General features: G+C 45.3%; 56 protein-coding genes and 2 pseudogenes (1 of these 58 running past the window's edge). 38 read left to right on the forward strand and 20 right to left on the reverse strand.

All coding sequences use genetic code 11. From position 1 onward, the window contains the following. Positions 1–166: 166 nt before the first annotated feature. Both ACFOEE_RS02980 and ACFOEE_RS02985 read right to left on the reverse strand, forming a co-directional pair. Positions 167–850, reverse strand: a complete 684-nt coding sequence (locus ACFOEE_RS02980) for a helix-turn-helix domain-containing protein (protein WP_377120772.1) — start codon at positions 848–850, stop codon at positions 167–169. 451 nt (positions 851–1,301) lie between these two features. Continuing rightward, positions 1,302–3,878 (reverse strand): M1 family metallopeptidase, encoded by a 2,577-nt coding sequence (locus tag ACFOEE_RS02985; RefSeq protein ID WP_377120774.1) that lies wholly within the window; start codon positions 3,876–3,878, stop codon positions 1,302–1,304. Positions 3,879–3,964: 86 nt separating this feature from the next. Here ACFOEE_RS02985 and ACFOEE_RS02990 point away from each other — a divergent pair, with 86 nt between their 5' ends. Further along, positions 3,965–4,480, forward strand: a complete 516-nt coding sequence (locus tag ACFOEE_RS02990; protein WP_377120776.1) for a hypothetical protein — start codon at positions 3,965–3,967, stop codon at positions 4,478–4,480. A gap of 64 nt (positions 4,481–4,544) precedes the next feature. Here ACFOEE_RS02990 and ACFOEE_RS02995 read toward each other — a convergent pair whose 3' ends face one another. Further along, complete coding sequence (locus tag ACFOEE_RS02995) at positions 4,545–5,174, reverse strand: arylesterase (RefSeq protein WP_377120778.1); 630 nt, start codon at positions 5,172–5,174, stop codon at positions 4,545–4,547. Positions 5,175–5,247: 73 nt separating this feature from the next. On the opposite strand from ACFOEE_RS02995, the pseudogene ACFOEE_RS03000 reads away from it, so the two are divergent. Together ACFOEE_RS03000 and ACFOEE_RS03005 are read left to right on the forward strand one after the other, a co-directional pair. Further along, positions 5,248–5,889: pseudogene (locus ACFOEE_RS03000) on the forward strand (ABC transporter ATP-binding protein); the annotation flags it as partial. Beyond that, positions 5,879–8,380: an ABC transporter permease gene (locus ACFOEE_RS03005; RefSeq protein ID WP_377120782.1), complete on the forward strand. Its 2,502-nt coding sequence runs from the start codon at positions 5,879–5,881 to the stop codon at positions 8,378–8,380. The pseudogene ACFOEE_RS03000 and the gene ACFOEE_RS03005, both read left to right, overlap by 11 nt. 67 nt (positions 8,381–8,447) lie before the next feature. Here ACFOEE_RS03005 and nhaR read toward each other — a convergent pair whose 3' ends face one another. Continuing rightward, the gene (gene nhaR, locus ACFOEE_RS03010) at positions 8,448–9,353 is read right to left on the reverse strand and encodes a transcriptional activator NhaR (protein WP_377120784.1); all 906 of its coding nucleotides are present in this window, start codon (positions 9,351–9,353) and stop codon (positions 8,448–8,450) included. 380 nt (positions 9,354–9,733) lie between these two features. Between nhaR and ACFOEE_RS03015 the strand changes: the two genes are divergently transcribed. From ACFOEE_RS03015 to ACFOEE_RS03035, 5 genes are all read left to right on the forward strand, one after another. After that, positions 9,734–10,135, forward strand: coding sequence for a phosphate ABC transporter substrate-binding protein (locus ACFOEE_RS03015; RefSeq protein WP_377120786.1), 402 nt, complete (start codon positions 9,734–9,736; stop codon positions 10,133–10,135). A gap of 17 nt (positions 10,136–10,152) precedes the next feature. Beyond that, positions 10,153–11,349, forward strand: coding sequence for a porin (locus ACFOEE_RS03020; protein WP_377120788.1), 1,197 nt, complete (start codon positions 10,153–10,155; stop codon positions 11,347–11,349). A gap of 132 nt (positions 11,350–11,481) precedes the next feature. Then, on the forward strand, positions 11,482–11,895 hold the full coding sequence (gene arfB / locus ACFOEE_RS03025; RefSeq protein WP_377120790.1) for an alternative ribosome rescue aminoacyl-tRNA hydrolase ArfB: 414 nt from the start codon (positions 11,482–11,484) through the stop codon (positions 11,893–11,895). 409 nt (positions 11,896–12,304) lie between these two features. Then, complete coding sequence (locus ACFOEE_RS03030; RefSeq protein WP_377120792.1) at positions 12,305–13,873, forward strand: hypothetical protein; 1,569 nt, start codon at positions 12,305–12,307, stop codon at positions 13,871–13,873. Positions 13,874–14,339: 466 nt separating this feature from the next. After that, positions 14,340–15,950 carry a hypothetical protein gene (locus ACFOEE_RS03035; protein WP_377120794.1) on the forward strand — a complete coding sequence of 537 codons (1,611 nt, stop codon included), beginning with the start codon at positions 14,340–14,342 and terminating at the stop codon, positions 15,948–15,950. Between the two features lie 343 nt (positions 15,951–16,293). Here ACFOEE_RS03035 and ACFOEE_RS03040 read toward each other — a convergent pair whose 3' ends face one another. The 5 genes from ACFOEE_RS03040 to ACFOEE_RS03060 form a co-directional block, all read right to left on the reverse strand. Further along, complete coding sequence (locus ACFOEE_RS03040) at positions 16,294–17,025, reverse strand: 5-oxoprolinase subunit PxpA (protein ID WP_377121061.1); 732 nt, start codon at positions 17,023–17,025, stop codon at positions 16,294–16,296. Positions 17,026–17,071: 46 nt separating this feature from the next. Continuing rightward, positions 17,072–17,839, reverse strand: a complete 768-nt coding sequence (locus tag ACFOEE_RS03045; RefSeq protein WP_377120796.1) for a hypothetical protein — start codon at positions 17,837–17,839, stop codon at positions 17,072–17,074. 7 nt (positions 17,840–17,846) lie between these two features. After that, complete coding sequence (locus ACFOEE_RS03050) at positions 17,847–19,622, reverse strand: glycoside hydrolase family 3 protein (RefSeq protein ID WP_377120798.1); 1,776 nt, start codon at positions 19,620–19,622, stop codon at positions 17,847–17,849. Positions 19,623–19,918: 296 nt separating this feature from the next. Further along, positions 19,919–20,650 (reverse strand): MBL fold metallo-hydrolase, encoded by a 732-nt coding sequence (locus tag ACFOEE_RS03055; RefSeq protein ID WP_377120800.1) that lies wholly within the window; start codon positions 20,648–20,650, stop codon positions 19,919–19,921. Beyond that, positions 20,647–21,264, reverse strand: coding sequence for a chemotaxis protein (locus ACFOEE_RS03060; protein ID WP_377120802.1), 618 nt, complete (start codon positions 21,262–21,264; stop codon positions 20,647–20,649). Before ACFOEE_RS03060 ends, ACFOEE_RS03055 begins: the two co-directional genes overlap by 4 nt. A 209-nt stretch (positions 21,265–21,473) precedes the next feature. Here ACFOEE_RS03060 and ACFOEE_RS03065 point away from each other — a divergent pair, with 209 nt between their 5' ends. The 11 genes and pseudogenes from ACFOEE_RS03065 to ACFOEE_RS03115 all read left to right on the forward strand — a co-directional run bounded on the left by ACFOEE_RS03065 (position 21,474) and on the right by ACFOEE_RS03115 (position 29,974). Further along, entirely contained in the window at positions 21,474–22,115 is a 642-nt protein-coding gene (locus ACFOEE_RS03065; RefSeq protein WP_377120804.1) for a thermostable hemolysin, read from the forward strand. Then, positions 22,112–23,539, forward strand: a pseudogene (locus tag ACFOEE_RS03070) (AMP-binding protein); the annotation flags it as partial. The gene ACFOEE_RS03065 and the pseudogene ACFOEE_RS03070, both read left to right, overlap by 4 nt. A 36-nt stretch (positions 23,540–23,575) precedes the next feature. Next, positions 23,576–24,265, forward strand: coding sequence for a TenA family transcriptional regulator (locus tag ACFOEE_RS03075; protein ID WP_377121063.1), 690 nt, complete (start codon positions 23,576–23,578; stop codon positions 24,263–24,265). Beyond that, positions 24,262–25,050, forward strand: coding sequence for an SDR family oxidoreductase (locus ACFOEE_RS03080; protein ID WP_377120806.1), 789 nt, complete (start codon positions 24,262–24,264; stop codon positions 25,048–25,050). Before ACFOEE_RS03075 ends, ACFOEE_RS03080 begins: the two co-directional genes overlap by 4 nt. Beyond that, positions 25,047–25,706, forward strand: a complete 660-nt coding sequence (locus ACFOEE_RS03085; protein ID WP_377120808.1) for a tetratricopeptide repeat protein — start codon at positions 25,047–25,049, stop codon at positions 25,704–25,706. Before ACFOEE_RS03080 ends, ACFOEE_RS03085 begins: the two co-directional genes overlap by 4 nt. Next, positions 25,703–26,362: a response regulator gene (locus tag ACFOEE_RS03090; RefSeq protein ID WP_377120810.1), complete on the forward strand. Its 660-nt coding sequence runs from the start codon at positions 25,703–25,705 to the stop codon at positions 26,360–26,362. Before ACFOEE_RS03085 ends, ACFOEE_RS03090 begins: the two co-directional genes overlap by 4 nt. Then, entirely contained in the window at positions 26,363–27,682 is a 1,320-nt protein-coding gene (locus ACFOEE_RS03095) for a sensor histidine kinase (protein ID WP_377120812.1), read from the forward strand. A 23-nt stretch (positions 27,683–27,705) separates the two neighbouring features. Further along, entirely contained in the window at positions 27,706–28,029 is a 324-nt protein-coding gene (locus ACFOEE_RS03100; protein ID WP_377121065.1) for a cupredoxin domain-containing protein, read from the forward strand. After that, entirely contained in the window at positions 28,019–28,762 is a 744-nt protein-coding gene (locus ACFOEE_RS03105) for a hypothetical protein (protein ID WP_377120814.1), read from the forward strand. Before ACFOEE_RS03100 ends, ACFOEE_RS03105 begins: the two co-directional genes overlap by 11 nt. 20 nt (positions 28,763–28,782) lie before the next feature. Then, positions 28,783–29,478, forward strand: coding sequence for a hypothetical protein (locus tag ACFOEE_RS03110; protein ID WP_377121067.1), 696 nt, complete (start codon positions 28,783–28,785; stop codon positions 29,476–29,478). Between the two features lie 286 nt (positions 29,479–29,764). Continuing rightward, positions 29,765–29,974 carry a cold-shock protein gene (locus tag ACFOEE_RS03115; protein WP_377120816.1) on the forward strand — a complete coding sequence of 70 codons (210 nt, stop codon included), beginning with the start codon at positions 29,765–29,767 and terminating at the stop codon, positions 29,972–29,974. Positions 29,975–30,041: 67 nt separating this feature from the next. Here the strand turns inward: ACFOEE_RS03115 and ACFOEE_RS03120 are convergent, their stop codons facing one another. Further along, positions 30,042–30,797, reverse strand: coding sequence for a substrate-binding periplasmic protein (locus ACFOEE_RS03120; RefSeq protein ID WP_377120818.1), 756 nt, complete (start codon positions 30,795–30,797; stop codon positions 30,042–30,044). A 213-nt stretch (positions 30,798–31,010) separates the two neighbouring features. Between ACFOEE_RS03120 and ACFOEE_RS03125 the strand changes: the two genes are divergently transcribed. The 9 genes from ACFOEE_RS03125 (at position 31,011) to ACFOEE_RS03165 (ending at position 40,633) form a co-directional block, all read left to right on the forward strand. Beyond that, positions 31,011–31,688, forward strand: a complete 678-nt coding sequence (locus ACFOEE_RS03125; RefSeq protein WP_377121069.1) for a GntR family transcriptional regulator — start codon at positions 31,011–31,013, stop codon at positions 31,686–31,688. Beyond that, positions 31,685–32,563 carry a methylisocitrate lyase gene (gene prpB / locus ACFOEE_RS03130; protein WP_377120820.1) on the forward strand — a complete coding sequence of 293 codons (879 nt, stop codon included), beginning with the start codon at positions 31,685–31,687 and terminating at the stop codon, positions 32,561–32,563. The genes ACFOEE_RS03125 and prpB overlap by 4 nt, the downstream gene beginning before the upstream one ends. 110 nt (positions 32,564–32,673) lie before the next feature. Beyond that, the gene (gene prpC / locus ACFOEE_RS03135; protein WP_377120822.1) at positions 32,674–33,795 is read left to right on the forward strand and encodes a bifunctional 2-methylcitrate synthase/citrate synthase; all 1,122 of its coding nucleotides are present in this window, start codon (positions 32,674–32,676) and stop codon (positions 33,793–33,795) included. A 68-nt stretch (positions 33,796–33,863) separates the two neighbouring features. Further along, entirely contained in the window at positions 33,864–36,455 is a 2,592-nt protein-coding gene (gene acnD / locus ACFOEE_RS03140; protein WP_377120824.1) for a Fe/S-dependent 2-methylisocitrate dehydratase AcnD, read from the forward strand. A 39-nt stretch (positions 36,456–36,494) separates the two neighbouring features. After that, the gene (prpF, locus tag ACFOEE_RS03145) at positions 36,495–37,670 is read left to right on the forward strand and encodes a 2-methylaconitate cis-trans isomerase PrpF (protein WP_377120826.1); all 1,176 of its coding nucleotides are present in this window, start codon (positions 36,495–36,497) and stop codon (positions 37,668–37,670) included. Between the two features lie 530 nt (positions 37,671–38,200). After that, positions 38,201–39,103 carry a tetratricopeptide repeat protein gene (locus ACFOEE_RS03150; RefSeq protein WP_377120828.1) on the forward strand — a complete coding sequence of 301 codons (903 nt, stop codon included), beginning with the start codon at positions 38,201–38,203 and terminating at the stop codon, positions 39,101–39,103. A gap of 33 nt (positions 39,104–39,136) precedes the next feature. Continuing rightward, positions 39,137–39,556: a hypothetical protein gene (locus ACFOEE_RS03155; RefSeq protein WP_377120830.1), complete on the forward strand. Its 420-nt coding sequence runs from the start codon at positions 39,137–39,139 to the stop codon at positions 39,554–39,556. A 70-nt stretch (positions 39,557–39,626) separates the two neighbouring features. After that, positions 39,627–40,391, forward strand: coding sequence for an alpha/beta fold hydrolase (locus tag ACFOEE_RS03160; protein WP_377120832.1), 765 nt, complete (start codon positions 39,627–39,629; stop codon positions 40,389–40,391). Positions 40,392–40,426: 35 nt separating this feature from the next. After that, positions 40,427–40,633: a tautomerase family protein gene (locus tag ACFOEE_RS03165; RefSeq protein WP_377120834.1), complete on the forward strand. Its 207-nt coding sequence runs from the start codon at positions 40,427–40,429 to the stop codon at positions 40,631–40,633. 51 nt (positions 40,634–40,684) lie between these two features. Here ACFOEE_RS03165 and ACFOEE_RS03170 read toward each other — a convergent pair whose 3' ends face one another. Further along, positions 40,685–41,776 carry an L-dopachrome tautomerase-related protein gene (locus ACFOEE_RS03170; RefSeq protein ID WP_377120836.1) on the reverse strand — a complete coding sequence of 364 codons (1,092 nt, stop codon included), beginning with the start codon at positions 41,774–41,776 and terminating at the stop codon, positions 40,685–40,687. 18 nt (positions 41,777–41,794) lie between these two features. Then, on the reverse strand, positions 41,795–42,454 hold the full coding sequence (nfsB, locus tag ACFOEE_RS03175) for an oxygen-insensitive NAD(P)H nitroreductase (protein ID WP_377120838.1): 660 nt from the start codon (positions 42,452–42,454) through the stop codon (positions 41,795–41,797). A 97-nt stretch (positions 42,455–42,551) separates the two neighbouring features. On the opposite strand from nfsB, the gene ACFOEE_RS03180 reads away from it, so the two are divergent. Next, positions 42,552–43,472, forward strand: a complete 921-nt coding sequence (locus ACFOEE_RS03180) for a LysR family transcriptional regulator (RefSeq protein WP_377120840.1) — start codon at positions 42,552–42,554, stop codon at positions 43,470–43,472. Between the two features lie 38 nt (positions 43,473–43,510). Next, on the forward strand, positions 43,511–43,909 hold the full coding sequence (locus ACFOEE_RS03185; protein ID WP_377120842.1) for a GNAT family N-acetyltransferase: 399 nt from the start codon (positions 43,511–43,513) through the stop codon (positions 43,907–43,909). A gap of 48 nt (positions 43,910–43,957) precedes the next feature. Here ACFOEE_RS03185 and ACFOEE_RS03190 read toward each other — a convergent pair whose 3' ends face one another. The 4 genes from ACFOEE_RS03190 to ACFOEE_RS03205 form a co-directional block, all read right to left on the reverse strand. Continuing rightward, positions 43,958–44,254, reverse strand: coding sequence for a hypothetical protein (locus ACFOEE_RS03190; protein WP_377120844.1), 297 nt, complete (start codon positions 44,252–44,254; stop codon positions 43,958–43,960). Between the two features lie 73 nt (positions 44,255–44,327). Further along, on the reverse strand, positions 44,328–44,666 hold the full coding sequence (locus ACFOEE_RS03195; protein ID WP_449301149.1) for a tRNA-binding protein: 339 nt from the start codon (positions 44,664–44,666) through the stop codon (positions 44,328–44,330). Further along, on the reverse strand, positions 44,666–45,571 hold the full coding sequence (locus ACFOEE_RS03200) for a DMT family transporter (RefSeq protein ID WP_377120846.1): 906 nt from the start codon (positions 45,569–45,571) through the stop codon (positions 44,666–44,668). The genes ACFOEE_RS03195 and ACFOEE_RS03200 overlap by 1 nt, the downstream gene beginning before the upstream one ends. Positions 45,572–45,687: 116 nt before the next feature. Continuing rightward, entirely contained in the window at positions 45,688–46,395 is a 708-nt protein-coding gene (locus ACFOEE_RS03205; protein ID WP_377120848.1) for a helix-turn-helix domain-containing protein, read from the reverse strand. A 401-nt stretch (positions 46,396–46,796) separates the two neighbouring features. Between ACFOEE_RS03205 and ACFOEE_RS03210 the strand changes: the two genes are divergently transcribed. The 3 genes from ACFOEE_RS03210 (at position 46,797) to ACFOEE_RS03220 (ending at position 48,575) form a co-directional block, all read left to right on the forward strand. Beyond that, complete coding sequence (locus tag ACFOEE_RS03210) at positions 46,797–47,552, forward strand: MBL fold metallo-hydrolase (RefSeq protein ID WP_377120850.1); 756 nt, start codon at positions 46,797–46,799, stop codon at positions 47,550–47,552. A 100-nt stretch (positions 47,553–47,652) separates the two neighbouring features. Further along, the gene (gene parS / locus ACFOEE_RS03215) at positions 47,653–48,105 is read left to right on the forward strand and encodes a type II RES/Xre toxin-antitoxin system antitoxin (RefSeq protein ID WP_377120852.1); all 453 of its coding nucleotides are present in this window, start codon (positions 47,653–47,655) and stop codon (positions 48,103–48,105) included. A gap of 5 nt (positions 48,106–48,110) precedes the next feature. Beyond that, on the forward strand, positions 48,111–48,575 hold the full coding sequence (locus tag ACFOEE_RS03220; RefSeq protein WP_377121073.1) for an RES family NAD+ phosphorylase: 465 nt from the start codon (positions 48,111–48,113) through the stop codon (positions 48,573–48,575). A 20-nt stretch (positions 48,576–48,595) separates the two neighbouring features. On the opposite strand, the gene ACFOEE_RS03225 is transcribed toward ACFOEE_RS03220, so the two are convergent. Next, complete coding sequence (locus ACFOEE_RS03225) at positions 48,596–49,117, reverse strand: lipocalin family protein (protein ID WP_377120854.1); 522 nt, start codon at positions 49,115–49,117, stop codon at positions 48,596–48,598. Positions 49,118–49,313: 196 nt separating this feature from the next. On the opposite strand from ACFOEE_RS03225, the gene ACFOEE_RS03230 reads away from it, so the two are divergent. The 4 genes from ACFOEE_RS03230 (at position 49,314) to ACFOEE_RS03245 (ending at position 51,997) form a co-directional block, all read left to right on the forward strand. Further along, entirely contained in the window at positions 49,314–50,009 is a 696-nt protein-coding gene (locus ACFOEE_RS03230; RefSeq protein WP_377120856.1) for an aspartate/glutamate racemase family protein, read from the forward strand. Positions 50,010–50,020: 11 nt separating this feature from the next. After that, positions 50,021–50,704, forward strand: a complete 684-nt coding sequence (locus ACFOEE_RS03235) for an alpha/beta hydrolase (protein WP_377120858.1) — start codon at positions 50,021–50,023, stop codon at positions 50,702–50,704. A 215-nt stretch (positions 50,705–50,919) separates the two neighbouring features. Further along, complete coding sequence (locus ACFOEE_RS03240) at positions 50,920–51,516, forward strand: LysE family translocator (protein WP_377120860.1); 597 nt, start codon at positions 50,920–50,922, stop codon at positions 51,514–51,516. A 4-nt stretch (positions 51,517–51,520) separates the two neighbouring features. Then, positions 51,521–51,997, forward strand: a complete 477-nt coding sequence (locus tag ACFOEE_RS03245; RefSeq protein ID WP_377120862.1) for a GNAT family N-acetyltransferase — start codon at positions 51,521–51,523, stop codon at positions 51,995–51,997. Positions 51,998–52,047: 50 nt separating this feature from the next. On the opposite strand, the gene ACFOEE_RS03250 is transcribed toward ACFOEE_RS03245, so the two are convergent. Next, positions 52,048–52,467 carry a DoxX family protein gene (locus tag ACFOEE_RS03250; RefSeq protein ID WP_377120864.1) on the reverse strand — a complete coding sequence of 140 codons (420 nt, stop codon included), beginning with the start codon at positions 52,465–52,467 and terminating at the stop codon, positions 52,048–52,050. A 227-nt stretch (positions 52,468–52,694) separates the two neighbouring features. On the opposite strand from ACFOEE_RS03250, the gene ACFOEE_RS03255 reads away from it, so the two are divergent. Further along, complete coding sequence (locus ACFOEE_RS03255) at positions 52,695–53,393, forward strand: M15 family metallopeptidase (protein WP_377120866.1); 699 nt, start codon at positions 52,695–52,697, stop codon at positions 53,391–53,393. On the opposite strand, the gene ACFOEE_RS03260 is transcribed toward ACFOEE_RS03255, so the two are convergent. Beyond that, the gene (locus ACFOEE_RS03260) at positions 53,359–54,213 is read right to left on the reverse strand and encodes a hypothetical protein (protein WP_377120868.1); all 855 of its coding nucleotides are present in this window, start codon (positions 54,211–54,213) and stop codon (positions 53,359–53,361) included. The two genes, ACFOEE_RS03255 and ACFOEE_RS03260, sit on opposite strands and share 35 nt — an antisense overlap. Positions 54,214–54,474: 261 nt before the next feature. Beyond that, positions 54,475–56,717 carry the 3' portion of an efflux RND transporter permease subunit gene (locus tag ACFOEE_RS03265; RefSeq protein ID WP_377120870.1) on the reverse strand. It continues 892 nt past the right edge of the window, so only the last 2,243 of its 3,135 coding nucleotides appear in the window; the start codon falls outside the window, past its right edge — the gene reads right to left on this strand; the stop codon is at positions 54,475–54,477.

The raw sequence follows: 56,717 nt of genomic DNA on the forward strand, positions 1-56,717 counted from the left end.
TAGAAAAAACGACCTAACTATCGAAAAAATAAACCCCGCTTAAAAAAGCAGGGTTTATCATCAATCTGAATAAAACCCACGAGCGTGGGTTTTATTGTAACTTAGTTTTTGTAGTGATTAATTGCAGTGACAATGAGTTGAGCACAAGCGTTAGGCTAATTGCAGTTTACTCTGCGAAGTGCAAAGGCGAGACTGTCAGGGCCATTGCCGCAGAGCGATTAGGTGCATTGAGCTTTTCCAAAATCTTGGCAACGTGGTTTTTCACTGTAAATGGACTAATACCCAAAATCATTGCAATTTCGCTGTTGGTTTTGCCAGACGCAATCCAATCTAGCACTTCTCGCTCGCGGCAAGTGAGGATTTTCAGAGGGTTGGTGCTATTGTTTGCAATGCGAAGGGTATGATGCGTAGCAACATTGGCGCGGTGAAGATAAGGTAAAATGAGTTGGATCAGATACGAGGCTGGGGCAGCCTTATTGGAGCGGCGGTTGTTAAACGCCACTAAAGAAAAGTAAGGGCAGTCTGGGTTATCAACGTCGTAAAGCACAATATCTGATAAAGGGTTGCGTGCCTTACATAACGAACGCAATAAATTAATGTTATGAAACTGTTCCTGACTTCCCACATCCATTAAAACCTGACAAAACTCCTCTGGAAAGCCAACATTAATTACGGCTTTTTGACTGAATGTGTGTTTTTCGATAAGTAACAGCAGTATTTCATTAGGTTCCGCGAATTCAAGTACTTCAATAACAGAAGACGTATCTAAAGATTTGTTTTCAATAGCTTGTTTTAGCTGCTCAATTGCGTTTAGAACAATTAACAGCTCCTTTGTACATCCTAAAAACATGATATTCTCCCTAATCCCTGACGTTTTGCTCTGGAGATGACAAGTGGCCCTGTCTTATTTAATTAATCTCTTGATTAATTAAACATGAACAAAAATAATTTATCAATACAAAAGTAACAATAAATTCAAATTCAGGATTAAAATTTAACAGTTTGTGTGTGGTTAGCTACAGTTCCTAGGTCAAAAGAGCAGCATTATTGCGCTAATACTTTTGCGCTAGGAGGTTGAATAGCTTATTCACCACACCATTAGAGCAAAAGAATAAGAATTAAATGTGTATTAAATGAAAATAAAAGGTTTAATTTTGATTGCGGTCTGCTGCTTAGATGCGCCGAGTGCGAAGAGGACTTGTTACTACAGAATTTAATGTTTTTTTCAGCTGCTTAAGCTAGCTTGGTGGGGGAGGGTTATCCTCAAGCCAGCCAATAGCAGGCTGACTTGAGGTTTGTCGCTACAGTGTGCTTTTTAGAAACGCGTTGACGTGGCTCGCTTCACGGGTTTTAAGTGCATAGCAAGTACGTACTGATTCCTGCAGTTTTTCTAACGTTCGTGCATAGCCTGGCACAGCTTTGACTTTTTCAGCGAAGAAATCATTGGTTTGCTGCCAACTGGCGACTTCGCAGCCTTCGGTGGTCACTTGAGGTAAGGCAGGTAGCGCAAAGGGTGGCATTTTTGCAGCCAGCTTGTCGTAATTGGCGAAGATCCACTGCCCAGCGTTTTGTTGACGCGCTTTGCCCTTGGTTAAGCCGCCGAACAAAATACGCATATCGGATGCCGTTACTTTATCAGCCATGGCATACTCAAGCAGTTCTTGTTGCAGCGTCAAATCGCCGATATGACTCAGTGCAATAAGCAGCTTAGTACGGACTTGTGGATCTGTGGTGGTTTCAAAGTGTTGTTTGAAGGTTGCAAACAGTGTTTTATCGCCGTTGTAGGCGGCAATATTGAGATACACACCAGCGAGATAAGGGTCTACTTTGGCTGGATCTTGAACATAAAGAAGCGCCTGTTTACGGGCTTCTGCGATAACTTGAGCATCTTTAGCATCAAAACCAAGCATGTTTATCAAACTGGCACGCAGTGAAGCAACCGACTCTTTTTCGCCAGCTTTTGCCTCTAAGCCATATTTTGCGAGCAATGGCGTGACGATAGTTTGCACGTACTTTTGCCACTGCGTTTCGGTATCATTTTGCACATAAATCGCTTTTTGTTGCGCTAACATTTTCAGTGCAGTTTGCGCGACTACTGGTTGGTCGTCGTTGGCAAAGGTTTGAATGGTTTTAAGTAAAGTATCAGCGTTAATTTTGCCCGCCTCTAACAACGCATCGGTGGCAGCAAGGAGTGCTAAACGTTCGCGATCATCAAGAACTATAGTGGCGTTATCAAGCAACGCTGTGGTCAGCTTGTCGTCTAATTGCCAACGATAATAGCCAAAAGCGCCGGCGTCTGGGTAAATCCACTCCGGTACAAATTCGAGCTGCAACTGGGCTTGTGCATCACTTAATAACACTTGTGTGGTACGTACCTCGTGGCCTTTGCCGTATTTTATCGTCACGGGCACTTGCCAAAGTTGAGCTGGCGCGGCTACGCCTGCATTGGCAAAGCGCGATTGGCTTAAAGTCAGTGTCTTACCTGCTACATTGACGGCAATAAGTGGGTACGCAGATTGCTCAATAAAGGATTTCAGCACGCCAGCGACGTCCTTTTTCGCACTCGCACCAAGTTCATCCCACAGCTCAGCAGCTTCGGCATTTTTGAACGCGTACTTTTTCATGTAGTTACGCATGCCTTGCTGGAACGCATCAGCTCCAATCCAGTTTTCGACCATAGACAACACTGCTGAGCCTTTGTTGTACGCAAGGCCAAGGCCATCCATAATATCAGCTTCGGTTTTAATCGGCTTGCGGATTGGTTTAGTCGACAACTGTGCATCTAGCGCCATAACGTGATTTTGCGGCAAACTTAGGTGGTTTTCGAGCTCTGGATAAAGCTGTTGGGTAACTTTAGCGGCCATCCAACTTGCAAATGCCTCGTTAAGCCACAGGTCATTCCACCATTTCATTGTGACTAAGTTGCCAAACCACTGATGTGCTTGCTCGTGGGCGATAACAGAAAGATGACGCGTCATAGTGCCACGAGTTGAAACGCTTGGATCAACCAGTAATATGTCTTCACGATAAGTAACGAGACCCGCGTTTTCCATGGCGCCAAATGGGAATTCAGGTAAAGCAACAGAATCAAGCTTTTGGTATGGGTAAGGTAGACCAAAATAGTCTTCTAACGCTTTTAAGATTGGCGGTACATTTTTCGCGGCTGAGTCCGCTAAGTGAATTTTGCCTTGCGGTGCAATGATGTTTCCTGGCACAGCCATACCATGTACGGCTTTGCTTTCAAACGGACCGACCGCCATCGCCACCAGATAAGACGGGATAGGGGGGGTTTTGTCGAACTCGTGGGTAGTTAGGCCGTTTTTCGAGCTTTGTTTTAAAACAGGTGTATTGGCATAGACCTTTTGTGAGTCTGGTGCAGTAATCGTTAATTGAAATGGAATTTTATAGCTGGGTTCATCAAACACTGGCATAGCGCGACGTGCATCGCTCATTTCAAACTGGGTAAATAAGTAAGGTTGGCCTTGATCTACGGTTTTATACAGGCCTACACTTTGGCGGTTATAAGGCGCGGTATAATCAATCATAAGTTGATAGTTGCCAGCGGGTAATTCTTGCTCGCAGCTAAAGCGGACTTTACCAGTTTCGAGGATTTGATTGGCAAGTTCACATTCGCTTTCGCCAACTAATTTTGCCATCGCGACACTGTAATCTCGGCCGCTTAACTCAATATACTTCGTTGCAGTTAAGATTTTTAGGTCGATGACAACACTGCCACTGAATTTATCAGCACTGGGATCGAGCTGCAACGTTACTTTTTGGAACGTTGGCTTCGCTAACTTTTCAATCATGTATTCGTTAGCAACCGCTTGGAAACTGGCTATACCCACGGCCACTGCGATAAGACTTGGTTTTAACATAGACTCGTCCTAATTGTTGTTATTATAAAAATAAGTAAAAATTCTGACTACTCTACCTTAATCGGGCCAGAATGAGAACGATACAGATGTTACGAAACTTTGCAGCAACGCCCTGCCAAAGAGGAGCTCGCCATGCCAGAGCTGTTAAGTTACAAGCGCTGTGGCCTGCGTACCAAAGCTGTTGGTTTCATCCTAAACAGCGTGCGCAGTTTAGCTGTGGTGCCATTATCAGTGTCTGGGTGCCCTTTGGTGAGCCAGAGCCCTTTCACAAAGCCCGCAAACGTGGTGTGCTGCGCTTGACTAAGTTACGCCGCAGACACCGTTTTACCCTGCTGTATGGCGGTGATAGGCAAATGGATTACCGTGAACTTAGTGCCATGATCGATTGTCAATTCAGTGAGGCGCTACAAATTGCCAAAGCGTGGCAACAGTTGGCTTTTTATTGGTGTGAACGACGAAACTGGTATTTAGTTGAAACGTCTAGTGCTGACCTGGCTAGGTTGCTAGGGCGGTGGCGGGCACAACGTCACCACGGCAAATTACCTAGCCATAACTTCGCCATGCTAGGTAACCTGTCACAGGTAAAATGGTGTTTGGATTAAGTCGCTAATTTAACTCGCGTTTATTTTGTCATGTACGGTATCAAGGCCTCGCAACTGCGTTGGGTTAATTCGTTTTGTTTAACCATGTTGCGATTTCCTTAGCCATAAAGTCTGCAATTTGGGGTTGCGCTTTAGCATTAGGGTGAAGATTGTCGTTCTGCATTAAGGTTGGATCGGTTGCAATCTCAGTCATAAAAAACGGCATTAAGTAACTTTGAGTTTCGTTCGCGATATCTGCAAAACTTTGTGCAAACAGTTGGGTATAGCGGGGGCCAAGATTAGGTGGCACTTGTACCGCCATAATAGCAACGCTGGCACCACTTTGTTGGCTTTGTTCGGCCAATGCGCGTAAATTCTGTTTTAACACTTTAATCGGGAATCCACGCAAACCATCATTGCCGCCGAGTTCAATCAAAACATGGCTAGGCTGGTGTGTCGCCAGTTGGGTTTGCAGCTTGAGCAGCGCGTTGTCAGTGGTTTGACCACTCACGCTAGTGTTGATGATTTCGATCGCTTCTTGGCTTTGGACGTATTTATTTTGTAACAAATAAACCCAGCTTTGTTCTTGTTTTAATCCATAGCCGGCGCTTAAGCTATCGCCAACTAACATTATTTTTGTGACAGTGGGCGCTGCAAATAATGAAAAGCAGGGTAATAGGAAAACTGTCAAAATTAAGAGGAATTTACGTGTCATGTCAGTGCTGTCTCAGTTAAATATCATTCAGGTCAAGGGACTCAGTAAGCGAGTAAACACCGTCGAAGGTGCGCTCACTATCCTTAGCGATATCCATTTTAGTGTCAAGTCGGGCGAATCCGTCGCGATTGTGGGCGCATCAGGTTCTGGTAAATCCACTTTGCTGAGTTTATTGGCGGGTTTAGACGTGGCATCGGCAGGTGAAGTTTATCTCGATGGTGAGCCGCTTGGTGAACGTAATGAAGAGCAGCGCGCACAAATTCGTGCTGAAAAAGTGGGATTTGTATTCCAGTCTTTTATGTTGGTACAGAGTCTAACAGCACTAGAGAACGTGATGTTGCCCGCAGAGCTGGCTGGCGATAAAAATGCCAAGGCACAGGCATTAAAACTGCTCGAGCAAGTGGGACTTAGTCACCGCATTGGCCACTACCCGTCACAATTATCTGGCGGCGAGCAACAGCGCGTAGCGATTGCACGGGCATTTGTTGGCACGCCGAAAATTCTCTTCGCTGATGAACCGTCCGCAAACTTGGACAGTAAAAACGGCCATCTTATTGAAAAACTGCTGTTTCAGCTTAACCGTGAGCATGGCACTACGCTGGTTTTAGTTACACATGATGAACACTTAGCCAAACAGTGCCAACGGATCATCCACATTGAAGGCGGCAAACTGGCGCAGATCCGCGACGGTGAGGGGGCATTGCATGTGGGTTAAGTTAGCGCTGAAGTTATTCTCACGTGAACTACGCCGTGGAGAATTAAACATTATCCTTGCCGCCATTGCACTGGCAGTATTAACGGTCTTCAGTTTGTCCTCTGTTACTGAGCGAATTCGCCTCAATATCGAGCAAAAATCGGCAGACTTTATTGCTGCGGATAGACGATTATCCAGTAATCATGAGTTCGACCCAACCTTGTTGGAAATGGCCGAGCAGCAGGGGATCAGCACCGCGCAGCAGATGTTTTTTGATTCTATGTTATTTGCCAATGACGAATTGGTGCTAGGTAGTATCAAAGCGGTTACTGAGCAATACCCGTTACGCGGCCAAATGAAACTCAAAGATACGCTAGATGCAGTTCCCTACGAATTACGTGCAGCTCCAGCCCAAGGCGAAGCATGGCTAAGCGAAAGCCTGTTTTACACTTTGCAGTTGCAAGTGGGGGATATGGTCGAAATTGGCGCGGGACATTTCAAGGTCAGTAAAGTGTTGGTGGCAGAACCAGATGCGCCGTTTTTCTCGCTAGCCGGTGATAAGCGCGTGCTGATTAATTATCAAGATATTGCCCTAACTCAAGCTGTTCAGCCGGGCAGTCGCGTCTTTTATCGTTTGCTATTTTCGGCGAGTGAGCAACAACTAACAGAATACTATCAATGGCTCAAACCTAGATTAAAAGAGAACCAAAACTGGCAAGGGATCAAAGATAGACAATCGCCTTTAGGTGAGAACCTTGCGCGTTCAGAGCGTTTTTTACTCCTCGCGGGGCTGTTTGGTATTATGCTTGCCGCAGTTGCAATGGCGGTTTCAGCCAAACGCTATTGTGAGCGTCAGTATGACCCCGTGGCGATGATGAAAACCTTGGGCGGTAGTCGTGCGACCATCCGCAACATTTTTGTGCTGCATTTGGGATTAGTCACCTCTGTTGCGGTTGCTGTCGGATTACTGTGTGGTTATGTGCTGCAAGATATTGGTGTCAGTTATCTGGCGAAACTGATGGGTGCTGAACTGCCGGTATCGGGTGTCAAACCTTGGCTGTTGGCAGTTAGCATTGGTGCTGTCTGTGCTTTGATGTTCTCACTCAAACCACTTTTAGATTTATTTGATATTCCACCACTGCGGGTACTGCGGCGTAATCTCGGTGATACATTGGCGCTCAGCCGCATTCATCTGGCGTTGTCGATAAGCACCATTTTCGCCTTAATGTGGCTCTTTAGCGGTGACATTAAAACCACTGGGATTTTATTTGCAGCAACGGCTTTGGTCATTGCGGTACTGTTTTTAGTGGCTCGTGTCATTTTCAAAGTCAGTCGTCAATTGGGCTTGAGCCCAGGTTCAAGTTGGAGTTTAGCCATTGCTACGTTGCAAAAGCGCGCAAATGCCAATGCGGTACAGCTGATCAGTTTTGCCCTTGCCATTAAGCTAATGCTGTTTTTAGTGGTGCTCAAGAATGACTTGATCTCAGATTGGCAAATGAGTGTACCTGCTGATGCACCCAATGCTTTTTTCATTAATATTAATGAACCCGCGGTAGCTGCCATTGGCGAGGAATTTAAGCGTGCCAATATCAAACATGAGGCATTTTACCCAGTATTTTTAGGACGGGTGAATGCACTCAATGGCGAATTGTTTGCGCGTCGAGCATCGTTACAAGAAGGCGAGGAAGTTGACAGCGAAGCAAGAGAAGGCATAGGCCGCGAGCTCAATCTGACTTGGCAAGCAGATTTACCAGAGGGCAATGAAATCCTTGAAGGACAGTGGTTTGCGGATTCTGAAGAGTTAGAAGTGTCTGTGTCAAAAGATGCGGCAGAGCGCCTAGAGCTTAAACTGGGCGATACACTGAGCTTTTTGGTTGGCACACAGACCATTGATGCTAAGGTAAGTAGTATTCGTAAAGTCAACTGGGATAGCCTCAAACCTAACTTTGTGATGATTTTTAGTCCCAATTTGGCTGGCCAGTTTCCAGTAACTTACTTTACCGCGGCGCATTTGACTGAGCAGGATATTCCTACCATTAGCCGATTAATGCAACAACACCCAACTATCTCTATGATAGACATCAAAAGTCGCTTAGAGCAGGCGCAAAGTATGATAGATCAGGTGTCGTTAGCGATTTCTTTTGTTCTTGCGATTGTGCTGGTAAGTGGCGCTTTAGTGCTTATTTCGCAAGTGCAGGCTAGCCTTGCTGAGCGTATGCAAGAGATGGTTATTCTGCGTACGCTTGGCGCAAAAGGGCGGTTAATTAAGCTGGCCACTTTATATGAGTTTTTAATGTTAGGTGGCATTGCGGGCATGGTTGCAGCGTTAGTCAGTGACATCACTTTGTTTGTGTTACAACGCCAGCTGTTCCAGCTAGAAGGTACCTTTCACCCCTATGTTTGGCTATTAGGCCCCGCAGTAGGCGCGATGTTTGTGGCCAGTATTGGTTATTTGTTGGTCGCACGCACGATGCGACAAAACACGCAAAACTTGCTGCGTAGCCTAGCCTAGCGGAGAAGTTGGCTTATTGTGCACTCATAAAGGCGCTTGCAACCTCGCTGTAAGCGCCTTTTAGTTATTAAGCTTGAGTTGCAGCACTTTGTGCATAACGTACAAATTCAGCATAGATAGCGTCTTTGATTAATCTGTCCGGTGTAAAGGCGTAGTAATACTGGTAAACGTTGTCGATAGGGCCGATAAAGTGGACGCCATAACGCTGTTCAATTTCTGCTTTTACTGCGATTGGCGCGGGGAAAATGCCAAAACCTTGCTGCCCTAGCGCGTGCATTAACGCGCTGTCATCCACATGACCTGCCACGTTAATTTCAAGACCAAGTTCATTGAGCCAGAAGTAGATGGCGTTGGTCATTGGGCTGTTTTTGGCAGGTAAGATTACTGGCCAATCGCACAAAGCATGGGGATAATTTCCCCGCGCTTGCTCATAAGTGGCAGGCGTTGCAAAAAATCCTAACTGGCTTTTACCGAGGTCGTGCGAGAACACCTTAAAGGGAGTGGTGCTGTCGAGTGGTTTGTCGGCCAATACTAAGTCCAGCTTGTGGGTTGCCATTTGCGCCAGCAGTTCCGCTTGTTGACCATCAATACAATGCAAATTGGTGATGCGGTCATTGTCAATCAGAGGCGCTAGCCACTTAGAAACCAAAGATTTGGGAATGGCGTCTGAAATTCCGACTTTGAGCGAGCGCACACCACCTAAGGTTTCCCCTTGTGTGGTTTCCAACCACTCTTCGGCAATGGCAAACATATCATCGGCATATTGTTGGGTAATTTTGCCAAATTCCGTGAGTCGTAAACCTCTGCCTTCGCGAACAAATAAAGGTTTATTAAGGCGCTCTTCAAGGGCGGTGATCTGTGCACTCACCGTTTGTGGGGTGAGGAACAGTACTTTGCTGGCGGCGGCAATACTACCGTGTTTTGCAACTTGCCAGAAGTAATAAAGGTGATTGTAATTAATGTTGGTGATCATTCGTATAATTCGATGTCAAGGTAAGAAATAATCAGCTTTAATCTTTCTTTATACGTTAGTAGATTTACCTTGTGCATGCAACCACACTCTGCTGAAAAAAGTGCGGTTTGCGATGAAAGTTGGTGACTGGGTATCATGTTAGTGATGCAACATGCTGTACTTAGTTTGAACCACAAGCCTTAGTTAATTCATCGCAGTATCGCAGGTTTCGCGTTTGCAGACATGCAATTTCCAATTTTCCCAAGCACTTGCTGCGGCACGGATGCCGCAATCTTTTATCGTTTCTAGCAAAATTTGTGATAGCTGACTACGCTCATTAAGTACTCTGCGCTAAAACACAATGTCAAATGCGCTTCCTTGGACATTCCTTCGGAGGTTCTATGAAACTTGCCTTACTATTATTCATACCCGTTTTTTCTGCCGCTGCTGAAATTAGCGTGGTAGTTCATCCTAGTAATCAAGCCAATATCGATGCTGCCAGTATAGAAAAAATCTTCACAGGTAAACTTAAAGCTTTCGATGATGGTGCTAAAGCCACACCGGTGAGATTGCTTGAAAGCCATGCCGCATCAGAAGAGTTCAATACCAAAGTGCTCAATAAGTCGTCTAGCCAGTTAAAGGCCTACTGGTCAAAGCTAGTTTTCACAGGTAAAGGTACACCACCAAAAGAATTCGATTCTGAAGAAGAATTACTTAAACAAGTGGCGAGCAACCCTGATTTTATTGGCTTTGTATCATCGGCTAAAGTCACCGCTGACGTAAAAGTTATCCAAACATTCTAAGAGTAGGAGCCTCGAATATGAACAAATCAAACAAACTGCTATTTGTCGCTGCACTAGGGTTAGTGAGTAGCGCGGTGCAGGCGGAAGTGCGGATAAATGGTTTTGCGTCTATTTATGCTGGCAAAACTACCAGTGGCGAGCAAAGCGTGTACGGCTTTGATGATGATATTTCGTTTGCCAATGAATCTAAGTTTGCCGTACAGGTTGTAGCGGATTTACAGGATAACTTAACAGCAACAGCACAATTAATCGCGCGGGGACGCGATGATTATGACGCAGAATTCGAGTGGGCATACGTCACATATCATATTGATGATGCCTCGCAGCTCAGCGCGGGTAAAATGCGCATTCCGTTTTATAAATATTCCGATTACCTCGATGTTGGCTATGCTTACCGCTGGGTGCGGCCACCGCAATCGGTTTATGGTCTGAGTTTTTCTACCTATGAAGGGGCGAGTTATCTGCGCAATGATGTACTGGGCAGTTGGGATTCAAGCCTGCAGTTATTATATGGCAATTTGTCTGAGGATATCGTTGCCTATACTTACTCAGATGCAGCGAAAATGAAGTCGATTTTAGGTATAAATTGGACCGTAAGTCGTGATTGGTTCAGTGCTAGGGCTGCTTATCTAACTGCAGACGTCAGTATAGATGCCAGTAACTTAGCGTCGTTAAGCCAGCTTATTGCCGGACTTGAGCAGTTTGGTTTAGCCAATCAAGCGAGCGATCTGCGTACAGAAGAAGATAGAGGTTACTTCTTAGGTATAGGCTTTAGTATTGATTACAATAATATTTTAGTTGACGGTGAGTATACCGAACTAGAGGTCGACAACAGCGCCTTAGCGCCGCAGCAGCAGTTTTTTGTATCGGTAGGTTATCGCTTTGGTGACGTCACATTGCATACCACATATGAAGAAAATGAAGATAAGCACAAGAATAGCCGTTTTAATACCGTACCGCTTACGATTAACCATCCCGATTTAGGTACTATTCCAGTATCTACCGATCCCACCAACCCAAATGCACCAAGTCTGCGCAGTTTGACTAATTTGGCGCTGATGTCTGCTTATATTGATACATCGACTTGGTCAGTTGGAATGCGCTATGACTTCCACCCTTCCGCGGCGTTTAAAGTGGAATATTCACGAGTAGATAATAAAGTGATAGATGAACAGACAGGCGTAATGGCGGTGGGTGTCGACGTGGTGTTTTAGTTTGGTAAGGTGCGATGTATCTTAGGTGGAAACTCATTGGCTAATACTTAAGATACATCTCATCCCTTATCAAGGTTGTTTTTAATTGAGCTGCTGACTTAATCCAGTACAATAAGGCTAGGAGGCAGTTTTATGTTAGAGATTTCAAATCAAGTCACCCTCGGTGCGTGGGAAATAGAGCTTACCGCAATACGAGCGCAGGGGGCTGGTGGTCAAAACGTCAATAAAGTTTCCTCTGCAATGCATTTGCGTTTTGATATTCATCGCTCAAGCTTACCTACGTTTTACAAAGAGCGGTTATTGGCGCTGAGTGATAGTCGTATCAGTAAAGACGGTGTAGTGATAATAAAAGCGCAAAACTTCAGAACTCAGGAACAAAACAAAGAAGATGCGTTGGCAAGGCTAAAAGCACTAATTTTGTCATCTGCAGTGGTGCAAAAGGCGCGCCGCGAGACGAAACCTACCTTTTCATCGAAAACAAAACGTCTTGACAGTAAATCTAAACGTGCTCACACCAAAACAATGCGTAAGGCTATCCAATACTAGCATGTTTCATAAATTCCGTGATGGATTGTCGAGTCACTGTTGATTCAGTAATTTGTCACTTTTAGCAATTTGCTTTCAGATTTGACCATTTGTTTACTTTTTCCACTTTCTGATTGTAATGTTTGATTACAATCAGGTACTTAAATTTCATTGAAAGGGAAACTTTCATCAAATTGCATTAGATTTAACAAAAGTCCTATGTTAAATTGTGCGCGCCTAAAATTAGGCTAGGCCAAATGGCCAAAAGTAATGATCAGGGAGTGATTAAAGTCCCTGTGTTTTATTGAATATTAAATATCATCCCGTTTTTAGGCGATGGCGGTTCAGTTAGTTTGAACCGAATTTAATGTGACTCGCCCGAAATTTTTTGGGTTAAGTTATTCTGAATTTAGGAATACAAGGACTGCTTATGCTTACCAATAAAAAAACTCTTCTTGCGCTATCAGTAGTATCTGCGCTGACTCTAACTGCTTGTGGTAGCGACAACGATGATAACGTTGTTGTGACGCCACCAACACCGCCAGTGGTCGTTGTTCCAGAAACTCCAGCTGCATTATCGTTTACTGTATCAGGTAACGTTGTAAACTCTACTTCTGGTGCCCCAATTGAAGTCACTAAACTGACTTTCTTAGAAGGCGATGTGGCTTCTACTGATATCGTTGACATCAACGGTAAAGCTATCACTGAGCTTGCAACAACAGATGGTAGCTATACTTTTACCCTTAAAGATGGCGCAGATGTGACTACGCTAACTGTGCTTGTAAGCGCAGAAGGCTATATTTCTAAGAGCTTTGCGCTAGACCTTACTGATAAGTCTGTAAGCGTAGCTGCTGATCTTAGTTTAGTGTCTGCAACTTCAGGTAACGGTGTTGTTGCTGCAACAGAAAAAGCTGCGGTAAGTGCAGGTCAAGTTGCTACTGAAGTTGCTGTTACTGCAACTCAAGCTGGTGCGAATACCAATGTAACAGTACCAGCAGGCACTACACTACAAGACGAAAATGGTAATGCCGTATCTGGCACGGAAGTGTCTTTAAATGTAGCGACTGCTGCCACAACTGCTTCTGCTACAACAGCAGGTATCGGTGATATTATCCCTGCTGGCTTAAACAGCGGTACAAGCACATCTGTTCGCCAGCCTCTTGCTGCTGCAAACATTGAAATGCTTGATAACGCGGGTAACAAAATCAAGAAGTTCTCGTCACCTATCACGTTGACATTGAGCGTACCTGAGTCTGCTGGTGTAACTACTGGTGATACGCTTAAAGTAAGCTCTTACGATGAAGACAAAGCAAAATGGACTCTAGATGAGTTCACTGCAACTGTTGGTGCTTTTGATGCAGCATCAAAAACGTACGCAGCATCATTCCAAACTAGCCACTTAACGCTATTCACATCAACTAAAGAAGAGCCAGCGTGTACCTCAGGTATTAACTTTAACGTAACTGGTGCAAATGCGTCTGAACTTGTGTTTCACGTGTTCTCATCTGATGGTTATGTTATTCGTAATGCAACAGGCGCAGCTGTGAGCAGTTCAAGCCGTAACAACTTAAAAGCAGACGCAACAGCTCGTGTCTTAGCATTCGATGCAGCATCTTTAAACGTTGTGTTTGATTCGCAAACTGAAGTGCCAGTATGTGGTACGGTTGATGTGGCAGTAACTGCAGCGCCAGTGACTACAGTTAATGAAAACTTTGCAGTGACTGCGGTGTGTTCAAACGACACGACCAAAACAACCGCGCTTTCTGGCGCAATTGTAAAATACCGTTTACCTAACCGCGGTTTTGAGCAAGCCAGTGAACCAACAGCTGGTACTTATGCATTAACTGGCCTAGTTGAAGGTTCAAGCTACCAAGTGCGCGTTGTTCCACGTGGTCTAGGTGCTGGTGTAGGTGCAACTGACTTCACAATTACAGCTAACGGTACTGATGAATCAGGTAGCATCAACATCGCATGTAATACAACAACTGGTGGTAACTAAGTTTAGTTATTCAATTCAGTTTAAAAAGGCCGCTTCAAGCGGCCTTTTTGTTTTCTTAAGGTTTTGTTGTACCTAATGTAACTGCTTATTTCGCCCGCTGTACGGACATACTTATTCGTTAACATTGTTACGTTGTCGTGTTAACAATATGAAGTTAACTTTCGCAATGTAAACTTGGTTAAAAAATCAGAAAATTTTGCTGATTTTATTTCCAAATTTTTCATTTATGCTCTACCTTATAGGACGTGGAGCTGTGAATCATTTTTTCACATACTCGATGTCGCGCTCTTATGGCTGACAAATTAAGGTTGACAATCGGAAGCTGTCTTCATTATTCCTAAATAAATCAAAGGGATGTGATTTCCAGAGTGTCATGTTGAAGTTTGTTAATAGCTTCCAAGAGTGAATTGCGGTGCGAAGCTCTATCTCTATAGTGTAAAAAGACGAATTTTAAGGACTGCGACTTATGCTTAAGAATGAAAAAACGTTGATCGCCTTTGCTGTGGCATCTGCGTTAACTTTAACCGCTTGTGGAAGTGATAACGACGATAATGTGGTAGTTAATCCTCCAGAGCCGCCAACGCCTCCGGTAGTAGTTGTGCCTGAAGTACCTGCAGCGTTGAGTTTTGTGGTGTCTGCAAACGTGACTGATGTAGCTACTTCTAACGTTATTCCTACTGCGACTTTGCGATTTTTTGAGCAAGGCACCGATGCGAATGTACCGGCTACTAATGTGTTAGATGTGAATGGCAATGCTGTGGACACAGTAGCATTAACGGACGGTAGCTTCGCGTTTACGTTAAAAGAAGGTTCAGCATTAAACAGTTTGGTGGTGTTAGTAAGCGCTACTGGCTATGTTACCCAAAGCTTTATCCTTGATTTAAGCGATAAATCAGCAAGCATAACAAGCGACCTAGGCTTGACGTCTAAATCGGCGGCTGGTGTGGGTGACGTTGTTGTTGAAAAAGCCGTCTCTGGCGGTACTTCAACTGAAGATGTCACTGCTGAAGTGGCTTCTGGCGCGGCAGCGGCGTCAGTTACAGTTCCTGCTGGTACAATTATGCAAGACAGCGCAGGAAATGCCATTACTGGCACGAAAGTGGCGCTTAACGTGACAACTGCGAGTAGGTCCTCAGGTGCAGCTGCGCAGATCACACCTCAAGGTATGAATGCTGCGGGGCAAAGTTCTATTGCGGTATCTGTAGGTGTTGCTAACATTGAAATGAATGATGATACTGGCAAGAAAATCACTAAGTTCTCTAGCCCGATCAATGTTGGTATGACTGTACCTGCAGATTTGCAGATCCCGTCATTAGGCCGTACTTTACAAACTGGCGATGAGTTGAGTATTTCGTCTTATGATGAGACAACAGCGAAGTGGACCAATGAAACGACGAAAGCGACCATTGGCGCAAAAAATGAAGCAAACAATACGTTTAATGCAACATTTGCGACTAACCACTTAACGTTCTTCTCGTTAAATCGCTCAGTACCGACTTGTCCTACCAATATTCGTGCATTGTTAAGTGGTTCAGCGGTTCCTTCACGCGGTTTAGCCATCACTTTAAATACTACAGATGCGACAGTATCTAGTTACTTAAGACCTGGCTCAACGGAAAAACTGTTGTTGTCACAGGGTATTATTAGCCGTTACTCAATCAGCTCTGACGCAACAGCACGTGTCCGTGTATACGACCTCGATGGCAACGTTTGGTTTACAACGGGTTCTACAGAAGTGAATGTGTGTGGTGATATCCCAATCACATTAACAAACCCTAACGCTACGCCAGTGAATGAAACCTTTAATGTTATTGCCGTGTGTTCAAATGACACGACTAAAACTACGCCTATCACAGGTGCAGTAGTGCAATATCGCTTACCGAACAAAGGTTATTCAACCGCGACCGGTGGTGAAGGTGGCGCCTACAGCTTGACTAACTTAACTCAAGGTAGTACCTATGAGGTTAAAGTTAATACGCGTTTAGCAGGTATCCAAACTGCAACTATCACTGCTGATGGCACTGCAGAAACAATGAATGTGAGTTTAACCTGTAATACTACTACAGGCGGCAACTAAGCATAAGTCTAACAAAAGGCTGCGTAAGCAGCCTTTTTTTCGTCTTGGATATTTTAAACTTAGTCATGCTAAAGCAACTGTTACTGTTGACGGTCTGATAGCGTCGATAAGACTAATATGTAATATCAACCTGCATTTATACTTGGTCAATTTGGCTGTTCAAATTTCACAAGTGCTTTATTGGACGTTTTTCATTTACAACTGCATGGGTACAGGAGGTAGAGCAATGCAGGAGCAATTGCTGAGAATAACTAAATAACTAAATAACTAAGCTTACGCCACGTTATCGCAAAAAATCATTCATCCCAAAATAGAACACTTAATTAGCCCGATTGGTATAAGGCTAAACAGGTGCTAGCAAAGCTCGGATCTGCTTAATATGCTCAATCGCATCTAGATTATCTCCATGTACACACAATGTGTCCGCGTTGAGCACAAGTTTACGATTAGACACAGTAGTGACGTATCCGAATTGACTCAAGGTGCGCACCTGTTCTAACGTTTTTTCTGTGCAATGCACAGCGTTGGGTTGACTGCGCGCAACTAACATCCCTGCATCATCATAAAGTCGGTCGGCGAACGCCTCAAAGAGCAAATGCAGCTTAAACTGTTCAGCAAGTTGCTTATGCTGTGATTGTGCTTGGGTGGCAAGTAACATTAATTTAAGAGTGGGAGAATAGCTTGCGACGGCTTGCATCACGGTCTGCAAGATAGCAGAATCGCGCATCATATCGTTATATAACGCACCATGTGGCTTAACATAGTGAAGGTTGAGCCCATGCACTTTAGCCATGCCGTCTAAAGCTGCAATTTGATAATGCAAGCAGTTGACGAGTTCTGTTTTGCTAAGTTGCATACTACGTCGGCCAAAGCCCTGTTTGTCCGGATAGCTTGGGTGGGCACCAATCGTGACATTGTGTTGTTTGGCAAGTAACAGCGTGTTAGCCATGACATCGGCGTCACCGGCATGGAAGCCACAAGCGATGTTGGCGGCGTCAAGATAGGGCATTACTTGACTATCGAGCCCCATTTGCCAAGTTCCAAAACTTTCACCCAAATCACAGTTCAACCACATCACAATACCATCTTTACTTCGAAGTCTTAGACCCTATTTTTGGTTATTATGGCCAAGATGTAAAGAGAGCTCTATCGGTAACCAACAAATGCTCAGGTGCACTCATAATGCATAAAGTTGGGCGCATTCTGCTGATGTAATGTTGCCAAGTTACTGCGCTTGGCCAGTAGACCGGGGTATATTGGCTGTGGTTAGGCGAGTCTGTCGCTATTATACCCTCTGGTGAATGACCAAACAGTAAAGGTGTATTAAACGGGATGGGATGCAGGTAGGCGTGCGTTAGCCAATGCCTGAGATCTGCGTGCGTTAACCAAGCCTGTTCAAAAACCTGTGTTACTGATAATTGTTCCGTAGCGGTGGGTAATAGTAGTGTCGAGTTAAGGGTGTGGAAGCCTTTGCTGATATTCTGATAGGGTTGCTGCACTAAAGCTAATCGGCTTTTTAATCCGCAGGCACTGGCAAGGCAAAAGGTAACGAAGTCATGTTGCCAGAACTCCAGTAAATTCTGCGCGGTTGCAATTTGTTGACCGTGTTGATAAATATTATATTTGGGTATATCTAGTGCAGCATCAACGTCCTTCCCCAATGCTGGTAATTGCCGCTCACCAGGATGAGGGTTGATGGCTTGCAATTCACAAAACGCCTTATTTTGTACACAAAATGACAAAAAGTTGAACGCATCATGTTTAGGTAACACTACAACGTGGCATTTTAAAAACTCGGGCACAAACCCCAAAGTTGGGCCCGTGTAATCGCCACTGCGGATCAGCTTACGAATTGCAGCTGGTGCAGTTAAGGAAGCATGTGCGTCCATATATTCCCTATCGCATAATGGTTACCGGTAAACTACCATTTGCCGATGCTAAACCGAGGATCACCTTAGCTAATGCGCTAAAAGCTGGACCGCTGACAATCTGGTCAGTATCTACGTCTACATTATAGGCATAACTAGCTAATACTGCCTGACTGAGGGGCGCAAACTGTGCAATTTCATAAGGCGCACGTAAGCTAATAAAAATCGTCGGCTTTTTATGATCTAACGCAGTGTTGAGTAACGCTTTAAGTGCCAGTGGTTGCTGCTGAGCGTTGAGCTTATGCTGTTGCAGTAATTGCACATCTTCCATACCACCAATTTCAACCGCACTTTGCAACGGAGAAGCATGTGCAGCGATGACGATATCAGCCGCTTTGATAGCGGCAATGGCGTCTGGCTCTGCAAATGCTTGTAGACTCGTACAGGAATAATGGCGCTGGGTTGGCGAAAGTTTGCTGAGTGCTTGTTGTAAAGCAAGGCATTTTCGCGTATCAGGCATAATAATGTGGATGCGCTTAGCTGTGTCACGCAGTGGTATTATTCCTTGATTTTTAACCTGTGTGATCGCATCAAGCGCCAAAGCAGCTTCTAATTGACGATGTTCAGGCGCGCCGAGTAAAGTTTCGGCAATAGCAACTGAACGAGGTGTTTTATCAAGCTTGCGTTTAAGCGTGGCAATACGTTGGTAAGAAGCGAGTTGCTCTGAGTGATTGAGTTCGCCACTTTTTACTGCGTTTTCCAACTCGGTAAATAGCTGAGTTAAGGCAACCACATCCTTGGGCGTGCGAATAGCTAAGGGCATCAAAGCAATATCAACACCTGCTTTGAAGGTTTCAATGGTCGCCTTGGCTGGGCTGAAAAAATGACTGATCCCTGCCATATCCAGCGCATCGGTAATCGTAATACCTTGGTAATTAAGTTCATTTCGAAGCAAATTGGTCATAATTTTGCGAGACATAGTCGCTGGGCGCAGCATTTTTTGCCCACTCATATTAGTGACCAAACTATCATCTAAGGCTGGGTATTGAATATGTGCAGTCATGATCATCGCAGGTGGACTGCTGCGTATGATATCGGTAAATGGCTTAAGGTCGACAGCGGTAATTGTTGCTTTGTCATGATGTACAATAGGCAGGCCAGTATGGCTATCGACGTGTGTATCACCATGACCTGGGAAGTGCTTTAGTGCGCTCAGCACGCCTTGCTGTTCAAATGCGTTGACTTGAGCAGCCCCTAGAGTAGCCACTATGTCTGGGTTTTCGCCAAACGAGCGAACGTTGATCACTGGATTGAGTGGATTAACATTAACATCCACAGTCGGTGCAAAGTTGACGTTAACTCCTAAGCTATTTAGCTCTTTTCCTATGACTGTAGCGACTGCGCTTGCATAGTGGCTTCCTTTACGAGGAAAAGTGGCGCCGATACTCATATTGCCGGTAAAGGACGTGGCTTGAGCGCGATTGATCCTTGCCACTCGACCACCTTCTTGGTCGATAGCGATAAATAGCGGAAGCTTAGATGGGCTGTGGCTAGCAGCTAGTTGTAGGTCATTAGTTAATTTTACAATTTGTGCAGTATCAGCGGTGTTTTCTGAAAATAAAATCACCCCACCGATATCATAACGAGCAATAATATCAGCAAGCTCAGGTGGTAATTGGGTCATTGGGGTGCGACATGTCTCTGACTTACCTTGTTGACAATAATAGCGAAAATCCAACATCAGCTTTTGACCAAAAAGCGTTGTACTTGAAGGTGTTGCCTCGGCAAGACTGGCTGTCGACATAAAAATCCCCAAAAATATTAAAGCCTGAATAAGAAACTGACGCACTACATTGCACCTCGTCGCTATGAAGAGTAGGCACTTTAGCATAAGCCTGATCAGATCCCGAAGTGCAGTAGAGAGCTCGATTAGAAATAGTCAGGTGAAGGCCGTATATTGCTGTGCGGAGATCGGTGGTATGTCGCAGTGGCAGAATTTATAGCGGCGATAACAGGTTAAAGACGAACTTAAGTTTCAATTTGGCGAGCTTGCAGAGTTGGCTGCAAGCTCGCAGAAAATCGTGATTTAACTAACCTAATTTAACTTGCGATACCGACGTCTAACTTCGCAAACCAAGTCAAGAATTCATCGACCATTTCACCTTTAAAGATCCGTCCGTGCTGCGGTGCGAGCATATTAATTTCAAGTTCTCGTACTCTTGCTATCCAGTTCGCTTTTGCCTTGTTTGATGGCATCCAACGCTTATGAAAATACTCCATTTTCTTGATATGGCTAGCGAAATCATCGACAAACATCGGAGCGTCGGCGTCTTCCAAGGCTGCGCCAATATCACCACTCATTAAAATTTTGGCGACAGGATCATACACATTAAAATTACCTGAGGAGTGCAGGTAATGTGCGGGCACGAATTTTAGTGTCGCGCTGCCGACTCGCAGTTCCCCACCTTCGTCTTTAATGGGCATATATTCGATATGCTCCATGCCAAAGTGGCGAATAAATCCTTCCCATAACCAGGGCGCGTAGAGCTTAGCATTGGGTATGGTTTTATCCCAAAGCCCCAATGAGCTGATTATGTCGGGGTCTTGATGCGATGCAAACAAGTATTTAATGTGAGGCAAATCAACTTGTTTCAGAATACCTGCTAGCATAGGCGAGAATAGCTCAATGCCACCTGGATCGAGGATAATGGCTTCATCTCGACTGACAATCATATACTGGTTGGTATCAATAATTTTGTCAGGTTTGGTATCGTCGCGGCCCAACACTATCCACTTGTGCGTTGCTGATTTATACAGTTCCGTGGCTTTCAACGCATTGCTCCTCTTAATTGACTGATCTCTTTCAAGTTTTCACTTACTGCTTGTTTTATTTTCTTGGCGGCGCCAGCAATAAAGTCAGAGACGGATTGCAAACTATCACAGAATTCACCTGCGTTAGATGCTTCCACCCGACTGGTAACGGCAATGTATTCGGCGCTGCGCATATGCTTTTGAATATCCTCAAAAAAACCTGCGAGCTCAAATACTGCTGACTCAAGTGCACGAGCACTTTGCAATAATTCTTCATTGGCACCGCGTCTTAAATGCAGCAACTGCGGGTGATCAAGCAACTCTGAGGTGCGTTGTAAGTGCGCTTGAAATTCACTGGCGCGCACAACCGCAAGTGCCATAGCAAATAGTTTATTTGATAACTCAGCTATCGACTTAGTGATGCGGATAGTTTGGTCTGAAAACTCATCGATAAAGTTGGTAATGGGTTTAAAACCAAATGCCGAATCACCTGCCCGTAATGCAACAACGCGGGCATTTTTTGCGGTGAGCGAAAGATTTTTGGCTTCAAGTAAAATGATGTCGAGATTGGCGATAATATTGGCAACTCGCACAAAATTATCTATTGCTCGAGCATGGGCACGTAAATAATCCATTGCTGTCTCTTTTGCAATTTATTGCTTCCAAGCATAGGCCAGAGTTTGCCAAGCTGCACGCTTTAGCCAAATTTTTTTTGAAGTAGATCAACTAGATTTTTTACTTTTACGGAAAACTTGGGCTTTTTCTAAAAAAATATTTTTCCTTAAGTTTCACTTAATTTTCGTCAATTAGCTTTATCACTATCAAAGCAGTCTAGGGGACGAATATGTTAGCAATGACCCAACTTATGCCAGAGCAAAGTGGTAACTACGTGTGCGCAGCACCGAATGACGTTTGCCGCCCACTGTTAGAACAAGAAGTACGTGAAGGTTTCGCCAAAGCATTTAATGCAGATATCCATGAGTTTTATCCCTTGCTCAGTCATTTAGCGACTGCACAAGGTGTCTGCGTATTAGGTTTGCGTTTGGCAATTCACGAAGCACTGTTTGTTGAACAATACCTTGATGATGCCATTGAAAACTTACTTGCCCCTGGGACGCTACGCAGTGCAATTGCGGAGCTGGGTAACCTGTGCTCGTCTCATCGCTCGGCAACTATTGCACATTTTATCGTCGTTGCTAACGCATTGTTAGCCAACAACATTCGCTACCTTGCTTTCACTGGTACGGCGCAAGTGCGCAAATTAATGGCACTATTGCAAGTGCCAGTGTTGGAGTTGGGCCATGCTGACCCCGCTCGAGTACCAAGCAGCAACGATTATGGTAGTTATTATGAAGCAGAGCCAAAGACCTGTGTGGTTGATTTGCAAGCTGCTCACGCCACAATCGCGAACGTGGCGCTATTTAGTAAATTAGCAGCTGAATATCAGGCCCAAGCGGACGCATTGACACAAGGACTTAAAGCATGAATCCAGTTTTAGTGCAGTGCCCACACCGGCAGGCTGATATCGCTTTGTCCGATAGCAATTCAACTTGGCGCTTTGCGGAGTTACAAGCTGAGGTCAGCAAAATCAGTGACTTTATTACACCTATGCCGGGTGACTGTATAGCCACCTTGATGGACAATAGCCCCGCATGGGTGGTGATTGATCTGGCGTTAACGGCGAGCGGCAAAGCGCACTTGCCTTTGCCAGTGTTTTTCACACCAGCCCAAATTGACCATGCAATTAACCAATCTGGCGCACAAGTTTTTATTACTGACCATAAACGTAGTGACCTGATTTTGTTAGAGTGTGTAAAGGTTTTTAATTCGACGCTCTATATTCATTGCGTGGTGCCGAGTGCGCCAGCTAGTTTGTTTACTGGCACTAGCAAAATCACTTATACCTCAGGTTCAACAGGGCAACCAAAAGGTGTTTGTCTATCATTAAAAAACCAGCTGTTGGTAGCGAGCAGTTTGGCACAAAGTATTGCTTTGCATAAACCCAAGCATTTGTGTTTGCTGCCACTTGGTGTGCTACTAGAAAACATCGCTGGAATTTATGCCCCGCTTTTTGCAGGTGGCAATGTTGTGCTGCCAGCGCTGCATGAGCTTGGTTTTGATGGGGCAGCACTTAAAGACAGTTCAGCATTATTAAATGCAATTAGCCAGCATCAGCCAACGAGCTTGATCTTAGTCCCTGAGTTATTGAAAGCCTTAGTCAGTGCAGCCGTGCAAGGTTGGCAGCCGCCAGCTAGCCTCAAGTTTATTGCGGTAGGTGGGGCCCACACTCCAAAAGCTTTGTTAGCGCAGGCTCATGCATTGGGTTTACCAGTCTATCAAGGGTATGGTTTATCGGAAGCGGGCTCTGTAGTGGCGCTGAATCTCAATCCAACTCAAGATGGTAGCGTTGGTTCAGTGTTACCACACCTCGAAAGTAAGCTTGAAAACGGCCAACTCTTTATTCGCGGTGAGCTGTATTTGGGTTACCTTGGCGATACTGCGCGCGAGCAATCAGACTGGTTGGCGACTGGTGATTTGGCTTCCTTTGCGCAGGGTACACTCAATATTACTGGACGTTGTAAGAATTTACTTATTACCAGTTTAGGCCGCAATATTAGCCCAGAATGGCCGGAAGGCTTATTACTGTCTGCACCTTGGCTGCTGCAAGCTGTGGTGTTTGGTGAAGCTAAGCCCTATCTCAGCACCTTATTGTATGCCCATCAAAGTATCACAGATGACCAAGTTGCTGCGCATGTTGCAGAGGTCAATCAACAACTTCCTGAGTATGCACAGCTCAAAAAATGGTTACGTTTAACTGAACCGCTCAGTATTGAGGCTGGGCTATTAACGAGTAATGGCCGCCCTAAGCGTGCTGCGATTGGCAACACATTTGCCGCTCAACTTGAGCAATTTTATCTATCTGAGACTGACACCAAGGAGCAAGTGATGACTTCTTTTTATGACACGCTACAAGCTGAAACTGAAACAGCACGTGCTTATTTATTGAACGCGCCAATTATTCGTGATGTATTCGCGGGGAATATTAGTGTTGGGCAATATATCTCGTTTTTACAGCAAGCTTACCATCACGTAAAGCATACCGTACCACTGCTGATGAGCTGTGGAGGCCGCTTACCGGAAAGCAAAGAGTGGTTGCGCGAAGCAATAGGTCATTACGTTGAGGAGGAAATGGGCCATCAAGAGTGGATCCTCAATGACATTGCTGCCTGTGGTTATGACAAAGAAGTGGTACGTCAAAGTAAACCATCTTTTGCCACAGAAATGATGGTCAGCTATGCCTATGACAGCATCAATCGCGTTAACCCGCTGTGCTTTTTTGGTATGGTAAACGTACTGGAAGGCACCTCAATTGCGCTTGCAGACAATGCAGCTAGAACCATTCGCGATAAACTAGATTTGCCACGTAATGCCTTTACGTATCTGACCTCACATGGCGCGCTGGACATTGAGCACATAGATTTCTTTAAAGGTTTAATGGACAAAATTGACTGCAAAGAGGAGCAGGCACTTATTATTCACAGTGCAAAATGCTTTTATCGACTCTACGGCGATGTGTTCAGAAGTATCGAACTGGAGCCGCAAGTGCCGAAGCTATTGGTAGGAGCAGTGGCATGAGTAAACCGTTAGCAATTATCACTGGCGCCACAGGTGGTATTGGCGAAGCTATTGCCCGTCGTTTGGCTCAAGACAATTGGCGCTGTTTATTGGTGGCGCGCTCTGAGTCAGCACTTCATGCGCTGAGATATCAGCTGGGTGATGAACATTTATTCCTCGCGCTGGATTTAAATGACGAGGCTGCGCCTATCACTATCGCACAGCATGCGGAGGCACAAGGTGGCGCTACACTGTTAGTCAATAATGCGGGGCTTAATCAAATGTTGCCATTTGAAAATACCCCGCCCAACTTAATGCGCAAGCAACTGCAAGTGAACTTGTTAGCGCCAATGCTACTGACGCAAATGTTGTTACCGCAGCTGAAGAGTTGTCAAGGGACAGTGGTGAACATTGGTTCAGCCTTTGGCGCCATAGGTTATCCCTATCAAAGTGCCTATTGTGCTTCCAAATTTGGTTTAAGAGGATTTAGCGAGGCGTTGTCACGTGAGCTAGATGGGGTAGTGGCCATTAAATATCTTGCGCCACGCGCTACCGATACGCAAATTAATGATGCTCAAGTGCGCGCTATGAACACCGCGCTTGGCAACAAAATGGACAGTCCACAACAGGTCGCTGAAATATTTATGCAGCTACTTAATTCAAAGCAGCGTCGCAAAGCGGTGGGTTTTCCAGAAAAGTTATTCGCCCGTATAAATGGTTTGTTACCTGAATTAGTTGATTCGGCAATTATCAAACAACTGAAAACGATTAAATCATTCCTTGGTTCTAGGGAGTCATCATTATGAAATTGATTAAATTATCCGCGTTATGTTTCGCATTAAATGGCTTATTTAGTTCACTTGCAGGTGCTGCAGATCTTGGTACTGACTTACGCGCGGTGCAAGACAGTTGGGCGACAGTGAATTACGAATTACAAGATAAAGCCCGCGAAGCTGGTTTTGAAGCCCTAATCAAAGACAGTCAAAGGTTAGTTGAGCATTTTCCTGAAAATGCCGAAAGTCATATTTGGCATGGTATTGTGCAATCGAGCTTCGCTGGCGCAAAAGGGGGGCTGGGCGCCTTAGGCTTGGCTGAAGCGGCGAAAGAGGAGTTGGAGAAAGCTATCGCTATCGATGAAAAAGCATTACAAGGTTCTGCATTAACCAGCCTTGGTACTTTATATGCAAAAGTTCCAGGTTGGCCGATTGGCTTTGGTAGTGATAAAAAAGCCCGTGCTTTATTTGAAAAATCCTTGCAAATCAACCCAGATGGTCTAGATATTAATTACTTTTATGCTGAATTTCTTTATGATGATAAAAAGTATCAAGCTGCATTTGAGCATCTCCAAAAAGCCAAAGCTGCACCACCAAGAATAGGGCGTGAGAAAGCAGATAAATATCGCCAACAAGAAGTGGATATGCTGCTAGCCAAAGTCGAGAAGAAACTGAAAAAACACAAATGAGATTACTATTAGTGGAAGACGATGCCCCGCTTGCTGAAGGGCTGTTACAGTCCTTACTCAAGGAGGGCTATAGTGTTGACCATGCGCAGACACTGGCGCAAGCGCAAAACTACATTAGTGATGGGCAAGTTGAACTGGTGGTGCTTGACCTAGGTCTGCCCGATGGGGATGGCTTAAGTTTATTGAAAACCATTCGTAAGCGTAAGTTGGCGATAGGTGTGTTGGTGCTGACTGCTCGCGATAGCATAGACGATAAAATTTCAGGGTTAGACCTAGGGGCGGACGATTACTTGCCTAAGCCCTTTGAAGCGAAAGAATTATTTGCTCGCTTACGGGTTATCGGGCGCCGTTTCACCCAGCATACTTCAAGTGTTATTCAGGTTGGCGATGTCGCACTTGATGCGGCGAGTCATACAGTTAGCGTAGGTGATGAGCTGCTTAATCTGCCACGTAAAGAGTTTATGCTCCTTAAGGCGCTGATGGAAAACAGTGGTCGGGTACTTTCTAAAGAGCAACTTGAAAGCAAACTCTACCAATGGGGGGAAGAGCTGGGGTCAAACGCAATTGAGGTGCATATCCATCATTTGCGTAAAAAGCTACCCAAAGATCTTATCACTACCTTACGTGGTATCGGTTACGTATTAGGAAAGCGCTAAATGCCACAACCGAAGGAGTCGCGGCTTGCGAAGCGCATGTCTATTAATCGTAGACTTACGCTTATTATTTTGTCGTGTCTGATCCTCACTGCGTTTATGGCGCTCTTGCAAGGGTACGAAACCAGTATTCACGAGGCGGAAAAACAACTAGACCAGCAATTACACAGTGTCAGTAAAGTGCTGTTAGGCTCGCCTATTAATCAGTGGACCGAACAGCACGACTTTTACGCCAAATTATGGCAAGGTGAAAACGTGCTTTTTAGCGCAAAATTACTCGCGACGCTTGCGTCCCCTTGTGCTGAAGAAGGCTTTTCAACCCGCAATATTGCTGGGCAGCGGCTGCGAGTATTGGTAACTAAAGTTGCTGATAGATGCTTGCTGCTAGCCGAACCAGTGCAAAAGCGTTTTGCTTTAACTGAAACCTTGATTGTATCCGCCATGACGCCTTTAGTGCTAGTCATGCCGCTACTGGCGCTCTTTATTGCTTGGTATGTACGCCGAGCTTTGACCCCGCTCACTGTGCTATCTCGCGAGTTGCAATTTAGAAAGGCCAATGACTTCCAACGTTTACAAACTGCCTCTGAAGACGCTGAAATTGCCCCAGTAATTGAGCGTTTAAACAGTTTATTTACTAAGGTAGAAGCGGCGTACTTACGTGAACGCTATTTTGCGTCGGATGCGGCACATGAACTAAAAACACCCATTAGTAGCTTGAAAATCAATCTGCATAATCTCAGTGAGCAGCTACCGGATAATTCCAGTATTGCCGCGATGGAGCAGGGCCTGATGCAACTAGGCCATATTGTTGAGCAGATGCTCACCTTAGCGCGTACCGAGCCAGATACGTGGAAAAGTCAATTTACTAGTCAGGATCTGTTCCAATTGACGCAGCAATTGGTTGCGGCGCAATATGACAAAATTGCGGAAAAAAATCAGCAAATAAGCCTCACTGGTGAAAATGTTGTGATCTACGGTTGTGAGTTCACTTTGCATACCCTGCTAGGTAATTTACTTAGCAACGCGATTAAGTACACGCCTAAAGGGGGGGAAATTCTACTTCAGATCAGCACCGAGGAGGGTAAAGTAAAATGGCAGATAAGCGACTCGGGCCCAGGTATGACAGAGCAGCAGATCTCCCGTGTTTTTGACAGGTTTTATCGCGTAGGGGGAGACAAACATCCTTCCGGCGAAAAAGGCGCAGGGCTTGGTATGGCTATTGTGGCGCATATAGTGGCAATTTACAAAGCGCGAATTGAGTTGAGTAAAGCGGAACTAGGCGGACTAAAAGTGCAAGTGTGGTTTAATAAGGAAGCGCCGTGAGGTCAAATTTGCTCTACGCATTTATTCTAGTTTGTGGTTTTTTTACTAGTACTTTGGTGCTTGCAACCGATAGTTTCTTTATTGTGCTGGAGAATCATCTTTTTACGCCCGCGAAAATCGAAGTGCCAACAGGGAAAAAAGTAAAGTTGGTGATTGAAAATAAAGACTCAGAAGCCGAAGAATTCGACAGTTTCGACCTAAATAGGGAAAAAGTCCTGTTTCCTGGTCGTAAGAGTGTGATCTACATCGGGCCATTAGAGCCCGGCGAATATCGTTTTTTTGGTGAGTTTTCACCCAATACTGCGCAAGGCATAGTGGTTGCAAAGGAGGTAAATAATGCTCCTTAATACGGTGATTTTATGCATCAATCAATGTTTGCCGATTGCTTTATTGTGGGTATTAATGCTGCAATGCGTGCGCAATTCTAAATTGCCACTATTACACGCCTTGTCCGCTATTGGAATTGGTGTGATAGGGTGCATCGCTTACTTGCAAGCCGCTGGGGTGATAAGCCAGTGGTTTGATTATCGCGGCTTTGAAGTGAGTCAGATATTCCTCTTAGTATTACTGTATGCAAATTTGCTGCTCATAACGCTGAAACCTCGCATCATTTGGCAGCAAACCGCGTTGGCGCTCAGTGTTATCACTTATCTATCGCACTTTTTAACCTATTTAAATAGTTTTATGTCTGCCGATGCGCTGCAAAGTTTGCTCGTTGGCACCATCTTAGGCTTAGGTATTTGTTTTAGTTTTAGTACCTTATTGTATTTCCTGTTAGCCTCTACACAGTCTACGCGAAGCACCTATTGGTTGATGTTGTTGTTTGCATTGCATGCGGCGAGCAAGATATCTGTCGCGTCCGATCTGAGTACGCAGATAGACTTGTTAGCCAGTACCCCCAGCGTGGTGGATTTACGTTGGTTTTTGGATGAGCACAGTGTATTTGGGCGCGTGTTTAAAGTGCTGTTAGGTTATGAAGCCAGCCCAAGCTGGCTGAATCTCACAACCTATATTGGCGGAGCGGGAGCGTTTTATTTGGTATGGCTGGCGCGTGGGCGCAAGCGGGAGGTAGCGATATGAAATGGCTGCAAAGTCGCTTAATGTTTGGTTTGCTGGCCTGCTTACTTAGCGTGGGTTGGCAGTCCTCGGCGCTGGCGGATGGCATGGTGGTAGATAAGGTTTATCACCCCTACGTCTTACCCTTTGAACGAGAAATAGAGTGGCGCTTACATTCGCGCCAGACCAGCGATAAGAATTATTTAGCACAGCGTTTTGGGATGGGGTTTGCGTTATACGACACGGTTGCATTGGAAGGCTACATCATCGGTGAGCGTGATGAAGAAGAGAACTATGATATCGCAGGATTTGAGGCTGAACTACGTTGGCAACTAGTTGAACAAGGGCGCTATTGGGCGGATTGGGGGTTGTTATTTGAGTTGGAAAAGCGTCATGATGAATCTGCATTTGAAGCCACCACAGGTCTTATCTTTGAAAAAGAGTTTGGCAAAAGTAGCTTAACTATGAATGCCTTTGTTGTGCGGGAGTGGGGGCACGATATAGACGACGAATGGGAGTCAGAGTTTCGTGCGCAGTTTCGTTATCGACTCTTCTCTTCATTTCAACCAGCAGTTGAAGTCTATGCTGGAGAAGATTTTTTTGGTATTGGGCCGGGCTTTCTCGGTTTATATCGTTTTGAAGGGCAGCGGCAATTGAAATGGGAAGCTGGTTTTATTACTGAGTTAACCCATTCCGGTAAAGACCATAGTTTCAGATTAGCATTAGAGTTTGAATATTAGCCCCAAACACGCCCTAGATATTTGAAAATAGGATGGAGTGAACGCTGTTCTTGGTTTTTGATGAGAATTGTAAAAAAGAAATTTTTTTGACCGTTTATCTCAAAGCATTGACTTCAGATTTTACTCTTTTTATGATTGACAAGGACAGAAAAGTCCGCCGTTTGAAATCTCCATTACGTTGTTGAGCGTCACCGCTGTAGTACCGTCCTGAAGTTTTAAGCATCGTATTTTTTTGCTCTGAAATGCCCGCTTTGGGCAATTAAGTTTTTATATTAGGATTAGTACTATGTCTACACCAATTACAGGCTCCGTAAAGTGGTTCAACGAAGCTAAAGGCTTTGGCTTTATCGCACAAGAAAACGGCCCTGACGTTTTTGCTCATTTCAGCGCTATCCAAGGTAACGGTTTCCGTACTTTGGCTGAAGGTCAAAAAGTTGAGTTTACAGTAACTCAAGGCCAAAAAGGCCCACAAGCTGAAAACATTAAAGTGCTTTAATAGAGCAGAATTGAATGTAGAAAAGCAGGCTTAAGCCTGCTTTTTTATTGCTTTAAAATGATAAATTTCAATCTTTAAGAATCGTTTGCTTCATGACTTGCTTGTATTCTGATGTCTCTGAGACCTGCTTAAATGCCGTTTTTAATTGTTCAACAGCTGTTTTAGAGGTGGTTTTACTTGCAGCTAGGTAGCCTTGAGTTGCGAGCTCGGGGACGGTAAGAACAAAACGAAATTGATCTCTAGGTAGCTTTAGCGCTTTTGCCATATCAACCAAAAACCTTGGATCATCGACCACTAGATCCACCTTATTATTGATAAGTAGCGCATAAGATTTTTCAATATCCGTTGTTTGGATAAAATCAAACCCCAATTTTGCTAAGATTTCAGCAGAAATATCAGAGCGCTGCACCGCTATGCGCAAGTGCTTGGCATCATCAAGCGACTTAAGCTGGATGTCGTCACGAAAACGGTTAGTAACAAAACCTAATTCAAATAAAGCAACCGGACCAATCCACTCAAATTGCTCTTCACGCTCTGAAGTACGGGCGATACTGTAAATCAAAGTGTCTTTTTGGGTGGTGGCGTTTTTAAATGCCCGCGCCCAAGGTAGCATGGCAAATTCACCCGACAGCTTTGCTTCCGCTAAGATCATCCTCACCAATGCGGTACTCTCACCTGCGACTTCACCATTTTCCATAGTTTGACTAGGCGGGGATAGCTCAGTCACTACAGTTAGGGGAGTAGCAAGAGCGCTAGCAGTGAGCAAACTGCAAAGGAGTGCTAAAGGGGCACATTTAGCTCGGAAATACTGCGTTAACGACATATACCTCTCCGGAATTACCTCAGGCGTTTTAACTTAGTAAAGATCAACCCATCATGGAAAGTGTAGTGCATTGATTTCAATCCGATAAGTGAATTTTGCATGACTTGCCTACAACTTTTGTCGACAATCTCGGGGTTTTTGGTTGATCTTGAGCAGATTACTGCTAAGATTGTCTACAACTTTGGTGACATAAAAGTAGAGCTGGTAAAAGCAATGTTTACTGAGCAAGCGGTAACCTCTTCAGATAAAACATTTTATCGGATGAGAAAGGAAATAGTGGATGGACTTATCCCTGCAGGGACTAAGTTAAGTGAAATGGAATTGTCGACAAAGTATGAAGTTAGTCGAGCTGTGATCCGTGAAGCCATCAACCGCCTTGAAGCCTGTCATCTGGTAGAACGTAAAGCCAACGTCGGGGCAAGAGTGGTGTCGCTAAGCCAAGCTGGGCTCGATGAGCTGTATCGGGTGCGCGAAGCGTTAGAAGGTATGGCAGCACGTTTAGCGGCGCAAAATATGAGTGATGAAGAAATCGCTGCGCTCAACGCACTGCTTAGCCACCATTTTGATGAAGTAAAAGGTGGTGAATCCTATTATCAGGAAGCGGGTGATGTTGACTTTCATTATCGCATTATCCTTGGCAGCAAAAACACTCATCTTATTAATATGTTGATCAATGGTATGTATCATTTGATCCGCATGTATCGTGTGCAACTGGGGATGGCAGGTCCACGCGTGACGACTGCTTTTGATGAACACAAACACATCGTCCGTGCTATCAGTAATCGCGATGCCGAACTGGCAGAAATGCTGATGCGCCGTCATATTCAATATTCTAAAAATAATATCGCCACTAAATTATCAAGTGACAATCTTACAGAGAGAACATCATGAGTGCAGGAAAAAAATTTCGTGAAGCGCTAGCAGCGAATCAACCGCTGCAAATCGTCGGCACCATCAATGCCTATAGTGCGATGATGGCCAAACGCATTGGTCATCAAGCCATTTATTTGTCTGGCGCGGGTGTCGCCAACGCATCATACGGTTTACCAGATTTAGGTATGACTTCACTCAATGACGTACTGGTGGATTGTTACCGTATCACTGCGGCATGTGATTTGCCACTAATGGTGGATATCGATACCGGCTGGGGTGGTGCATTCAACATCGCTAAAACCATTAAAGATATGGAAAAAGCTGGTGTTGCTGCGGTGCATATTGAAGATCAAGTAGCGCAAAAACGCTGTGGTCATCGTCCGAATAAAGAAATCGTTTCAACCGAGGAAATGGTAGACCGCATTAAAGCGGCTGTGGATGCGCGCACTGATCCTGACTTTTTCATCATGGCACGTACCGATGCATTTGCACAGGAAGGTTTAGCGGCGGCGATTGAACGTGCGAAAGCCTACGTTGCAGCAGGTGCTGATGGTATTTTTGCAGAAGCGATTAAAACCGAAGAACATTATCGTGCCTTTACCGCGGCCTTGGATGTCCCAGTGCTTGCCAACATCACTGAGTTTGGTCAAACCGAGCTTTGGAGCAAAGAGCAACTTGGTGAATGGGGTGTGGCTATGGTGCTATACCCATTAAGTGCATTTCGCGCCATGAATAAGGCCGCAGAAATGGTGTACCAGACTATCCTTGCTGAAGGTTGCCAAAAATCTGTCATAGATTCTATGCAAACTCGCATGGAGCTCTACGACTACCTCGGTTATCACGAGTACGAGCAAAAACTGGACGCATTGTTTGCCGAAGGTAAGAACAAGTAATAGAAAAAGGGTAGAGCATTGGCTTTACCCATAACGCTTAAGCGTAGTGCGCTTGCCAAACCAATGTAAGGCTTGGGGCGTCAGCAGGTAAAAAATTCAGGAGACAACAAATGGCAAAAGTATTAAGTGGCGCGGGACTGCGCGGCCAAGTAGCAGGTAAAACAGCACTTTCAACGGTAGGCAAATCAGGTTCAGGTTTAACTTACCGTGGTTATGATGTAAAAGATTTGGCCGAACACTGTGAGTTTGAAGAAGTCGCACACCTTATTTTAAAAGGTCACTTACCGACTCAAGACGAGCTAGCGAGCTACAAGGCGGCATTAAAAGGAATGCGTGGCTTACCAGCGGCGCTTAAAGATGTGCTTGAGCGTATTCCTGCCGACGCGCATCCGATGGATGTATTACGTACAGGCTGTTCAATGCTAGGGAATTTGGAAGGCGAATTAACTTTTGATGCGCAGCAACAAGTGACTGACCGCATGCTCGCGGTATTTCCTAGTATCATTTGTTACTGGTATCGCTTTAGCCACGATGGCGTGCGCATTGATGTAGAAACCGATGACGACTCAATCGGTGCGCATTTCCTACATCTATTACATGGTAAAAAGCCTTCGGCATTACATGAGCGCGTGATGCATGTGTCACTCATTCTTTATGCTGAGCATGAGTTCAATGCCTCGACCTTTACCGCGCGCGTCTGTGCTTCAACCCTATCAGATATGCATTCTTGTATTACTGGTGCGATTGGTTCTTTGCGTGGTCCACTGCACGGTGGCGCTAACGAAGCCGCTATGGATATGATTGAGCGTTTTACTTCAGCAGATCACGCTGAACAAGAAATGATGGGCATGCTTGAGCGTAAAGAAAAGATCATGGGCTTTGGCCATGCGATTTACTCAGAGTCAGATCCACGCAACGCAATTATCAAAATGTGGTCTGAAAAGCTGGCTGCTGATGTTGGTGATACCGTGCTTTATCCAGTTTCTGTGCGCTGTGAAGAAGTGATGTGGCGCGAGAAGAAATTATTCTGTAACGCGGATTTCTTCCATGCCTCGGCGTATCACTTTATGGGCATCCCAACTAAATTATTTACTCCTATCTTCGTGATGTCACGCTTGACTGGTTGGGCTGCGCATGTGATGGAGCAACGTGCTGACAATCGTATTATTCGCCCATCGGCGGAATACGTTGGCGAAGCACTACGTAGTGTCACGCCAATCAGTCAACGTTAATAACGTCTTGGCACGCGGCTTTGATTCAAAGCCGCTCTCTACCGTCAGCCTTTCTTTTGGATGTAACCATGAACACGCAATTTCGCAAACCTCTCCCAAACAGTAATTTAGATTTTTTTGATACCCAAGCTGCCGTTGATGCCATTAAACCGGGTGCTTATCAAGGTCTTCCTTATACGTCACGAGTGCTGGCTGAAAACTTAGTCCGCCGCTGCGCACCCGAGTCCTTGCACGCTTGTTTAGAGCAGATCATTGAGCGCCGTCGTGATTTAGATTTTCCTTGGTTTCCGGCGCGGGTGGTATGTCATGATATTTTGGGCCAAACAGCGTTAGTTGATTTAGCAGGCCTGCGCGATGCCATCGCAGAAAAAGGCGGCGATCCGGCCAAAGTAAACCCAGTTGTGCCAACGCAGTTAATTGTCGACCATTCTTTGGCCGTTGAATACGGAGGCTATGACAAAGATGCGTTTGCTAAAAACCGCGCAGTAGAAGACCGTCGCAATGAAGACCGCTTCCACTTTATTAACTGGACCAAAACCGCGTTTAAAAATGTCGACGTGATCCCACCGGGTAACGGTATTTTGCACCAAATCAACTTAGAGAAAATGTCACCTGTGGTGCAAGTACGCGATGGTGTGGCATTTCCAGATACGTTAGTCGGAACCGACAGCCACACCCCGCACGTTGATGCTTTAGGTGTTATCGCCATTGGTGTTGGCGGTTTAGAAGCAGAAAGCGTGATGTTAGGACGCGCTTCTTATATGCGGTTACCGGACATCATCGGGGTTGAATTAGTTGGCGAGCGCCAACCTGGGATCACTGCTACCGATATTGTGTTAGCTATTACCGAGTTTTTACGTAAAGAGCGGGTTGTTTCAGCCTACTTGGAATTTTTCGGCGAAGGCACCAAACACCTAAGTCTTGGCGATCGCGCCACCATTTCCAATATGACACCAGAATACGGTGCCACTGCGGCGATGTTCTATATTGATGAGCAAACCATAGAGTACTTGCGCTTAACTGGTCGTGATGAAGCACAAGTGAAATTGGTTGAAAACTACGCCAAACACACCGGCCTGTGGGCTGACAGCCTTGCTACGGCAGAATACGAGCGGGTGCTGCGTTTTGATTTAAGTACTGTAGTGCGTAACCTTGCCGGTCCTTCAAATCCACATCGCCGTGTTGCGACCACAGAGCTTGCGGCACAAGGCATAGTGAAAGATTACCAACTGGAAGAAGGCAAAATGCCAGATGGCGCGGTGATCATCGCGGCTATTACCAGCTGTACGAACACGTCAAACCCACGCAATGTGGTGGCAGCAGGTTTACTTGCACGTAATGCTAACGCTAAAGGCCTGACTCGCAAGCCATGGGTGAAGACTTCGTTTGCGCCAGGCTCTAAAGCCGTGAAAATGTATATGGAAGAGGCGGGCTTACTTAACGATATGGAACAGCTAGGCTTTGGTGTGGTGGCCTTTGCTTGTACCACTTGTAACGGTATGAGTGGTGCATTAGACCCAGAAATTCAACAAGAAGTGATTGAGCGCGACTTGTATGCGACCGCCGTACTCTCGGGGAACCGCAACTTCGATGGTCGTATTCACCCTTACGCAAAACAGGCATTTTTAGCCTCGCCACCGTTAGTTGTCGCTTATGCTCTAGCGGGTACGATACGTTTTGATATCGAAAATGGCGTGCTTGGCTATGATCAATCTGGGGCTGCCATCAGGTTAAAAGACATTTGGCCATCGGATGCGGAAATCGATGCGGTGATCAAAACGAGCGTTAAACCGGAGCAGTTCCGTGCTGTGTACGACCCGATGTTCGATTTGAGCGTGGATTATGGTGAGCATATCAACCCACTCTATGATTGGCGTCCAATGAGTACCTATATCCGTCGCCCTCCTTATTGGGAGGGCGCACTTGCAGCGCCTCGGACTTTGTCTGGCATGCGACCGCTGGCAATTTTGGGTGACAATATCACCACAGATCACTTGTCGCCTTCGAACGCGATTATGCTCGACAGTGCCGCGGGTGAATATTTAGCAAAAATGGGTTTACCGGAAGAGGATTTTAACTCTTACGCGACCCACCGTGGCGATCACTTAACGGCTCAGCGAGCGACTTTTGCTAACCCTAAACTATTTAATGAAATGGTGCGCGATGAAAAAGGCGCGGTAAAACAAGGTTCACTCGCTCGCGTGGAGCCAGAAGGCCAAGTCACGCGGATGTGGGAAGCGATTGAAACCTATATGGAACGCAAGCAGCCGCTGATCATTATTGCTGGTGCGGATTATGGTCAAGGTTCATCACGCGACTGGGCCGCCAAAGGGGTGCGCCTAGCTGGGGTCGAAGCCATTGTGGCAGAAGGGTTCGAACGTATTCACCGTACCAACTTAATTGGTATGGGTGTGTTACCACTTGAATTCCAAGCAGGCACCAATCGTTTAACTTTAGCCTTAGATGGCACCGAAACCTATGATGTTATCGGTGAGCGCACTCCGGGCGCAACGCTAACATTGGTGGTAAATCGCCGCGACGGGGCAAAGTTGGAAGTGGCTGTAATCTGCCGTTTAGATACTGCAGAAGAAGTCTCTATTTATGAAGCAGGCGGCGTGTTACAGCGCTTTGCGCAGGACTTCTTAGAAGGTAACGTTTAACTTCGACTGGGCCTCAAAGGAGGCCCAAAGGAAACCAATATGAATAGCAAACCTCAACTTCGTATCCCCGCAACTTATATGCGTGGCGGCACCAGTAAAGGGGTGTTTTTTAAACTCAGCGACTTACCTTTAGCGGCGCAAACTCCGGGTGCTGCGCGCGATGCCGTGCTGCTGCGAGTGATTGGTAGCCCAGATCCGTACGGTAAACACACAGATGGAATGGGCGGCGCGACTTCTAGCACCAGCAAAACGGTGATTTTAAGCCAAAGTAGCCAACCAGACCATGACGTAGACTATTTGTTTGGTCAGGTTGCCATTGATAAGCCCTTTATTGATTGGAGCGGCAACTGCGGTAATTTAACTGCCGCCGTTGGTGCCTTTGCCATCACTAATGGTTTAGTGGATAAAGCTAAGATCCCAGCCGATGGCATTGCTACAGTGCGAATTTGGCAAGCCAATATCTGTAAAACCATTATTGCCCATGTCCCGATGAGCCAAGGTGAAGTGCAGGAAACTGGTGACTTTGAACTTGACGGTGTGACTTTCCCTGCCGCTGAGGTAGTGGTGGAGTTTATGGACCCAAGCGATGGTGAAGGGGATATGTTCCCAAGCGGGAATTTAGTCGATATGCTCGAAGTGCCAGGTATTGGCAGTTTTCCAGTCACTATGATCAATGCCGGTATTCCAACTCTGTTTTTTAATGCCAGTGATTTAGGCTATGACGGCACAGAGTTACAAGAGGTAATTAATAGCGATGCTGCGGCACTCACTAAGTTTGAAACCATTCGCGCTTATGGCGCAGTTAAAATGGGCTTAATAAGCGAAATTGCAGAGGCTGCGGTACGTCAACACACACCAAAAATTGCTTTTGTTGCACCCGCCAAAGCTTATACATCATCGAGCGGCAAACTGGTCGCAGAAACGGATATAGACGTTAACGTGCGGGCTTTATCTATGGGTAAGTTGCACCACGCCATGATGGGCACGGCAGCGGTCGCTATTGCCACAGCAGCAGCGATCCCTGGTACTTTGGTTAACCTTGCCGCCGGTGGTGGTGAGCGTAATGTGGTCACCTTTGGCCATCCCTCTGGTACTTTAAGAGTGGGGGCGCAAGCGCAGCAGATTCAAGGTCAGTGGCAAGCAACAAAAGCGGTAATGAGCCGCAGTGCTCGTGTGCTGATGGAAGGGTCGGTGAGAATTCCTGATAGCGCTTAATGATTTTCTAAACAGCCCGCTTTAGCGGGCCTTTGCTGTGTCTATTAACACTCACCTTTTCGTGACATTTCCCAGCAATTTAAATCAATTGTTGGCGCGCAAGTCGTAAAACACTGGGTAACAGTCTTAACCCCACCCGCCACTTTACGAGTATCTTGATTTGGCAAGTATTTGTTGTTTAATAAAGACTTCATTGTACATTTTGTTAGGTGTAATTTCATTTCTAGTTCCTTCTTCTTTCATTTATTTTTAATCTAAAATTCCTTATTAGGAACAAGATTACACTAGGGCAAATACGTTGAGATGTAAATATTTTTGTTTTTAAATTGTAAATGAAATTGTTTAAAATAATTGCTTTGGCAACCCAAATACATTTACAACAACTCAGTGTTTACTCACCCGAGTGATGCCTAACTATCATGCTGATTGAGTAAGCACATTTTGCTTTAAATTTTGTAAAGTAAAAGATTTGTTTATTAGCACTGAGTGCGTAAAATGTAGTTGAGCAAAAAATAATAAAATGAAATCTCATGCGTATTAGTCAATTGTTGTGGTGTTTGCTTTTCGCGTTACCTAGTTTTGCTGCTGAGCATTTAAGTGACCATGAGCATTTTTGCCAAGTGAAGCCAACTATCCCTTGTTTGGATCATATCAATGCAGCACTTTTGAATGAAACTTACCTTTCTCCCGAATGGTATAAAATCAAATCCTATCAGCTTGATTATTATTATGATGTTAGACGATTTGACGACATTATTCGCGCGGTTGAGCCCTTATTACCCCATGGGGATGCGCCGGCTGTGTTTAAGTCACAATTGTATTTTTATTATGCTAAATCGCTTGGAGCTGCGGGTCGTAAGGCTGAAGCGTTGGAATATGCGCAAAAGGCGATAGCCAAAGTGGAAAATATCTACGAGGCTTTTGGTGAGCCTTTGAGGTTAGTGGAGTTGGCTAATTTGCAGTTGTCATTAGGTAATTTTGAAAAAGCCTATCAAATTCTTGCAATGGCAGAAAGTCGTTTTGCTAAGAGTAAAGATCCTATTTTTAATTTTGAGCTCAACTCTAACAAAGCAAATGTTCAGCACCATTGGGGCGATTTAGAAAAGGCCGCGCGTTTTCGTTTAGCAGCGCTTAACTGGGTAGCCGGAACCGATCAAAACGCCAAAATTGTCGTTGCGATGGGGAATTTGGCACGGACTTATCAGTTACTAGGACGTTACGAATTAGCGCGAGACACCTATGTAGACTCTTTAACTTATTTAAAGAGTCATAACGATGACGAAAACCGTGCAGCTCATTTGCTTAGGCTGGCGGAAATATATTGGCAGCTTGACGATAAAGACAATGCAAAAAATACCTTGAAGCAGGTGAATTCGCAGCTGTTATCAGCGCACCATTTAAAAGTGTATGAAAAGTTAGCAGCCCAGCTTTAGTCAGCACCGCAATAACTAAAACTAAGGAAAAAAGTGATACGAAATACAGCGACAGTAATATTAGCGGTACTTTTTGGTCAGCCAGCGTTGGCAGCCTCCTGCGAACACTTCAATATGAGTGGACTGTGGGAATTAAAATCGGCCCGTTATGAAGATCAAACCGGTAAAGTATTAGCAGAAGTCAAAGACGGTAGCCTCTTAAGCCGCAAGTGGCTGGTGGATGGTAAAGTCAGTTTTGTTACTTGGCACCCAGACGGGAAATTCGAGGTTGCCGCCAGTGGCCTTTACGAGTTTAAAGACGGCTTGTATCTAGAAAATATCGAAGTCAGCTCTTTACCGCGTTTAGTCGGCAAAAATTACCGTTTTAACTGCCAAATAAGCGATGGAGTATGGCTCCATAGCGGTCAAGAAGACCATTTGTTCATCTTTGAGTATTGGCAACGAAGCCATTAGTCTTGCCTGCTAAGCAGCGTCAAGGGATTTATTAAGCAAGGCCGTTGTAGTCCATGCAAAGGAAGTTGTAATGAAAAACCTTCTCAGTGTTAGTGCCATGTTGGCGTGTTTTAGTGCGTCAATTGCAGCGGCAAAGGCGCAACCATTGCCGAGCGAGTTGACCGACGCAACACGCCAGCGAGCTATCCCTGTTGTAATTCAATTGCCAGTGCAAACCTCATGTAGCAAGGCTGCTCCATGTCGAGTGGCAATTTTAGGGTCAGGCTATGGTATTGCCCATAACGAGTATCAGTTTATCACCACAGTGCTAAATCAACGTGGTTACTTAACCATTGCTATTCAACATGAATTACCCGAAGATCCGCCACTGTCAAGAAGCATGCCGTTTAGTGAAACGCGTTTAGAGAATTGGCAGCGCGGTGTCGATAGCGTCGAATTTGTGCGAGCCACACTGGCAGCACAATTGTCGCATTTTAACTTCAACGAGTTAACCTTACTCGGGCATTCCAATGGGGGTGACATTGCGGCCTTATACGCCCAGCAATATCCTCAGCAGGTGAAACAAGTGGTCACGTTTGATAGCCGACGAGTGCCAATGCCTCGTTCGCTTGGGGTTGCTGTGCTCACTTTACGTGCCAGCGACTATCCTGCGGATGAAGGCGTGCTGCCAAATACTGAGGAAACAGCTCAATTCCCAATCTGCGTGAGTCTTATTCCTGACAGCAAACACAATGACATGTATGACGGAGGCCCTGAGTGGTTAAAAACGGCGATGCAAAACCGCTTGAGCCACTATTTAGATGGGGTAAGCTGTGACAAGCTCGTTTTACAATAATCCCGACACATTCCAGTCAAGAAAGGAAATGCAATATGCCTTACGTCAATGTTCAGATAACTGCAGGTGCAACGAGAGAGCAAAAAGCTGAATTGGTTGCCGACATTACGCAATCTCTAGTGCGCGTGCTTGGGAAAAAGCCGGAGCATACTCACGTTGTTATTCAAGAAATAGCCGAGCAAGACTGGGGATTTGCTGGCATGCTGACCGATGATTGGAAAAAGCAGCAGTCCCAATCATAACAGAACAGAAAATACCGCGGGCAAATTGCCCACGGTATTCAAAGTTGCGGCTTAGCGATTAACTCTGTGCTCAGTTGCGCCAACCCATACGCGCATAATGCGATAAGGTGCCTTGCCTAAATCCTCCCCGCCAGTAAACGCGGGAGTGAGGTGGAGTTGGTTGACCGCCACATATAACCAACCGGGCTCACCGAGTTGTACATTATCTGGCCAGCTTAACTGTGGTGACTGGCTCAGTGTGCTGAGCTTACCATTGTCAAGCACATCAATTGCACCTTGATTGAGGTTGGTAAAATAATGTTTGCCTGAACTACTGGTAGCTGCACCGTCCGATACCGGCTTATGGCCTACAAGCGTAACGCTTGCAGCGATAGTTTCGTGATTACCTAAGCGCAGTGCTTTGGTGTTCACACGGTACCAATGGGTGCCAGTCATAGCACCATAAAATAAGTACTCACCATCGCCAGAGAGCGTCAATGGATTTACCCCCACGCGAGCCGGTTGGCCTGCGAATTGGGTTTTTTTGCCATCAATTTGCATCTCTGCGTCTACATCGGGCTGCAACGAAAAATGATCTTGAAATTGAGTTGCATGTCCCGTTTTAAGGTTAACGGCAATCAGTGCGTTGGCGGCAATATCAGCCAAATATGCAAAGCCGAGTTCACCATCTACTACAATATCTTGCACAAAACTGCCAGGTGGCGCGACTTGCTCATCTAAAACCAGTTGCTTGATATTGCGCCCGGTGGCGATATCAAAGCCCCAAAGTTGCGTACGACCAGTGTGTTGACCCATATCAATCACCCACAAATGGCCTTGACCATCCTGAGTGAGGCCGAGTGGCGAGTCGAGCTTAGTCAAAGATTTATTCGTTGCGTTGCTTTGCACAGCTGAGCTTGGCCATGGTTTTGCGCTGCCATCGGTGCTTATTTCAACTAATTGCAGACCTTCATCCCGACCAAACGGATGAACGGTCGCAAAAATACGGCCATGTGGCGTGACGCTTACGTTGCCGGGACGAAACGGCAATTCAGCTACGCTTTGTAGCTCGCCAATTGGAGGTTCACTCAATTGCGCCGCTTGTACCACGCTGCTTAGCCACAGTACTGGTAGTAGGCATTTAATCAAAGGCAATGTTTTCATCGTATGCTGCTGTTAACCTTACAATTCAGTGAAAATCTGTTCTGGTGCCAAACGTGATTTAGGTAGGGTAGCATTGAAGTCATCGGCGCTGCGGTAGCCAAGTGCAACTATGACTTGCGCGTGTAAACCTAGCTCAGTTAGACCGAGTTCCTCATTTAAAATTGTGGCATCAAAGCCTTCAATTGGCACCGCATCAATCTCTAATAAAGCGGCGCTTAACAAGAAATTACCGACATTCAAGTACACTTGCTTGTCAACCCAACTTTGTAGCGAGGCTTCGCTACTTTGGTTCAAGCCTACAAAGTAGCGTCTTCCAGCGTCCATTTTGGCCGCCATTTCAGAGCCAGCGGCAAAACGTCCATCGGCGGTTTCTTTACTCAGTACTTTGCTTAAATGTGCATCATCCACCGTGTTTTTGCCACAAAACACCACAACGTGCGAGGCGTCTAAGACTTTACGCTCGTTAAACGCATAGTTGTCTTGGGTACTTTTGGCAATACGCTGTTTGCCTGCCTCATCACTTGCCAGCACAAAGTGCCATGGCTGCGCATTGGTGCTGGATGGGCTTAAACGTAGTGCTTGTTTTAATAAAGCAAATTCGTTTGCTGGAATTTTCTTAGTTGGGTCAAAGGCTTTAGTTGCGTAACGGCTATTGAGTGCCTCAGCTAAGGTGATCATGATTCTGCTCCTAAATATAAGATGTATGCAGCTTAATACTTTCAATAATCAATAAAAAGGTGATAATAATTAAATTAGTTTCAAAAATATTTTGATAATGCAGATTTCAGATTTACAACTCGTCGCTAAAACGGCGCAATTAGGCAGCATTAGTGCTGCCGCTGCACAGTTAGATGTGCAAGTAGCAATGGCCAGTGCAGCAATCAAACGGGTAGAAAAACAACTTGGTTTTGAACTATTTGTACGTTCAACTCGGCGTTTAAGGCTCTCTAAACAAGGGGAAAAGTATCTGCCGATGTGTTTGCAAGCCTTGAGCTTGTTGGAAAACGCGCGCCAAGAGGTGCTAGCCGATAGTGGTGAAATTGAAGGCGAGTTGAGGCTCACCGCGCCCTCTGATCTGGGTCGCAATATCTTATTGCCGTGGTTAGATGAAATGTTGGATATGCACCCCAAATTAAAGCTGCGGCTTATTCTCAATGACCATAATCTAGATTTTTACCGTGATGGCGTGGATGTCGCGCTACGTTATGGTGAAGTCGATGATGCTAACTTGTATGGCTTTAAGATTTGCGATGCGCCATTGGTGCTCTGTGCTGCACCTAGCTATATCGCGCGCTGTGGCGAGCCACAAGATCATGAGCAATTAAGCAAACACAACGGTTTATTCTTTCAACTGCGTGGTAGTACCTTTAGTACTTGGCCGATGAAAAAAGCCGACAAACAGTATAAAGTCACGTTAAACGGCGATAGGGTTGGCAATGATGCAGATCTCGTCAGACGTTGGTGTGCGGCCGGTAAAGGTATTGCACTGCGCTCGGCGCTGGATGTATCTGATCAGCTACTAGATGGCACTATCAGAGCTGTAATGCGTGATTATCAGTTGGAACATAAAGGCTTATGGTTAGTGTGCCCAACTCGCCAGTCTATTAATCCCAGCGTGCGATTACTGCGGGATATTTTACGTGAGCGCTGTGCTAAGGTATTACAAGGTGTTCAGCCGCTCTTACAAATGCCCTAAAATCTAGCCTAGCCAAGTATAACAATAATAGGACTCATTTGATGCAAATTATAGAACAACCAGCCAATGTCGATGATTTTATCCGTCTACGGCATATTTCTGGCTTAAGTGCACGCCCAGCCGCCGCAGTTGCTAAAGGGCTTGCAAACAGCTTGTACGGGGTACATATCGTCAAAGATGGGCAGACTATCGCTATGGGTAGGGTAATAGGGGATGGGGCACTGAATTTTGACGTGGTTGATGTGGCGGTTGATCCACAATTTCAAGGCCAAGGCCTAGGCCGAAAAGTGATGGAACATATTATGGCATATCTTCTGCGCACGGCAGAGCCTAGCGCGTATATCACCCTGATGGCGGATGTACCTGAGCTGTACAAAAAGTTTGGTTTTGTGCTCTCAAGGCCCGGCAGCGAAGGTATGCACTACGCTTGGTGTTAAGCGTCTTGCACGCCTTCAAGCGGATTGAATCACAATCGCAACTTAAGCTTATTCTAGGGTCTTGATTCGCTCATGCCTTGCTCGCACCTCTTTAAGCAGTTGATCGTTAAAGCCACCTAAATTGGAATGGTGGATAAACCAATAACCAATCGCAAGCAACGGTCCCAATATCAGCACTGAGAGTGCCCACATTCCAGGCCCTATCAGCCAAGTTTGTAAACCGTTTGTCTGACCAAGTTTAGCGGCATGATATACACCAAAAGCAAAGGCGATATGCACAATACCTAAAGCAACAAAGTACAGCGCCGTTAAAAACCACGGGGTGTTGAGAAAGACAGTTTCCATTATTATTTCTACGTTCCATTTTTAGGTTCAATAATAACGAATAGTCAATCGTAACACGAGATATTTTAACGTGTTACGCGAGTTTGCTGCCATTTGGCACAGGTTCGGTTGGCCTCACTAAGACCACTGCACCGTCTTCTCTATGTAGCCCAGTGACTAAACACTCCGACATAAACGGTCCAACTTGCTTGGCGGGAAAGTTCACTACCGCCAGCACTTGCGTACCGAGCAGTTCTTCTACGCTATAGAGTGTGGTTATTTGCGCGCTCGACTTTTTAATGCCGAGTTCACCAAAGTCAATTTTGAGCTTATAAGCGGGTTTACGCGCCTCAGGAAAAGGTTGTACGTCAATAATTGTACCTGCACGTAGTTCGACTTGTAAAAATTGTTCAAAGGTAATTAATTCCATCATTAAGCTCGCTTTTTATTTAATTGTTGCAAGGTATAGAGCTTGGCTGCGCGCCAATGCATGCGCGTGACATTATTGATTAATGCACCAGCTAGCACCAACCCTACTGCGACCATAACTTGCCCGCTCCAAACGGCTTTACCTGCCAGCACTAATACTGCGGTTGAAAGCAAAGGTGTAAAGAAACACAGCGACGCCAGCATGCTTCGATTGCCATGCTTCATGCCATAATCCCAGAGGTAAAATGCCCCGCCGACTGGTCCTAAACCAAGCAAAAACACCAATAGCCACTGGTAGTTTGTCAGTTGCCAGTGTGAGGTTTCAAAAGCGCTGTGACAGGCAAACGCAAGTACTGCAACAAGCAGTGACAGCCAGCCAATATCGGTCACTTTATTTTGCCGTGAGGCGAAAAACCAAGAATAACCTGCCCAGATCACAGCGCAACTCAAAGCTAAAGCGTAGCCGACTAAATGCGTGGTTTGCCAAGGCATAGCGTCGGTATGTGGTGGTTGCTCAAAAAGTGCCAAACTGACACCAGCAAAACCAACGATACCCGCGCACAGTGCTTTTATTTTGTGTTGCTGGCTTGCCACCAATACAGACAGCAGCAAAGGCCAAAGATAACTGATAAGGCTGACATGGAGTGGCGGTGCGTATTTAAGTGCCATAAAGTACGCAAAATGAAAACCAAACAAGCCTACTGTGCCGATTAGCCACTCGCTGGGTGTTAAGCTAGGGCGTAAGTTACGCCATTGGCGACGTGCGATTTGGTTGATAAACATAAGCCCAGCAGCAATGGCAAAACACATCCCAAGCAACTGGAATGCAGGGATGGATTGTGTTTCGGCGCCAAGTAAAGCGAATAAACCCCAGCTCATCAGGGCAAGTAAAGCGGCGGTATTTGCCATAATAAACTCATAAACCAATGTATGGCTTTAGCTTAGCAGTTGAGCTTGATTAAAATTATGCAGAAAAGGCGGTTTTATACTCCACGCAGTTGCTTTTTACTGTAGCAGCGATGGGATCAACGACGAAAAGCGCTAGGTGGCTGGGCAAAATAAAGACAAAAACGCCGACTAAATGCGGAGTGGTTTTGGTAGCCAAGCTGCTCGGCGATGAGGCTGATGGGCATATCCGTGTGCGTGAGCAGCGCTTTGGCTTTTTCCATTTTTAGCTGAGTGAGATAGTGTGAGGCGCTACACCCAGTGCTTTGCTTAAAAACCAGTTTAAACTGCGTCAAACTCAAGCAAGCAATATTGGCATAATGTTGTAAAGACAAAGTTTGGCATAAATCCGCCTGCATAGTGGCAATGACTTTTGCAATGCGCGGGTCAACTTTCTGAGCGCATTTTTGGTTTTCTAACTGTGTTACAAACAACTGCCAGAGCAGCTGTTCAAGCTTAGGATGTACTGCATCAGCCAGTTGCAGGGTAATGAATTGCAAGTAGCTTAAAAACGGTGAACTGATAGCAAAATGGATAGCGGGCAGCTGAGTTAAATTTTCCGGCAGCTCGGCCATATCTGCAACCACAAAGCGTGCCGCAGTGTGAGCTTTAAATTCATGCAATATACCTGCGTAAATGACAATACATTCACCTACTGCAACTTGCGCTTTATAGTGACCAACTTGAATATCAATCAACCCTTGTACGGGCAGCACCAGCTGATGGTAAGGATGGACATGTGCGCGCGGTTGCGCACTATAGCTGCGGACGGAAAGCGTATTGGGCACCTGACTGCTCCTGTTGGTGTTTTTGGCTTTAGGCAGGAATGTGTACCTTTCCTACTTCAATTTGCTGCTTACCTGTAATTTCAATAATCTGGGTATAGCAATTTTTAAGTCCATAAGTCAACGGCGTGATGGTGTTAAAGAACCCAATGGGTTAAGGCATGCTAGTTTGGCGTAAATTTTGGCGTAAATAACGAGAGTTAAAATACCTAAATTAGGTATATTGCAGTAAAACTTGCAGTCATCTATTGTAGAGTATCGCATGAGTTTTAAACATGTTCGTTTGAAACGGTGTCGACAGACCGTATTCTTAAGGTGAGGGGTTGATGTTGAAAACAGTTAAGTTATTAAGTGTTGCAGCTGCGCTATTGTGTAGTTGTGCGGCCTTATCGCAAGACATTGCGGTGGAAAAAATTGCCGAGAATGTCCATATCTTAAGTGGTAAAGAGTACGGCACAAATATTGGTTTGATTTCAGTACAAGGCGGGATGATATTAATCGACCCTATGCCGGGCGAGCAGAGCTTATCTGACTTGGCCGCAGTGATTACCGCCATTTCTGGTGATACAAAGAAGTACATTTTAAATACTCATGCTCATTCAGATCATACTGGAGGCAATCAATATTTTATTGAACGCGGTGCTCGCCTTATTGAGCAAGAATTAGGCGTGCACGAAATAACGTATATTAAGGTGAGTTCTCACACTGCTGCTGATGTTATCTTCTACCATAAAACTAGCAACACACTATTTGTTGGTGATGTATTTGACAACCATTGGCACCCTACCTTTTACGCTGGTGGAATTCAGGGTTTTAAACAAGCCATTGATACGATTTTAAGCGTCGCTAATGAGCAGACGGTGATTGTGCCTGGTCATGGGCAAACCGCCAATAAAGCCGTCTTGCTGGAATTTAAGCGTAATACACTTGCATGGGTAAACAAAATAACTGAACTCCATCATAAAGGCTTGAGTATAGACAGCATAATGGCGGATGCGGAGGTGCAAGCCGCGTTAGAAAAATTTAATACCAACAAAAGAACCTCTTTTATTCCTGACAAGGCGTTAAGGCGATTCATTGAAAGAACCATTGCGGTGGTGGCAAGTGAACGGGCTACTGAGCAAGCGAATAGCCAAGTAAAACCTAGCACATCAATTTGAGGCTGTGGTGCAAGAACGGGTGTAGAGCATGTTGTCTAGTTGATCTTGTGGCTCAATTGGTCCATCATTACTAGACCATATGAACCAAAAGGTCATTATTATGGCAAGTCCTGCACTTAAAAGTTTTAAACCTAAGCCACCCTACCAAGCAAACTTTTGGTATGCGCTCGGTATTGAAGATGCTGAAACATCAAAAAATACTGCTATACATCAAGGTTTTAAGCCGATTGTCTATCGTAATATCGTTGCAAAGGCGCAAATGTCACAAAGCGAGTTTCACCATGTGACTTTGATCCCAATTAGCACTATTAAACGCCGACTTAAAAACGACGAACGCTTTAGCACCCAAGAAAGTGACGTGATGTATCGTCTTGCTATGCTTATTAAACTTGCCACCGATTTGTTTGGTAATGAGCAGCGCGCTTTAGAGTGGATGCGTGAAAGCGTCTACGGCCTTAACGGTAAGCGGCCATTAGATATGGTTGCCACCACAGTGGATTTTGAAACGGTTAAAGATTTAATTGGCCGTGTTGAACATGGGGTGTTCTCTTAGTGCAAATGTACCGACTGACTCAGAAGAGATTTGCCGACACACCATTTAATCCATTAGGTGCAAAGCTTTATGGCGGCCGTTGGAACTCAAAGGGCACGGAAGCGCTTTATTTTGCTGAGTCGGAATCCCTGTGTGTGTTGGAAGTGTTTGTCCACATTAACAACGACCCTGAGCTGATTAACCAATACGACCTTTACCGCATTGATGTACCAGAATCACTGATTGTGAAACTAGACAACGAAGATTTACCCAGTAATTGGCGGTCGATACCTTTTGGTGATCAAACCCAAGAAATTGGTGACCAATTTATAAAGATTGATGAGCCGGAATTTGCCGTTTTGCAAGTGCCATCCACTATTTCCCCCAGAGATAAAAACTATCTGGTCAATCCTAACCATCCTGATATGGCGGCGATATTTGCACAGGCTGAAAAACTCGATTTTAGTTTTGATCAGCGTATTTTTAAATAACGCCGAGCACCGCATTTAGGCTATTGACATTGCTGCAGCCAGATCCAGTCTGCTGTTTTTATACCAAGCTCAGTCGCCGATTCAATAAACGCAGCGCACTCAGTTTTTGCCGGCGTTTTATTGCGGGCTAATAACCACGCATACTCTAACGAAGGGCCAATTACCAATGCCATGCTGTAGTCTTGGCTGAGCTTTGCCACGTTATACCCGCCATAAAACGGGCCAAAAAAGGACACCTTTAGGGCTGCAGTGTCGCTATCACCAACAAAATAGGCTTTACCCTCGGCTTGTTGCCACGTTTGCTCTGCGGCATTAAAGCCGCGGTTAATGACTTTGACCCCGCCATCATCGCGCAAGCTATAGGTTGCCGTCACATCGCTTAAGCCGCGTTCAAAACTATGATCAAGGCGCGCAATTTCTTGCCATTGCCCTAAATAACGTTGTAGTTCGAACGGTGATACCGGGGTTACACCAGTTGGCGTGCCAGTGCAGCCACTGAGCATCATCAGCAATAAGATCGGGATGTAAAAAGTACTTTTCATAAATGGTTCGTCACTGAGCTTAAATCTATTTCAACATACGTATCAAGGTGCTATTTGGTTCAACAAGTTAAGATTAATAGCGGACTTGCGATAGCGCAGGCAAGTCTAAAAAACGCATTGGTGTTACGATGATACTTGCTTTTAATAGGCGGCAATATCACTTAGGCTAAAGTTTAGACGATGAGAGGAGAAGCAAATGAAGATCATAGGGATCATCGGGGGAATGAGTTGGGAGTCGACCTTAAATTACTATAAGTATATTAATCAAGGGATTAAATCCAGGTTAGGAGGTTTGCACAGCGCCAAACTGTGTTTGGTGTCGGTCGATTTTGCCGAGATAGCCAGCTTGCAGCAGCAAGGCGATTGGTCACAAATGACCGCGATTTTAGTGCAAGCGGGGCATGCGCTGCGCGCGGCTGGCGCCGAATGTATCGTGATTGCGACCAATACCATGCACAAGGTAGCCACAGAAGTAGAGCACGAGGTCGGTTTGCCGCTACTACATATTGCCGATGCAACGGGCCAAGCGTTACAGGCTCAACATCATCAGCAAGTGGCATTGCTCGGCACTAAGTTCACCATGCAACAGCGTTTTTACCTTGAGCGTTTGGAGCGACTTGGGATTGAATGTTTAGTGCCAACGCTTGCAGAGCAAGATGATATACATCGCATTATTTATGATGAGCTGTGCCAAGGTGAAATCAAGCTGCAATCAAAACAGCGTTATTTAGATATTATTGCACGGCTTCATGAGCAAGGAGCGAGTGCCATTATTTTAGGGTGTACTGAAATCGCTTTATTGGTTGAAGCGCAAGATTGTAATGTGCCATTATTCGATACAACGGCGTTGCATGCGCAAGCTGCGGTTGAGTTCGCCCTGTCATCCTATTAAACGAGCAAAAAATGAAATTAACGGCAAGGTTAGTTGCGGCACTTTGTGTGGTAACTCTATTAATTGGCCAAGCTTATGCACAAACGCCAGCCAAAATCGGCCAAGTGTATAACCAGTTTCCGACTAGCGTAGACGCAAGTGCACGTTATGTGATTTATTCCCACGGCTATATTGTGGAGGGAACGGATCCGCAACCTGTGTCGCCAAAATTTGGCATGTACGATTTTCCCGCGATAAAAGTTGCGCTGCAAAGCCCTGAATATCATGTAATTGCGGTGCAACGTCCTGCTAAAACCGAACCTTTTGCTTATGCCAAGCAGCTGGCATTGGAGGTACAAAGCTTAATTAATGCTGGGGTCGCTGCTGAACATATTACTCTGATTGGCTTTTCTCGCGGCGCGGCACTGACTATGATGGCATCTAGTGAGCTGCAAAACCCAAAGTTGAATTTAGTCATTATGGCTGGGTGTGCGGGTTTAGTGCATTCAAATCAGACTATTGCACCCGCTGGGCGGATCTTATCAATTTACGAAACGTCAGATGAGGTGGGTTCCTGCCAAGACATTGTGGCGCGTGGTAAAAATGTTGCTGAATTTAATGAGGTAGCGATAAGTACAGGTAAATCACACGGTGCTTTTTACTTGCCGCGTGATGAATGGTTAGCGCCGCTACGCGATTGGATTAAGGTGCAATAATCTCACACTTGAAAACACTCAGTTTCGCTGTACTTAACACAAGCAATATATCGCCCTAGCAGTATAGTAAACTTGCCAAAGGCCACGGGTTAAAATGTTTTTTTATATATAAACAAAGTGTTAATTGCTATACCCATTATTCACCCTATTTAGTTGCAGTCGCTGTGGTGCGGTGGTTAACTGAGGCGGCAAGTTGCTTACAAGGATAACAAACTGTGCTTGAAGTTGTTTTTAGTTTGGCGATAACCACAGTCTTATTATTAGGCTCACCGGGCCCAGCGCCCTTGGCTTTGGCCGCGACAGGGGCAAGCTATGGCTTTCGTCTGGGGTTAAGCTTTTTAACTGGAATACTCTGTGGTTTGGCCGTGGTGATCCTCTCTGCTGCAGTTGGCATTGCCGCACTCATCAATGCTGCACCTGACTTAAAGCATGTTTGCCAACTGTTTGGTGCGGCTTATATTCTGTTTATTGCCTGCAAAATTGCCATGGCGCCTGTTGCAACCTCTAGCAGCACCTTGAATATGCCAGTGTTTCGTGATGGTTTTATCTTAAATCTCATGAATCCAAAAGCTTATGCAGCAGTATTGGCATTATTTACACAGTACACTATACCCGTTGAGTCAAACTGGCTGGCAACCTTAATCAGCGCTTGTGTGGTTTTTACCGTTGCTGTAGTGGTTGATACCATTTGGTTAGGTTTAGGCGGTATACTTAAGCCTATTTTTGCCTCGCCAAAACAAGCGCGAGTATTACGCGTGATATTTGCGATATTAATGATTGCAGCTGTGATTTATGCTGTTGAGCAGGGCTAATAGAATGTTTAACGAGTTGATGTTACGTGATGCTTTGCCCTCCGATGCAAAAGTTATCAGTAAGCTTATCTTACCCTTAACCGAAAAATACGTTGTACCAGATTGTTTACCTGAGGGGCAAATACAGCTTCGCAATGCGATGAGTGAAGCTGCAGTTGCAGGTTATATTGCCGTCGGGATGGATTATCAGTTGCTGTTTTCAGCAGCCAAAGAACTGGTTGGTGTGGTTGCGATGAAAGACAATCGTCATTTATATCATTTGTTTGTAGCCGAGTCTTATCATGGTCAAGGGTTGGCAGGGAAGTTATGGCAAGTAGCTAAAGCAAGATGTATGGCAAACGGCAATACCGGTAACTTTACTGTAAACTCGGCTTTAAGCGCTGAACCTGTGTACCTTAAGTTTGGTTTTCAGCGCGTTGCTGGAATACGAGAGCGTGCAGGCATTCGTGACATTCCAATGCAGTTGAATATTAATAGGTAGACTTTGCCACCAGACTTAAAAGCACTCTTGCGAGTGCTTTTGTATAAATATTAGTTATTCTTTAGTAGCTTAGCATCAACGCTGTAGCGGCCAGCTCCTTGTGCTGCCAAAGCTAAAAAGCCACCCGCCATCGCGACATTTTTGAAAAACAGAATAAACTGCATTTGATCTGCCAAATTAAAATGGAACAGTAGGGCACTGACAATGCTAAAACCAGCCAGCAAAATGGCACTGAGCTGAGTTGCTAATCCTGCCAAAATGAACAGTCCAGCGCCTAGTTCAAAAATAATCACCAATGGCAATAAACTACTAGGTAAACCAGCTGACGCCATATATTGTGCACTACCGTCAAAGTATTGAATTTTATTGAGTGCAGCAAGAATAAATATTGCTGACAGACCAATACGTGCAAGGAGTAACGCAATATCGGTCAAGGTTTTGCTGCTAGAAATTGGAGTTAATAAAGTCATCTTGTATTCCTCAAATAGGTTAATTAAGTCGCCATAGTGTGGCCGATGAAACAAGTATAGATTCTTTTGTTGGGAATAAAATCTGCAATTAATGAAAGTAATATTCTTTAAAATAGAATATAGGATGATGTGACCACGTGAATTTGCAATCTGCATTTTTGCTCGGCAATATGCCTAGGTAAAATGTCGTAAGAAATGCCTCATGTTGGTTGGGGATGGAGTAATGAATGGCGAAAATTGCAATTGTGGGTTTATGGTTGGCTGTCGGTATGGCAGCGAATGTGTATGCTGATACTGCGACCAAAGCACCTAATTTTGTTGACGCTAAAAAGCATATCCCAGATCTCGACGTGGATATGCGTTATTACAGCGAGAATAATTTCATTGGTGCACGCATTGATGGTTATCAAGCCCCTTTGTGTTTGTTGACTGAGTCGGCAGCCAGTGCATTAAAACAAGCACATACGCGGCTAAAAACCTTTGGCTTGCGGCTCAAGGTATTCGACTGTTATCGGCCGCAACAAGCTGTGGATCATTTTGCGCGTTGGGCAAAAGACAGCGACGATACCAAAATGAAGGCACAGTATTATCCCGATGTGCCCAAATCGCTGCTTTTTGCGCGCGGCTATATTGCAGAACGTTCGGGTCATTCCCGTGGTAGCACAGTGGATGCCACGATTATTGATAGCTTTTCTGGCCGGGAGCTGGATATGGGATCGAGCTGGGATTTTTTTTCCAAAATCTCTTGGCCTAGTTACCCCTATTTAACCGTGCAACAGCGCACCAATCGTGCCTTATTGGCGGCAACCATGGCGGAGGCAGGTTTTACAGGGCTAAGTGAGGAGTGGTGGCACTTTAGTCTGAATAACGAGCCATATCCAGAGGACTACTTTAACGTAGCCGTTTCCCCAAGCGCTGCGCAGTAATATGGTTGGTGCGATGGTAGGCTTTTTCAAGCTCGGATTTAAGTAAAAAATACTCAGTTTCGGCAAACGCCAAACGGTACATATTGATCATATATTCAAAGTAACTGTTTTGGCGCATTGCGTTTTCAAACTCGGCAATCGCCATTTTACCTTGGCTACTGCGTGCACAGGCAATATAACCAAAAACCACAGGCGACTCTCCACTAATGGTGTGGAACTTAAGTTGTCTGGCGGCGCGATTTGCTCTGAAATATTCAAGCATCACTTCAGAATATTCCAGCATAGCGTCAATTTTGCCGCTTAAGAGTAATTGCCGCTGAGCTAAGGTTTCCTGATAGCTAGAGGTAAATACAAAAGCGTGTGGCATTTCAGCGATAAGTTTGTCGATATGTTCGCCGTAAGAACGCTCTTTTGCTACACCAATTTTTAAATGATGTTCGGTGATGGCGGTCGCCAAATCGATTTCTGCTGGGAGTGACAGTTTGCCGTTGGTAACCAATCGAAACGATGGAAAAGCAACCATAGGGAAGCGGCTAAAAATAGCCAATTTTTCTCGCTCAGGGGTTTTAACTTTATTGTAGAAACAGGCGTAGGGATTTTCTTGCAAAATCCGCCATTCTTGTTTTGGGTCTACTTCGAGCGACTCAATTTCAACTTTGCCTTCCAGTAATCGCGTCAAATGCGCAAACATGGTGGCACCAATATCAGTAGGGGCTTCACCAATCGCGGGATAAATTCCAGTGGGCACTTGAATGCGTAGGTATGCGGCGGAACAAAGTCCGGAAAATACACATAATAGACCAGCAATAATGAGCCGCATAACACCTCTAATCCGACACTCAAGCAACAAAAGAGCAAAACAGGTACAGTATAGCAAAAAGGAGGACAATTGCCCTCCTTTTAAATTACCTGTTTTTTGCCAGCTTGACTAGTTTGTACTATTAAACTCGACGCTATGCCCCACCTAGAGGAAGTTGCAGTGGCTAAGTTACCTCACCCCAATAGATAGGATATCTAGGCTCGAGGGGATTTACTTACTACGCGCTTCCCTGCAACTCCAACTAATGTGTTTATTGAATAATTATTGGTGGTAACTTCGTGCCAGTTCGTTACGTTTCAGTAACAAATACACTACGGGCAGTACCACCAAGGTTAATATTATCGCCGAGATCATACCGCCAACCATAGGTGCGGCGATACGGCTCATGACCTCAGAGCCAGTGCCTGTGCCATAGAGGATCGGTAACAGACCAATGATGATGGTTGCCACTGTCATCATGACAGGGCGTACTCTTAGTCCTGCACCATTGGCAATGCTGTTGCGTAGCGCCTCTAAAGTGATCGCTTGCCCGTCTTGTTGGGCTTTGGTTTGTAGTTCTTGGAATGACTGATTGAGGTAAACCAACATCAATACGCCAATTTCTACAGCAACCCCCGCCAGCGCAATAAAGCCAACACCGACTGCAACGGAGAAGTTAAAGCCTTCCAAATACAGTAACCACAAGCCACCGATAAGTGCCATAGGTAGAGTGCCCATGATCACTAACACTTCGCTTAAACGGCGGAAGTTGAGGTAAAGCAGCACTACAATAATGGCAAGTGTCAGTGGTAATACATAGGTAAGCTTAGCTTTGGCGCGCTCCATGTATTCATACTGACCTGCCCAGGTTAAAGAGTAGCCCGCAGGTAATTCCAGCTCTTTGGCAAGGACGGTTTTGGCTTGCTCGACATAAGTGCCCACATCGACATTGGCGATATCAATATAAGTCCAACCATTAAGGCGCGCATTTTCGCTCTTGATGCCGGGTGGGCCATTGTCGATATAAATGCGCGCCACATCGCCAAGTGCAATGCGTTGCCCTTTTTGGGTGATAAGCGGCAAGTTTGCCAGCGCCTCTGGCGAGTCGCGCACATCTTGCGGATAGCGCACATTCACCGGATAACGTTCTTGTCCTTCAATAGTTTCGGTAACATTCATACCACCGATGGCGGTAGCGACCACTTGTTGTACATCGGCCACATTTAAACCATACCGCGCGGCTTTTTGGCGGTCGATATCGACTTTAATGTAGCGGCCCTCTGCCACGCGTTCAGAGTAAACCGATGCTGTGCCCGGTACTTGCGCTAAAATACGCTCTAAATCTTGACCAAGGGTTTGGATCACATCAAGTGAAGGACCCGCGACTTTTAAACCCACAGGGGTTTTAATCCCCGTTGCCAGCATATCGATGCGGGTTTTAATCGGCATAACCCAAGCATTAGTAAGTCCTGGGAATTGCACTAAGGCATCCAGCTCTTGCTTGAGCTTGTCGGTGGTCATGCCTTCACGCCACTCATCATGCGGTTTGAGCTGAATAAAAGTCTCAATCATGGTTAGCGGGGCTGGATCGGTCGCAGTTTCGGCGCGGCCGATTTTACCAAACACATTTTCCACTTCCGGCACAGTGCGAATTAGCTTATTGGTTTGCTGCAGTAGCTCGCGCGCTTTACCAATGGAAATGCCCGGATAAGTAGTCGGCATGTACATTAAATCCCCTTCATCTAGAGGCGGGATAAATTCACTACCGATTTTATTGACGGGGTAAAAGCCCACTAAGGTAACAATTAAGGCACCTACTAAGGTCAATTTTGGAAAGCGCAGCACAGTTTTTAAAATCGGCATATAAGCCGCAATCAATAAGCGATTAAGCGGGTTTTTCTCTTCGCTAATGACTTTGCCACGAATAACATACCCCATTAGTACTGGCACTAAAGTAATGGCAAGTCCCGCCGCGGCAGCCATGGCATAGGTTTTGGTATAAGCCAAAGGTGCGAACATCCGGCCTTCTTGCGCTTCTAAAATAAATACCGGTAAAAAACTCACGGTAATAATGAGCAAGCTAAAGAAGAGTGCAGGGCCAACTTCCGCTGCAGCATCACCAACCACTTGCCAGCGGTTTTCATCGGTCAGTGGGGTTTTAGCCATATGTTTATGAAGGTTTTCAATCATGACAATGGCGCCGTCGGTCATCGCGCCAATGGCAATGGCAATGCCACCAAGGGACATAATATTGGCGTTGATGCCTTGCAAGTGCATGACCACAAACGCAACTAAAATACCAATCGGTAGACTGATAACTGCCACCAAGGATGAGCGAATATGAAATAAAAACACCACACACACCAAAGCGACGACCAATAATTCTTCGGCTAGTTTGTCCCATAAATTATCAATTGCGCGTTCGATAAGTGCTGAGCGGTCATACACAGTGACGACTTCAACGCCATCTGGGAGGCTGGCCTCAAGTGCTTTTAGCTTAGCTTTGACACCGTTAATAGTGGCTT

The sequence above is a fragment of the Pseudoalteromonas fenneropenaei genome (assembly GCF_042643375.1).
Classification (GTDB): Bacteria; Pseudomonadota; Gammaproteobacteria; order Enterobacterales; family Alteromonadaceae; genus Pseudoalteromonas; species Pseudoalteromonas fenneropenaei.

What these genes read in the sequence shown, in the direction of transcription:
- ACFOEE_RS03165 (WP_377120834.1), top strand. Translation starts at nt 40,427, where the DNA reads ATGCCTTACGTCAATGTTCAGATAACTGCAGGTGCAACGAGAGAGCAA.
- ACFOEE_RS03090 (WP_377120810.1), top strand. Translation starts at nt 25,703, where the DNA reads ATGAGATTACTATTAGTGGAAGACGATGCCCCGCTTGCTGAAGGGCTG.
- ACFOEE_RS03035 (WP_377120794.1), top strand. Translation starts at nt 14,340, where the DNA reads ATGCTTAAGAATGAAAAAACGTTGATCGCCTTTGCTGTGGCATCTGCG.
- ACFOEE_RS03085 (WP_377120808.1), top strand. Translation starts at nt 25,047, where the DNA reads ATGAAATTGATTAAATTATCCGCGTTATGTTTCGCATTAAATGGCTTA.
- ACFOEE_RS03125 (WP_377121069.1), top strand. Translation starts at nt 31,011, where the DNA reads ATGTTTACTGAGCAAGCGGTAACCTCTTCAGATAAAACATTTTATCGG.
- ACFOEE_RS03225 (WP_377120854.1), bottom strand. Translation starts at nt 49,117, where the DNA reads ATGAAAAGTACTTTTTACATCCCGATCTTATTGCTGATGATGCTCAGT.
- ACFOEE_RS03235 (WP_377120858.1), top strand. Translation starts at nt 50,021, where the DNA reads ATGAAATTAACGGCAAGGTTAGTTGCGGCACTTTGTGTGGTAACTCTA.
- ACFOEE_RS03120 (WP_377120818.1), bottom strand. Translation starts at nt 30,797, where the DNA reads ATGTCGTTAACGCAGTATTTCCGAGCTAAATGTGCCCCTTTAGCACTC.
- ACFOEE_RS02985 (WP_377120774.1), bottom strand. Translation starts at nt 3,878, where the DNA reads ATGTTAAAACCAAGTCTTATCGCAGTGGCCGTGGGTATAGCCAGTTTC.
- ACFOEE_RS03075 (WP_377121063.1), top strand. Translation starts at nt 23,576, where the DNA reads ATGACTTCTTTTTATGACACGCTACAAGCTGAAACTGAAACAGCACGT.
- ACFOEE_RS03015 (WP_377120786.1), top strand. Translation starts at nt 9,734, where the DNA reads ATGAAACTTGCCTTACTATTATTCATACCCGTTTTTTCTGCCGCTGCT.
- ACFOEE_RS03065 (WP_377120804.1), top strand. Translation starts at nt 21,474, where the DNA reads ATGTTAGCAATGACCCAACTTATGCCAGAGCAAAGTGGTAACTACGTG.
- ACFOEE_RS03260 (WP_377120868.1), bottom strand. Translation starts at nt 54,213, where the DNA reads ATGCGGCTCATTATTGCTGGTCTATTATGTGTATTTTCCGGACTTTGT.
- ACFOEE_RS03095 (WP_377120812.1), top strand. Translation starts at nt 26,363, where the DNA reads ATGCCACAACCGAAGGAGTCGCGGCTTGCGAAGCGCATGTCTATTAAT.
- prpC (WP_377120822.1), top strand. Translation starts at nt 32,674, where the DNA reads ATGGCAAAAGTATTAAGTGGCGCGGGACTGCGCGGCCAAGTAGCAGGT.
- ACFOEE_RS03020 (WP_377120788.1), top strand. Translation starts at nt 10,153, where the DNA reads ATGAACAAATCAAACAAACTGCTATTTGTCGCTGCACTAGGGTTAGTG.
- ACFOEE_RS02990 (WP_377120776.1), top strand. Translation starts at nt 3,965, where the DNA reads ATGTTACGAAACTTTGCAGCAACGCCCTGCCAAAGAGGAGCTCGCCAT.
- ACFOEE_RS03230 (WP_377120856.1), top strand. Translation starts at nt 49,314, where the DNA reads ATGAAGATCATAGGGATCATCGGGGGAATGAGTTGGGAGTCGACCTTA.
- ACFOEE_RS03245 (WP_377120862.1), top strand. Translation starts at nt 51,521, where the DNA reads ATGTTTAACGAGTTGATGTTACGTGATGCTTTGCCCTCCGATGCAAAA.
- ACFOEE_RS03255 (WP_377120866.1), top strand. Translation starts at nt 52,695, where the DNA reads ATGGCGAAAATTGCAATTGTGGGTTTATGGTTGGCTGTCGGTATGGCA.
- ACFOEE_RS02980 (WP_377120772.1), bottom strand. Translation starts at nt 850, where the DNA reads ATGTTTTTAGGATGTACAAAGGAGCTGTTAATTGTTCTAAACGCAATT.
- parS (WP_377120852.1), top strand. Translation starts at nt 47,653, where the DNA reads ATGGCAAGTCCTGCACTTAAAAGTTTTAAACCTAAGCCACCCTACCAA.
- ACFOEE_RS03045 (WP_377120796.1), bottom strand. Translation starts at nt 17,839, where the DNA reads ATGGACGCACATGCTTCCTTAACTGCACCAGCTGCAATTCGTAAGCTG.
- arfB (WP_377120790.1), top strand. Translation starts at nt 11,482, where the DNA reads ATGTTAGAGATTTCAAATCAAGTCACCCTCGGTGCGTGGGAAATAGAG.
- prpB (WP_377120820.1), top strand. Translation starts at nt 31,685, where the DNA reads ATGAGTGCAGGAAAAAAATTTCGTGAAGCGCTAGCAGCGAATCAACCG.
- ACFOEE_RS03110 (WP_377121067.1), top strand. Translation starts at nt 28,783, where the DNA reads ATGTTTGGTTTGCTGGCCTGCTTACTTAGCGTGGGTTGGCAGTCCTCG.
- ACFOEE_RS03005 (WP_377120782.1), top strand. Translation starts at nt 5,879, where the DNA reads ATGTGGGTTAAGTTAGCGCTGAAGTTATTCTCACGTGAACTACGCCGT.
- ACFOEE_RS03115 (WP_377120816.1), top strand. Translation starts at nt 29,765, where the DNA reads ATGTCTACACCAATTACAGGCTCCGTAAAGTGGTTCAACGAAGCTAAA.
- ACFOEE_RS03080 (WP_377120806.1), top strand. Translation starts at nt 24,262, where the DNA reads ATGAGTAAACCGTTAGCAATTATCACTGGCGCCACAGGTGGTATTGGC.
- ACFOEE_RS03170 (WP_377120836.1), bottom strand. Translation starts at nt 41,776, where the DNA reads ATGAAAACATTGCCTTTGATTAAATGCCTACTACCAGTACTGTGGCTA.
- ACFOEE_RS03050 (WP_377120798.1), bottom strand. Translation starts at nt 19,622, where the DNA reads ATGTCGACAGCCAGTCTTGCCGAGGCAACACCTTCAAGTACAACGCTT.
- ACFOEE_RS03060 (WP_377120802.1), bottom strand. Translation starts at nt 21,264, where the DNA reads ATGGATTATTTACGTGCCCATGCTCGAGCAATAGATAATTTTGTGCGA.
- ACFOEE_RS02995 (WP_377120778.1), bottom strand. Translation starts at nt 5,174, where the DNA reads ATGACACGTAAATTCCTCTTAATTTTGACAGTTTTCCTATTACCCTGC.
- ACFOEE_RS03250 (WP_377120864.1), bottom strand. Translation starts at nt 52,467, where the DNA reads ATGACTTTATTAACTCCAATTTCTAGCAGCAAAACCTTGACCGATATT.
- ACFOEE_RS03190 (WP_377120844.1), bottom strand. Translation starts at nt 44,254, where the DNA reads ATGGAAACTGTCTTTCTCAACACCCCGTGGTTTTTAACGGCGCTGTAC.
- ACFOEE_RS03160 (WP_377120832.1), top strand. Translation starts at nt 39,627, where the DNA reads ATGAAAAACCTTCTCAGTGTTAGTGCCATGTTGGCGTGTTTTAGTGCG.
- ACFOEE_RS03200 (WP_377120846.1), bottom strand. Translation starts at nt 45,571, where the DNA reads ATGGCAAATACCGCCGCTTTACTTGCCCTGATGAGCTGGGGTTTATTC.
- nhaR (WP_377120784.1), bottom strand. Translation starts at nt 9,353, where the DNA reads ATGATCACCAACATTAATTACAATCACCTTTATTACTTCTGGCAAGTT.
- ACFOEE_RS03105 (WP_377120814.1), top strand. Translation starts at nt 28,019, where the DNA reads ATGCTCCTTAATACGGTGATTTTATGCATCAATCAATGTTTGCCGATT.
- prpF (WP_377120826.1), top strand. Translation starts at nt 36,495, where the DNA reads ATGAATAGCAAACCTCAACTTCGTATCCCCGCAACTTATATGCGTGGC.
- ACFOEE_RS03150 (WP_377120828.1), top strand. Translation starts at nt 38,201, where the DNA reads ATGCGTATTAGTCAATTGTTGTGGTGTTTGCTTTTCGCGTTACCTAGT.
- ACFOEE_RS03195 (WP_449301149.1), bottom strand. Translation starts at nt 44,666, where the DNA reads ATGATGGAATTAATTACCTTTGAACAATTTTTACAAGTCGAACTACGT.
- acnD (WP_377120824.1), top strand. Translation starts at nt 33,864, where the DNA reads ATGAACACGCAATTTCGCAAACCTCTCCCAAACAGTAATTTAGATTTT.
- ACFOEE_RS03030 (WP_377120792.1), top strand. Translation starts at nt 12,305, where the DNA reads ATGCTTACCAATAAAAAAACTCTTCTTGCGCTATCAGTAGTATCTGCG.
- ACFOEE_RS03220 (WP_377121073.1), top strand. Translation starts at nt 48,111, where the DNA reads ATGTACCGACTGACTCAGAAGAGATTTGCCGACACACCATTTAATCCA.
- nfsB (WP_377120838.1), bottom strand. Translation starts at nt 42,454, where the DNA reads ATGATCACCTTAGCTGAGGCACTCAATAGCCGTTACGCAACTAAAGCC.
- ACFOEE_RS03180 (WP_377120840.1), top strand. Translation starts at nt 42,552, where the DNA reads ATGCAGATTTCAGATTTACAACTCGTCGCTAAAACGGCGCAATTAGGC.
- ACFOEE_RS03040 (WP_377121061.1), bottom strand. Translation starts at nt 17,025, where the DNA reads ATGTGGTTGAACTGTGATTTGGGTGAAAGTTTTGGAACTTGGCAAATG.